At 73.3% G+C, this 57,671-nt stretch carries 43 protein-coding genes and 1 tRNA gene (1 of these 44 only partly in view); 23 read left to right on the forward strand and 21 right to left on the reverse strand.

What is annotated here, in order from left to right; translation table 11 throughout:
- Positions 1 to 466: 466 nt before the first annotated feature.
- Entirely contained in the window at positions 467 to 1,696 is a 1,230-nt protein-coding gene (locus tag BLT82_RS12580) for a S8 family peptidase (protein WP_208867868.1), read from the forward strand.
- A gap of 144 nt (positions 1,697 to 1,840) precedes the next feature.
- Here the strand turns inward: BLT82_RS12580 and BLT82_RS12585 are convergent, their stop codons facing one another.
- The 4 genes from BLT82_RS12585 to BLT82_RS12600 all read right to left on the reverse strand — a co-directional run bounded on the left by BLT82_RS12585 (position 1,841) and on the right by BLT82_RS12600 (position 5,481).
- Positions 1,841 to 2,572 carry an alpha/beta fold hydrolase gene (locus tag BLT82_RS12585; RefSeq protein WP_093654017.1) on the reverse strand — a complete coding sequence of 244 codons (732 nt, stop codon included), beginning with the start codon at positions 2,570 to 2,572 and terminating at the stop codon, positions 1,841 to 1,843.
- A gap of 195 nt (positions 2,573 to 2,767) precedes the next feature.
- The gene (locus BLT82_RS12590) at positions 2,768 to 3,010 is read right to left on the reverse strand and encodes a hypothetical protein (protein ID WP_093654018.1); all 243 of its coding nucleotides are present in this window, start codon (positions 3,008 to 3,010) and stop codon (positions 2,768 to 2,770) included.
- 20 nt (positions 3,011 to 3,030) lie between these two features.
- Positions 3,031 to 5,184, reverse strand: coding sequence for a 4-alpha-glucanotransferase (gene malQ / locus BLT82_RS12595; protein WP_093654019.1), 2,154 nt, complete (start codon positions 5,182 to 5,184; stop codon positions 3,031 to 3,033).
- Positions 5,185 to 5,481: a hypothetical protein gene (locus tag BLT82_RS12600; RefSeq protein ID WP_093654020.1), complete on the reverse strand. Its 297-nt coding sequence runs from the start codon at positions 5,479 to 5,481 to the stop codon at positions 5,185 to 5,187. It abuts the gene before it with no gap.
- 254 nt (positions 5,482 to 5,735) lie between these two features.
- Here BLT82_RS12600 and BLT82_RS12605 point away from each other — a divergent pair, with 254 nt between their 5' ends.
- Complete coding sequence (locus BLT82_RS12605) at positions 5,736 to 8,660, forward strand: glycoside hydrolase family 84 protein (RefSeq protein ID WP_093654021.1); 2,925 nt, start codon at positions 5,736 to 5,738, stop codon at positions 8,658 to 8,660.
- Positions 8,661 to 8,735: 75 nt separating this feature from the next.
- On the opposite strand, the gene BLT82_RS12610 is transcribed toward BLT82_RS12605, so the two are convergent.
- The gene (locus BLT82_RS12610) at positions 8,736 to 9,272 is read right to left on the reverse strand and encodes an HNH endonuclease (protein WP_093654022.1); all 537 of its coding nucleotides are present in this window, start codon (positions 9,270 to 9,272) and stop codon (positions 8,736 to 8,738) included.
- 246 nt (positions 9,273 to 9,518) lie between these two features.
- On the opposite strand from BLT82_RS12610, the gene BLT82_RS12615 reads away from it, so the two are divergent.
- The 18 genes from BLT82_RS12615 to BLT82_RS12700 all read left to right on the forward strand — a co-directional run bounded on the left by BLT82_RS12615 (position 9,519) and on the right by BLT82_RS12700 (position 33,299).
- A complete protein-coding gene (locus BLT82_RS12615) occupies positions 9,519 to 10,571 on the forward strand; it encodes a mechanosensitive ion channel family protein (protein ID WP_093654023.1) in 1,053 nt (350 codons plus the stop codon).
- A 188-nt stretch (positions 10,572 to 10,759) separates the two neighbouring features.
- A complete protein-coding gene (locus tag BLT82_RS12620; protein WP_093654024.1) occupies positions 10,760 to 11,962 on the forward strand; it encodes an ROK family transcriptional regulator in 1,203 nt (400 codons plus the stop codon).
- A gap of 132 nt (positions 11,963 to 12,094) precedes the next feature.
- Positions 12,095 to 13,432 (forward strand): ABC transporter substrate-binding protein, encoded by a 1,338-nt coding sequence (locus tag BLT82_RS12625; RefSeq protein ID WP_093654025.1) that lies wholly within the window; start codon positions 12,095 to 12,097, stop codon positions 13,430 to 13,432.
- Positions 13,432 to 14,415, forward strand: a complete 984-nt coding sequence (locus BLT82_RS12630) for a carbohydrate ABC transporter permease (RefSeq protein ID WP_093654026.1) — start codon at positions 13,432 to 13,434, stop codon at positions 14,413 to 14,415. Before BLT82_RS12625 ends, BLT82_RS12630 begins: the two co-directional genes overlap by 1 nt.
- 3 nt (positions 14,416 to 14,418) lie before the next feature.
- Positions 14,419 to 15,324 (forward strand): carbohydrate ABC transporter permease, encoded by a 906-nt coding sequence (locus tag BLT82_RS12635; RefSeq protein WP_093654027.1) that lies wholly within the window; start codon positions 14,419 to 14,421, stop codon positions 15,322 to 15,324.
- A 7-nt stretch (positions 15,325 to 15,331) separates the two neighbouring features.
- Complete coding sequence (locus BLT82_RS12640; protein WP_093654028.1) at positions 15,332 to 16,639, forward strand: 6-phospho-beta-glucosidase; 1,308 nt, start codon at positions 15,332 to 15,334, stop codon at positions 16,637 to 16,639.
- Positions 16,630 to 17,640, forward strand: coding sequence for an N-acetylglucosamine kinase (locus BLT82_RS12645; protein ID WP_208867869.1), 1,011 nt, complete (start codon positions 16,630 to 16,632; stop codon positions 17,638 to 17,640). The genes BLT82_RS12640 and BLT82_RS12645 overlap by 10 nt, the downstream gene beginning before the upstream one ends.
- Positions 17,641 to 17,949: 309 nt before the next feature.
- Positions 17,950 to 19,389 carry a hypothetical protein gene (locus tag BLT82_RS12650; RefSeq protein ID WP_244291939.1) on the forward strand — a complete coding sequence of 480 codons (1,440 nt, stop codon included), beginning with the start codon at positions 17,950 to 17,952 and terminating at the stop codon, positions 19,387 to 19,389.
- A gap of 11 nt (positions 19,390 to 19,400) precedes the next feature.
- A complete protein-coding gene (locus BLT82_RS12655; protein ID WP_093654029.1) occupies positions 19,401 to 20,489 on the forward strand; it encodes a glutamate ABC transporter substrate-binding protein in 1,089 nt (362 codons plus the stop codon).
- 134 nt (positions 20,490 to 20,623) lie between these two features.
- On the forward strand, positions 20,624 to 21,910 hold the full coding sequence (locus BLT82_RS12660) for a coiled-coil domain-containing protein (protein ID WP_093654030.1): 1,287 nt from the start codon (positions 20,624 to 20,626) through the stop codon (positions 21,908 to 21,910).
- Positions 21,911 to 21,989: 79 nt separating this feature from the next.
- Positions 21,990 to 24,788, forward strand: a complete 2,799-nt coding sequence (locus BLT82_RS12665; protein WP_208867870.1) for a serine/threonine-protein kinase — start codon at positions 21,990 to 21,992, stop codon at positions 24,786 to 24,788.
- 85 nt (positions 24,789 to 24,873) lie between these two features.
- Complete coding sequence (locus tag BLT82_RS12670; RefSeq protein WP_093654031.1) at positions 24,874 to 26,313, forward strand: protein phosphatase 2C domain-containing protein; 1,440 nt, start codon at positions 24,874 to 24,876, stop codon at positions 26,311 to 26,313.
- Between the two features lie 89 nt (positions 26,314 to 26,402).
- A complete protein-coding gene (locus BLT82_RS12675) occupies positions 26,403 to 27,761 on the forward strand; it encodes a vWA domain-containing protein (protein ID WP_093654032.1) in 1,359 nt (452 codons plus the stop codon).
- A 103-nt stretch (positions 27,762 to 27,864) separates the two neighbouring features.
- Positions 27,865 to 29,085, forward strand: coding sequence for an FHA domain-containing protein (locus BLT82_RS12680; RefSeq protein ID WP_093654033.1), 1,221 nt, complete (start codon positions 27,865 to 27,867; stop codon positions 29,083 to 29,085).
- Between the two features lie 349 nt (positions 29,086 to 29,434).
- A complete protein-coding gene (locus BLT82_RS12685) occupies positions 29,435 to 29,839 on the forward strand; it encodes a globin (RefSeq protein WP_093654034.1) in 405 nt (134 codons plus the stop codon).
- 183 nt (positions 29,840 to 30,022) lie between these two features.
- Positions 30,023 to 30,370, forward strand: a complete 348-nt coding sequence (locus BLT82_RS12690) for a hypothetical protein (protein WP_143041493.1) — start codon at positions 30,023 to 30,025, stop codon at positions 30,368 to 30,370.
- Between the two features lie 2 nt (positions 30,371 to 30,372).
- Entirely contained in the window at positions 30,373 to 31,101 is a 729-nt protein-coding gene (locus tag BLT82_RS12695; protein WP_093654036.1) for an ABC transporter ATP-binding protein, read from the forward strand.
- Entirely contained in the window at positions 31,098 to 33,299 is a 2,202-nt protein-coding gene (locus tag BLT82_RS12700) for a hypothetical protein (protein WP_093654037.1), read from the forward strand. Before BLT82_RS12695 ends, BLT82_RS12700 begins: the two co-directional genes overlap by 4 nt.
- A 345-nt stretch (positions 33,300 to 33,644) precedes the next feature.
- Here BLT82_RS12700 and BLT82_RS12705 read toward each other — a convergent pair whose 3' ends face one another.
- The 7 genes from BLT82_RS12705 to BLT82_RS12735 form a co-directional block, all read right to left on the reverse strand.
- Positions 33,645 to 34,313: a DUF8010 domain-containing protein gene (locus BLT82_RS12705; protein WP_093654038.1), complete on the reverse strand. Its 669-nt coding sequence runs from the start codon at positions 34,311 to 34,313 to the stop codon at positions 33,645 to 33,647.
- Positions 34,310 to 34,741: an acyl-CoA thioesterase gene (locus BLT82_RS12710; RefSeq protein WP_093654039.1), complete on the reverse strand. Its 432-nt coding sequence runs from the start codon at positions 34,739 to 34,741 to the stop codon at positions 34,310 to 34,312. Before BLT82_RS12710 ends, BLT82_RS12705 begins: the two co-directional genes overlap by 4 nt.
- A 12-nt stretch (positions 34,742 to 34,753) precedes the next feature.
- The gene (ettA, locus tag BLT82_RS12715) at positions 34,754 to 36,418 is read right to left on the reverse strand and encodes an energy-dependent translational throttle protein EttA (protein WP_093654040.1); all 1,665 of its coding nucleotides are present in this window, start codon (positions 36,416 to 36,418) and stop codon (positions 34,754 to 34,756) included.
- A gap of 681 nt (positions 36,419 to 37,099) precedes the next feature.
- Positions 37,100 to 38,500, reverse strand: coding sequence for a Cys-Gln thioester bond-forming surface protein (locus BLT82_RS12720; protein WP_167745999.1), 1,401 nt, complete (start codon positions 38,498 to 38,500; stop codon positions 37,100 to 37,102).
- A 222-nt stretch (positions 38,501 to 38,722) separates the two neighbouring features.
- Positions 38,723 to 39,568, reverse strand: a complete 846-nt coding sequence (locus BLT82_RS38805; protein WP_093654041.1) for a single-stranded DNA-binding protein — start codon at positions 39,566 to 39,568, stop codon at positions 38,723 to 38,725.
- A 149-nt stretch (positions 39,569 to 39,717) separates the two neighbouring features.
- The gene (locus BLT82_RS12730; protein ID WP_093654042.1) at positions 39,718 to 41,733 is read right to left on the reverse strand and encodes a GTPase; all 2,016 of its coding nucleotides are present in this window, start codon (positions 41,731 to 41,733) and stop codon (positions 39,718 to 39,720) included.
- On the reverse strand, positions 41,730 to 43,367 hold the full coding sequence (locus tag BLT82_RS12735) for a dynamin family protein (RefSeq protein WP_093654043.1): 1,638 nt from the start codon (positions 43,365 to 43,367) through the stop codon (positions 41,730 to 41,732). The genes BLT82_RS12730 and BLT82_RS12735 overlap by 4 nt, the downstream gene beginning before the upstream one ends.
- Positions 43,368 to 43,681: 314 nt before the next feature.
- On the opposite strand from BLT82_RS12735, the gene BLT82_RS12740 reads away from it, so the two are divergent.
- A tRNA-Arg gene (locus BLT82_RS12740) sits at positions 43,682 to 43,754 on the forward strand.
- A 118-nt stretch (positions 43,755 to 43,872) separates the two neighbouring features.
- On the opposite strand, the gene BLT82_RS12745 is transcribed toward BLT82_RS12740, so the two are convergent.
- Both BLT82_RS12745 and BLT82_RS12750 read right to left on the reverse strand, forming a co-directional pair.
- Positions 43,873 to 44,283 carry a hypothetical protein gene (locus BLT82_RS12745; protein ID WP_093654045.1) on the reverse strand — a complete coding sequence of 137 codons (411 nt, stop codon included), beginning with the start codon at positions 44,281 to 44,283 and terminating at the stop codon, positions 43,873 to 43,875.
- Between the two features lie 165 nt (positions 44,284 to 44,448).
- Positions 44,449 to 47,247 (reverse strand): helix-turn-helix transcriptional regulator, encoded by a 2,799-nt coding sequence (locus BLT82_RS12750; protein WP_093654047.1) that lies wholly within the window; start codon positions 47,245 to 47,247, stop codon positions 44,449 to 44,451.
- A gap of 510 nt (positions 47,248 to 47,757) precedes the next feature.
- Here BLT82_RS12750 and BLT82_RS12755 point away from each other — a divergent pair.
- The gene (locus BLT82_RS12755; protein ID WP_093654049.1) at positions 47,758 to 48,957 is read left to right on the forward strand and encodes an epoxide hydrolase family protein; all 1,200 of its coding nucleotides are present in this window, start codon (positions 47,758 to 47,760) and stop codon (positions 48,955 to 48,957) included.
- Positions 48,958 to 49,104: 147 nt separating this feature from the next.
- On the opposite strand, the gene BLT82_RS12760 is transcribed toward BLT82_RS12755, so the two are convergent.
- The 3 genes from BLT82_RS12760 to BLT82_RS12770 all read right to left on the reverse strand — a co-directional run bounded on the left by BLT82_RS12760 (position 49,105) and on the right by BLT82_RS12770 (position 52,230).
- Entirely contained in the window at positions 49,105 to 49,683 is a 579-nt protein-coding gene (locus BLT82_RS12760) for a flavoprotein (protein ID WP_093654260.1), read from the reverse strand.
- A gap of 234 nt (positions 49,684 to 49,917) precedes the next feature.
- On the reverse strand, positions 49,918 to 51,315 hold the full coding sequence (locus BLT82_RS12765; protein ID WP_093654051.1) for an MFS transporter: 1,398 nt from the start codon (positions 51,313 to 51,315) through the stop codon (positions 49,918 to 49,920).
- A 3-nt stretch (positions 51,316 to 51,318) separates the two neighbouring features.
- Positions 51,319 to 52,230 carry an alpha/beta hydrolase gene (locus tag BLT82_RS12770; RefSeq protein ID WP_244291940.1) on the reverse strand — a complete coding sequence of 304 codons (912 nt, stop codon included), beginning with the start codon at positions 52,228 to 52,230 and terminating at the stop codon, positions 51,319 to 51,321.
- A gap of 539 nt (positions 52,231 to 52,769) precedes the next feature.
- Between BLT82_RS12770 and BLT82_RS12775 the strand changes: the two genes are divergently transcribed.
- Positions 52,770 to 53,261 (forward strand): cupin domain-containing protein, encoded by a 492-nt coding sequence (locus BLT82_RS12775; protein ID WP_093654053.1) that lies wholly within the window; start codon positions 52,770 to 52,772, stop codon positions 53,259 to 53,261.
- Positions 53,262 to 53,356: 95 nt separating this feature from the next.
- On the opposite strand, the gene BLT82_RS12780 is transcribed toward BLT82_RS12775, so the two are convergent.
- The 4 genes from BLT82_RS12780 to BLT82_RS12795 form a co-directional block, all read right to left on the reverse strand.
- Positions 53,357 to 53,818 carry an anthrone oxygenase family protein gene (locus BLT82_RS12780; protein ID WP_093654264.1) on the reverse strand — a complete coding sequence of 154 codons (462 nt, stop codon included), beginning with the start codon at positions 53,816 to 53,818 and terminating at the stop codon, positions 53,357 to 53,359.
- A 231-nt stretch (positions 53,819 to 54,049) separates the two neighbouring features.
- Positions 54,050 to 55,645 carry a vWA domain-containing protein gene (locus BLT82_RS12785; RefSeq protein ID WP_093654055.1) on the reverse strand — a complete coding sequence of 532 codons (1,596 nt, stop codon included), beginning with the start codon at positions 55,643 to 55,645 and terminating at the stop codon, positions 54,050 to 54,052.
- Between the two features lie 198 nt (positions 55,646 to 55,843).
- Positions 55,844 to 56,740, reverse strand: coding sequence for an ABC transporter permease (locus BLT82_RS12790; RefSeq protein WP_093654057.1), 897 nt, complete (start codon positions 56,738 to 56,740; stop codon positions 55,844 to 55,846).
- Positions 56,737 to 57,671: the final stretch of an alpha/beta fold hydrolase gene (locus tag BLT82_RS12795; RefSeq protein ID WP_093654266.1), read on the reverse strand. The gene runs 1,900 nt beyond the window's last position; only the last 935 of its 2,835 coding nucleotides appear in the window; the start codon falls outside the window, past its right edge — the gene reads right to left on this strand; it ends in the stop codon at positions 56,737 to 56,739. Before BLT82_RS12795 ends, BLT82_RS12790 begins: the two co-directional genes overlap by 4 nt.

Raw genomic sequence — 57,671 nt, forward strand, 5'->3', positions numbered from 1 at the left:
GTGAGATTGTCCCAATGGCCACGCCAACCCCACCAAGAACAAGCAAAGTTGTAGTTGATTGCAAAACCGAACTTTCCGGTAACCGCACCAAAGGCGAACAACCGGGGACGGACCCCCGACGGGCCCCGGGCACGACCCGGCAGATCCGGACGGAGGGGTTGAGCGGACGACGAGCGGCAGGGATGCCGGCCGGCCTGGGGCCGCGGCAGGCGGGGCGACATGCCGCATGCGGACGGCCGCGTACCGGGCCCGTCGGCACCCGGGCCGCACCCCATCGCCGCCCTCCGCGAGGGCGCCTCCGCCCGGACGGGCCGTCACCCGGACGGGCGCCCCGCCCCGGGTGAGTGCAGCAGTCGGGGGAGATCCGCGCCCACGGCCGGGCGATCGGCTGACAAGGGCTCAAGCGGCGGCGCGGCCGGGTCGAAAAAACGGTGACATGATCACCGTCGATCGGATGGGAGTATCCATGCGACTGTTCGCGCGCCGCGCGGCCGCCGCTCTGCTGCTCGCCGTGTCCGCCGCCGCCCCCGGGACGGCCGCGCAGGCCGATTCGGAAGGGCCGACCCCCGCCCCGCTGTACCGGTCGGCCGAGCCGGTGAAGGGCAGCTACATCGTGTCTCTCCGGGAGGGCGCCGACCCGGTCGCGGTCGCCCGGGACGCGGGGGTGAAGCGCCGGTACACCTACAACCGGGCCATGCGCGGGTTCTCCGCGACGCTGAACGCGACCCAGTTGGAGACCATGCGGCTCGCGCCCGGCGTCGCGGCCGTGGAGGAGGACGCGCGCGTCTTCGCGCACCGGCTCCCCGAGGGGCCGCGTGTCGCGTCCCCTGACCGGCTCCCGGAGCCGGTCGATGTCCCGGCCTTCGCCCGGCAGGCCATGAGCTGGGGGCTCGACCGCGCGGACCAGCGGGCCCTGCCGCTGGACGGGCAGTTCACCGCGGCCTCCACGGGCAAGGGTGTCACGGTCTACGTCGTCGACACCGGAATCGACTACGAGCACAGCGAATTCGGCGGCAGGGCCGTGTTCGGGTTCGACGCCATCGGCGACGGCCGCCGCGGCCAGGACTGCGAGGGCCACGGCACCCACGTCGCGGGGACCGCGGCGGGGGCGACGTACGGCGTGGCGCCCGAAGCCCGGCTGGTCAGCGTCCGGGTGCTCAACTGCGAGGGCGAGGGCGCCTGGTCCAGGATCATCGCGGGCCTCGACTGGGTGGCGAAGAACGCCCAGCAGCCCGCCGTGCTGAACGCCTCCCTCGGAGGCTCCACGTCACCCTCCGCCAACGCCGCCGCCAAGGCCGTCTTCGACAGCGGGGTGCTGCCCGTCGTCGCGGCCGGCAACTCCGCGGAGGACGCGTGCGGCGTGTCGCCCGCGAGCGCGCCGAACGTCCTGACGGTCGGGGCGACCGACACGGAGGACACCGAGACCGACTACAGCAACTACGGCCAGTGCCTCAGGCTCTACGCACCTGGCAGCGACATCAGGTCCGCACGGATGGGCGGCGGCACCACGACGATGAACGGCACGTCGATGGCCGCCCCGCATGTGGCCGGCGTCGCCGCGCTGTACAAGGCGGCCCATCCCGCGGCCGGCCCGCAGGAGGTCGCGGACTGGCTCGTCGCCCAGTCCACGAAGAACGTCGTCAAGAGCATCACCCGGGGCTCCCCTAACCGGCTGCTGTTCACCGGCGGACTGTGACCCCGCCCCCGCACGCGCCGCGCACGGCCGAGGGGCGGACGGCGGCGTACCGTCGGCCCGCGGCCGTGCCCCGGCGCGGCGCCGCCGGTGACGAGCCTCATGAACCGGCGCGTGCGACGGGCCGGGCACCCCGTCGGGGTGCCCTCAGCCGGCGGCCGCGAGCTGCCGTGCGAAGCGCCGCACGGCGTCGCTGAAGGCCTCCGGGTCGTCGAAGTTCGCCAGATGCCGGGCCCGTGGGATGAGCTCCACACGGGCGTCCGGATGGGCGCGGGCGAAGTCCCGCTCGCCGGACCGGAAGACGGAGTCCTTCTCGCCGTTGAGGATCAGCACCGGGGCCGCCACATGGCGCATCGCGCCCGCGTCGAAGCGGCCCAGCACCTCGCCCCACGCGTCGGGCAGGGTGTGGAAGGCGTAGCCGGCACGGATGGTCGCCTCCACCACCCGGGGCGGGTAGAGCCTCCGCAGCATCCAGTCGTTCCACCGGGCGAGCCGGTCCGCCGGGATGCGCGGGACCAGCCCGGCGACGAAGCGGTACGGCGCCGCCCAGGCGCCGCGCGTCGAGGCGCTGGCCCCCGCGAGGACCAGTCCGCGCAGCAGTTCCGGGCGGCGGCGCGCGAACTCCAGCGCGGCGTAGCCGCCGAGCGAGTGCCCGACGACCACTGCGGGCCCGCGGTCCAGTGAGTCGACCGCGCCGGCGATGACCTGGGTGGCGGCGTCCAGGCTCCAGGGCTCGGCGGCGCGCGCACCGTGGCCCGGCAGGTCGACGGCGGCGACCGGGAACTCCTCCCCGAGCGCGGCCAGCTGCGGGCTCCACTGCCCCGCGCTGAGGCGTGTTCCGTGCACGAAGACGATGGGCGGTGCGTCCGCTGCCGTCATCAGAACCCCCCGGATGGCGTAATCCCCCCGACAGGCTCCCACGCCGCGGGCGTCCGCCCGGGCACGGCCCGCCGGTGCACGCACGAGGGCGCCGCACGGTGTGCGTACCGTACGGCGCCGTCGGAGCGGTCGATGGCCCGGCGCCGGCTCGGCGGCGCCGCGGCGGCCCGGTGGCCCGGGCCTCGCGTCAGGGGGTCAGGCCTGCTTCTTCCTGGGCCTGTCGGACTTGTCGAGGACCATCACCAGGCCCGCGATCAGTGCGAACAGCGCGATCGGCGCCACGACGAACAGGCCGAGCGTCTCGGCCACGCTCAGGCCGGTACCCGGGTCGTCGCCGTCGTCGCGGGTCAGCGCGAGCGCGGGGGACGACATGAGCAGCATCATCAGCGTCGTACCGGCCGCGACGGCGCCGGCGCGCAGGGCGTTCTTCTTGTCCACGGTGCAAACGTAGCGAACGGCTAGGACGGCCGCGCGCCCGGGGTACCCGTACGGGGAACCGACTCCGGTCGGAACACCTCCATGAGCGCGTGCAGCCTCGGCGAGGCGGCGAGGTCGTCCAGGGTCATCGGACGGCCGGCGGCGTCCGCGACGGGCAGCCGCCAGTTCGGGTACTGGTCCCAGGTGCCGGGCAGGTTCTGCGGCCGGCGGTCCCCCACCGCGTCCGGCAGCCAGACGCCGACCATGCGGGCCGGGGTGCGCAGCAGGAACCGGTACACCGCGCGGATCTCGCCCTCCTCGTCGTGGGTGCCCTCGGGCAGCAGCCCCAGCCGGGTCAGACAGGCGCGCCATTCGGCCACCTCGGCGGAGTCCTCCGTGCGCTCCCGGTCCAGCGGCCGGGTGAGCAGGCCCAGCCGGTGGCGCAGTGCGACGTGCTCACCCGTGAGCCGGGCCGCGGTGGACGGCAGGTCGTGGGTGGTGGCCGTGGCCACACAGCCCTCGCGCCAGTCCTCCGGGGGCAGTGGCCGGCCGCTGCCGGCCCAGTCGCGTTCGAACCAGAGGACGGACGTGCCGAGCACGCCCCGGCGCGAGAGGGCCTCGCGCATCCCGGGCTCGACCGTGCCGAGGTCCTCCCCTATGACGACGGCCCCGGCGCGGTGGGCCTCCAGCACCAGGACGGCGAGCATGGCCTCGGCGTCGTAGCGGACGTACGTGCCTTCGGTGGGTTCGGCTCCGAGGGGGACCCACCAGAGCCGGAACAGGCCCATGACGTGGTCGAGCCGCAGCGCGCCCGCGTGCCGCAGGAGCCCGCGCAGCAGCCCCCGGTAGGGGGCGTAGCCGGAGGCGGCGAGGGCGTCGGGCCGCCACGGCGGCAGGCCCCAGTCCTGGCCACGGGCGTTGAACGCGTCGGGCGGGGCGCCCACCGACATGCCCGCGGCGAAGGCGTCCTGCTGGGCCCAGGCGTCCGCGCCGCCGGGGTGCACGCCGACCGCGAGGTCGTGCACGATCCCGACGGCCATCCCGGCGTCCGCGGCCGCCGTGGCGGCCGCGGCCAGCTGCTCGTCGGTCAGCCAGGCGAGCCGGCAGTGGAAGTCGACGCGGTCCATGAGCTCCCCGCGGGCGCGGGCCGTCTCGGGGGAGCGCGGGTCGCGCAGACCGGCGGGCCAGGTGTGCCAGTCGGAGCCGTGGACCTCGGCGAGGGCGCACCAGGTGGCGTGGTCGTCCAGCGCCCTGCCCCGTTCGGCCAGGAAGGCGCAGTAGGCGGCCCAGCGGCCGGGGCCGAGGGGGACCCGCAGCACCAGCTCCAGCGCCCTGAGCTTGAGCTGCCACACGGCGTCGCGGTCGATCAGCGCGCCCTTCTCCAGGACGGAGGCGCGCAGTTCGGCGGCCTTCTCCAGGAGTGCGTCCAGCCGGACCCGGTCCTGGCCGGCGACGTACGCGTACTCGGGGACGTCCTCGATCCGCAGGTGCACCGGGTCGGGGAAGCGGCGGGAGGAGGGCCGGTACGGGGACGGGTCGGTCGGCGCGCCGGGCACGGCCGCGTGCAGCGGGTTCACCTGCACGAATCCCGACCCGAGGGCGCGGCCGGCCCAGGACGCCAGTTCGGCGAGGTCCCCGAGGTCGCCCATGCCCCACGAGCGGCCGGACAGCAGCGAGTAGAGCTGCACCAGGAAGCCGTGGACCCGCTCGGCGGGCCGGTCCACGGCCTCGGGGGCGACCACGAGCACGGCGGCGCCCGTGCGCCCGCCGGACGTCCGCACGGTCAACCGGTGCACCCCGGTGGGCAGTTCCGCCCAGCCGTGCGCGGCGGCGGGCCGCCCCGCGGACGGCGTCCCGGCGGATTCCGACGGGGTTGCGCGGGGCACGCTTTCGCGCCATTCCAGCAGGCCGCCGTCCTCCAGCTCCACGCGTACGCGGGCGCCGAGCGGGACGGCGACGGGGGGCGGCCCGGTGACGGGGAGCCACGCCACCACGGTCGGTGGGAGCAGCCGCTCCCCGGCGGCGGGCTCGGCCGCCGCGAGCGCGGCGTCGACCGCGTCCGGCGTGGCGGCGTCCACACCGAGGGCGGCGAGCACCGCGACCACCGTGGAGTCGGGGACGGGGACGCTGACGCCCGCCGAGGGCGAGTACGTGGTGGCGACACCGTGCAGCGCGGCGAGCCGGGCCAGGCCCATTCAGACTCCTGGGGACTCCGAGCCTCCGGCGTCGCCGGTGGCGGTGGGTTCGCTGGTGAGGGGGGCGGCGTCGACGAGGGGAGGCTCGCTGGTCAGCGGCGGGGCGGCGGCGAGCGGCGGTTCGCTGGTGAGCGGGGGCACCGAGGTCAGTGGCGGCTCACTGGTCAGCGGCAGGGTGGCGGCGAGCGGCGGCTCGCCGGTCAGCGGCGGTACGGAGGTCAGCGGCAGCCCGCTGGTGAGCGGGCCGGGCACCTGTTTGGACAGGGCCGGGAGCAGAAGCTGTGCGGGTGCGGCCACGGAGGGCCTCCTCTGGGTGGGCAACAGGTCTTTCGCAGCCCTACCCAGTGGGCACGGCCGCAGACGTACACCTCTCGTCAACGTGTTCCGTGTCACATTCTGCTCCACACATGGGAGTTGAACCGGCCGGTCGCGACTCTCGCGCGTCGATGGGCAAATACGACACAACCGTCAGCCGCATTGACACCTTCACCGCACCGGTGGTGGGCTCGAACCCGTTTCACGGGGCACGGGGAGTCGAGGGGAGACCGGGCGTGCGGTTCGGGCGCAGAAAGCAGACGGCGACCGCGGTTGCCGTCGCCGTGATCGGCGGACTCCTCGGGACGGCCCCCGGAGCCGCCGCCGCCCCGGACGTACCGGGCCCCACCAGCACGGCAGCCCCCGACCGGGAGGCCGCCGGCGCGGTGCCCCCGGTCTGGCCACGGCCCCAGACGCTCAGGACCACCGGACCCGCCGTGCCGCTCGGCGAGGACGTGACGCTCCTGGCGGCTCCGGACGCCGACCCGTACGCCGTCGAGACCGTGCGCGAGGCGCTGCGCGCCGCCGGGGTTCGGAACGTCCACACGGAGCTGCCCGGCCGCGGCACGGTGCTCCGTCTCGGCGGAACCGGAGCACTCGACGCGCTGCGCGCCCTGCGCGTGCCGGAACGCGCCGATCTGCCCCGCGGGGGATACCGCATCGGCTCCGGCCGGATCGCGGGACGCGACACGGTCGCCCTGGACGGAGTCGGAGCCGAGGGGCTCTTCCACGGGGCCCAGACGCTGCGGCAGCTCGTCAGGGACCGCGCGGTGCCCGGGGTGGCCGTACGGGACTGGCCCGGCACGGCCGTACGCGGAGTGACCGAGGGCTTCTACGGCCGGCCGTGGAGCCACCAACAGAGACTGGCGCAGCTCGACTTCATGGGCCGCACCAAGCAGAACCGCTATCTCTACGCGGCGGGCGACGACGCGTTCCGGCAGACCCGCTGGCGCGATCCGTACCCCGCCGCCCAGCGCGCCGAGTTCCGCGAGCTGGCCGAGCGGGCGCGGCGCAACCATGTGACGCTGGCCTGGGCCGTGGCTCCCGCCCAGTCCATGTGCCTGGCCTCCGGCGACGACGTGAAGGCGCTCAAGCGCAAGATCGACGCGATGTGGGCGCTCGGCGTACGCGCGTTCCAGCTGCAGTTCCAGGACGTCAGCTACAGCGAGTGGCACTGCGACCGGGACCCCGACGAGTTCGGTTCCGGGCCCGAGGCCGCGGCCAGGGCGCACGCGCGGCTCGCCGGGGAGATCGCCCGGCATCTCGCCGATCGCCACCCGGGCGCGGACCCTCTCACGGTGATGCCGACGGAGTTCTACCAGGACGGCGCGACCGAGTACCGAACGGCGCTCGCCGGGGAGCTGGACCCCGGCGTCCAGGTCGCCTGGACGGGCGTCGGAGTCGTCCCTCGGACCATCACCGGACGGGAACTGCACGGGGCCCGCCAGGTGTTCGGGCGCCCGATGGTCACGATGGACAACTACCCCGTCAACGACTACGCGCAGGACCGCATCTTCCTCGGGCCCTACACCGGACGGGAGCCCGCCGTCGCGTCCGGTTCCGCCGCGCTGCTCGCCAACGCCATGGAACAGGCGACCGCGTCCCGCATCCCGCTGTTCACGGCGGCCGACTACGCCTGGAACCCGAAGGGTTACCGGCCCCAGGAGTCCTGGCGCGCGGCGATAGACGACCTCGCCGGCGGCGACCCGCGGACCAGGGAGGCGCTCGGCGCGCTCGCCGGGAACCACTCCTCGTCCATCCTCAGCCCCACCGAGTCCGCGTATCTCCAGCCCCTGATGGCGGAGTTCTGGCGCTCGCGCACCACGAACGACGCCAAGGCCAGGGACGAGGCGGCGGGCCGGCTGCGGGCGGCCTTCACCGTGATGCGGGAGGCCCCGGAGCGGCTGGCCTCGCTCGACTCCGAGCTGGGGCCCTGGCTGGAGCAGCTGGGGCGCTACGGCACCGCCGGGGAACTCGCGGTCGACATGCTGCAGGCCCAGGCGCGCGGGGACGGCGAGACGGCCTGGCGGACCTCCCTGGCGCTCGCTCCCGTGCGCACGGAGCTCGGCGGGGGGAAGGCGACCGTCGGCAAGGGCGTGCTGGATCCCTTCCTCACCCGGGTGGCGAAGGAGTCCGCGGTGTGGACGGGGGCCGACCGCCGGCCCGGTCCGGTCACCCGCACCGGCGACGCGTACACGGTGCGGCTGGACCGCGCCCGGCCCGTGGAGGCCGTGACCGCGATGACCGAGCCCGGCGCGGACGGCGTCAGGGGCACGCTGGAGGCGCACGTACCGGGTCAGGGCTGGCGGCCGCTCGGGGAGCTCGCCCCTTCGGGCTGGACCCAGAGCCGCCCCGAGGGGCTGCGCGCGGACGCCCTGCGGATCACCGGGGCACCGGGGGCGCCCGCGGTGCACGCGCTCGTGCCGTGGTTCGCCGACGAGCCCCGGGCCCGGCTCGCGCTCGGCCGGGGCGAGCTGGACGCGCCGATCGGCGGCGGACCGCAGCGGACCGAGGCGTTCGTCGCCCCTCAGCGGCCGGACGAGGTGCGCGGCGCGCTCACCGCCAAGGCGCCGAAGGGCATCACGGTGGCCGTGCCCAAGGAGGTGCGGGCGCCCCGCGGCAGGCGTACGGCCGTGCCCGTCGAGGTGACCGTGCCACCGGGGACGCCGGCCGGCGAGTACCAGGTGCCGTTCGCCTTCGGCGGGGAGGAGAGCACGTTGACCGTCCGGGCCTACCCGGCGACCGGCGGCCCCGATCTGATCCGTACGGCGGTGGCGTCGTCCTCCGGGGACGAGACCCCCGACTTCCCCGCCGCCTCGGCGGCGGACGGCGACCCCGGCAGCCGCTGGTCCTCGCCCGCGGAGGACGGTGCCTGGTGGCAGGCCGAGCTGGCCCGGCCGGCCCGGCTGGGCCAGGTGGTGCTGCACTGGCAGGACGCGCACGCGGCGAGGTACCGCATCCAGGTCTCGGCCGACGGGCGGACCTGGCGCACGGCGGCGACCGTCCGCGACGGCAAGGGCGGCCGGGAGTCCGTCCGCATGGACGCGCCGGGAGCCCGTTTCGTGCGGGTGCAGGGGGACGCCCGGGCGACCCGCTTCGGCTACTCGCTGTGGTCGGTGGAGGCGTACGCGGTGTCGGAGGAGGGCGCCGGCACGCCCTGAGCGCGCCGCGGCCGGGCACGGAGGGGCGCGCGCCCGGTGGACCGGAGCGCGCGCTCACAACAGTGGCCCGGATCCTCAGGCGGATATGCCGTCGATCCGGGCCATCGCGTCGTCCGCGCCGTACGGCTGCAGGTATGGCAGCCAGCGCGGGTCCCTATGCCCGGTGCCGATGATGCGCCAGGCGAGTCCGCTCGGCGGGGCGGGTTGGTGCCGCAGCCGCCAGCCCAGCTCGCGCAGGTGCCGGTCGGCCTTGACGTGGTTGCAGCGGCGGCACGCCGCCACCACGTTGTCCCAGACGTGCTGGCCGCCGCGACTGCGCGGAACGACGTGGTCGACGCTGGTTGCGACGCCACCGCAGTACATGCAGCGGCCCCCGTCGCGGGCGAACAGCGCGCGGCGGGTCAGAGGAACGGGCCCCCGGTAGGGGACCCGGACGAAACGCTTGAGCCGGACCACGCTGGGCGCGGGGATCACCCGGGTCGCGCTGTGCATGAAGGCGCCGGACTCCTCGAGGCAGATGGCCTTGTTCTCGAGGACGAGGACGAGCGCGCGGCGGAGCGGTACGACGCCGAGCGGCTCGTACGACGCGTTGAGGATCAGGACATGCGGCACGGATGGCCTCCTTGTACGCCGGCGGCGCGTGGCTCGCGCCGGGACGATCTGTACTCAGTCTCTCCTCATGCCTGGTCGAAGCGCCACTACGTACCCGTAACGGGCCGGAGGGATTTTGTGTGCGCTCGACCACACCGGAAGGATCCCCGGGTGAGGCTCGTCTCTCCCCTGTGGAGAACTCCGGAGGCATGGCGTATGCCCCGTTAGTGTGGATGGTCCGCCGACCGCACACACGGAGGTTCCGCAGTGTTCCTGGCCGCCGATCCGTCCGCGCCGCCCGTCAGTTTCGACGACGCCGCCGAGCGGGCCAACGAAGCCGCCGGATGGGTGGAGCAGAACTGGTCCACCTGGTTGAACGTGGGCCTGCGGATCCTGCTCATCCTGGTGATCGCGATCATGCTGCGCATAGCGGTCCGCCGGGCGCTCACCAAGCTCATCGAACGGATGAACCGCAGTGCCCAGGCCGTGGAGGGCACGGCCCTCGGCGGTCTGCTGGTCAACGCCGAGCGGCGCAGACAGCGCTCCGAGGCGATCGGTTCGGTGCTGAGGTCGGTCGCGTCGTTCGTGATCCTGGGCACGGCCGGACTGATGATCCTCGGCGCCCTCAACATCAATCTGGCTCCGCTCCTCGCCTCCGCGGGCGTCGCGGGCGTGGCCCTCGGCTTCGGCGCGCGGAACCTGGTCACCGACTTCCTCTCGGGTGTCTTCATGATCCTGGAGGACCAGTACGGCGTCGGCGACTCGATCGACGCGGGCGTCGCCTCCGGCGAGGTGATCGAGGTCGGCCTGCGCGTGACGAAGCTGCGCGGCGACAACGGCGAGATCTGGTACGTCCGCAACGGCGAGGTCAAGCGGATCGGCAACCTGAGCCAGGGCTGGTCGACCGCCTCCGTGGAGGTGAACGTGCGGCCCTCCGAGGACCTGGGCCGGGTGCGCGAGCTCATCGAGGAGGCCGCGACGGCGATGTCCAAGGAAGAGCCGTGGAACGAGCGGCTGTGGGGTCCGGTCGAGGTCCTGGGCCTGAGCGAGGTCCTGATCGACCGGATGACGGTCTCCGTCGCCGCGAAGACGATGCCTGGCAAGGCGCTGAGCGTGGAGCGCGAGCTGCGCTGGCGCATCAAGCGCACCTTCGACGAGGCGGGTGTCCGGATCGTCGGCGGGCTGCCGCAGCAGGCCGACGGGGAGGCCGCGAACGACCCGACCGCCGGCGTGGCGGCCCCGTCCGCGTACGCCTCCGCCACGTCGCCGCAGTCGGTGGCGGCGTCCCCGATCTCCCCTCCGGCACCTCTGTCGAAGTAGTTGCCGCGGCCGGAGCGGCTGTTCCGGCACCGAGAGGGCGTCCCCGCCGCAGGGCGGGGGCGCCCTTTCGCATGCCGCGTCCGCCGGGCGGCCGCCGGGTATTGACGAGCCCATGACGGCGACCTAGGTTCTCATCAGATAGGAAAGTTTCCTAACAGCGCAGTGCGCGAAGGGCGAGGTGCGTCGTCGTGGCAGGTACCACCCCCGGGACCCCCCGTGTGCTCCGTGCCATGAACGACCGTGCGGCGCTCGATCTGCTGCTGGAACACGGACCGCTCTCCCGTACCCGCATCGGCAAGCTGACCGGACTGTCCAAGCCCACCGCATCCCAGTTGCTGGCCCGTCTGGAGGCCGCGGGGCTGGTCGTCGCCACCGGCACCACCGAGGGCAGACCGGGGCCGAACGCCCAGCTGTACTCGATCAACGCCCGTACCGCGTTCGCCGCCGGACTCGACGTGACCCCCAAGCGCATCCGCGCGGCCGTCGCCGACATCACCGGCGCGACCGTCGGGGAGCACGTCACCGAGACTCACGGGCGGCGGTCGGCGAGCGTCGCACGGCAGGTCGGCGAGGCGCTGGACGGCGCGGTGAAGGCCGCCGGGATCACCCGGGCCGACGTGCACCGCCTCGTCGTCGGCACCCCGGGCGCCTTCGACCCCTCCACGGGGCGGCTGCGGTACGCCTCCCATCTGCCCGGCTGGCACTCCCCCACGCTGCTCGAAGAACTGGCCGCGGCACTGCCCATGGCGGTCGAGTACGAAAACGACGTCAACCTGGTCGCCGTGGCCGAGCAGCGGCTCGGCGCCGCCCGCGGCCATGACGACTTCGTGCTGCTGTGGAACGAGGAGGGGCTCGGCGCCGCCCTCGTCATCGGCGGCCGGCTGCACCGCGGCTTCACCGGCGGCGCTGGCGAGATCGGCTTCCTGCCGGTCCCGGGCACCCCGCTCGTACGGCAGGTCGCCAAGGCGGGGAGCGGCGGCTTCCAGGAGCTGGCCGGTGCCCAGACCGTGCCCAGGCTGGCCCGCGAACTCGGCATCGCCGGCGTCCCGCAGGGCCCCCATCACGAGGTGGCGGCCGACCTGCTGGCGCGGGCCGCCGAGGCGGAGCAGGGGCCGTACCGCACCCTTCTGGACACCTTCGCGACCGCGCTGGCCACGGGCCTGGCGTCGATGACCGCAGTCCTCGACCCCGGACTCGTCGTCCTCTCCGGGCCGCTCATCGCGGCCGGCGGCGAACCGCTGCGCGAGCGGGTCCAGTCGGAGCTGGCCGAGCTGGCCCCCTCCCGGCCGCGGCTCGTCATCGGCGACGTACAGGAACGCCCCGTGCTGCGAGGGGCCCTGGAAAGTGCCCTGGCCGCCACCCGCGACGAGGTCTTCGACACCTCCCGCTGAACCGGGAACCCCGGCACGGACCCGGGTCCCGATCCCCGATCCCCGCAACCCGATCCCCGCAACCCGATCCCCGCATCCCGCACTCCGCGCATCCCCCGACCCGTCCGCCCCCGCCCCCAGGGAGACACCGTCATGCACGGAAGACGCCGCTCCACAGCCGTCGCGCTGGCCGCGACCGCCGCGATGGCCCTGCTCGCCACCGCCTGCACGGGTTCCCACGACACCGGCGCGACCGACGACCCGAAGGCACGCACCACGCTCACCTTCTGGCACGGGTGGAGCGCGCCCGGTGAGGTCGCGGCGATCCAGGACAACATCGCGGCCTTCGAGAAGAAGCACCCCAACATCACGGTCAAGGTCGTCAAGGGCATCACCGACGACAAGCTCAACCAGGCCCTGCGGGCGGGCGGTTCCAACGCCCCCGACGTGGTCTCGTCCTTCACCACCGACAACGTCGGCCGCTTCTGCTCCACCAGCGCGCTGGCCGACCTCCGTCCGTTCCTGGACGAGGCCGGGATCGACCCGGCGAAGACCTTCCTGCCCCAGATGGCCAAGTACACCGAGCACGAAGGGAAGCGCTGCACGGTCCCGCTGCTCGGTGACGCGTACGGCCTGTACTACAACAAGAAGGCGTTCGCCGAGGCCGGCATCACCGCCCCGCCCAAGACGCTGTCCGAGTTCGACGAGGCCGCGGCGAAGCTCACCAAGGCCAAGGGCGACGGCTACGAGCAGCTCGGCTTCATGCCGAACTTCCAGGCCTACGAGACCACGTTCGAGCACTACGCGGCGCAGTTCGGCGTCCGGTACCTCGACGAAGGGGGCAAGTCCGCCCTCGCCTCCGACCCCCGGGTCAAGGCCCTGCTCACCTGGCAGAAGGGACTGGTCGACAAGCTCGGCGGCTACCGGAAGCTGGAGAGGTTCCGCAGCTCGCTCGGCGACGAGTGGGGCCCCAAGCACCCGTTCCACACCGGCCAGGTCGCCATGCAGCTCGACGGCGAGTGGCGGGGCAAGATGGCGAAGGACGCGCAGCTGCCCTTCGAGATAGGCGCGGCGCCCTTCCCGGTCCCCGACGACCAGGCCGCCGACTACGGCAAGGGCTACCTGTCCGGGACGATCCTCGGCATCGCCGGCACCAGCGAGAAGAAGAACGCCGCCTGGGAGCTGGTGCGGTACCTGTCGACGGACACCGACGCCGTCGTCTCCTTCGCCAACGCGATCCACAACGTCCCCTCAACCCTGGCCGCGCTCGAGTCGCCGAGGCTGAGCGACGACCCCGTCTACCGAACCTTCGTCGGCATCGCCCAGCACCCGAAGAGCTCGCACGCCCCGTCCTCGGTGAACGGCGGCGCCTTCCTGCTCACCGCGCAGGACTTCGGCGTCCGGTACGAGGCCGGACGCGAGAAGGACCTCGACGCGGGTTTGCGGCGGACGGACGCGCAGGTCGACAAGGACAACGAGCAGGCGCGCTGATGACCACGGCACACTCCGCCGCGGCGCGGCCGCGGGCGGGACGGGGGGACCCGGCTCTGCGGGCCAAGCACGTCCGGCAGCGGCTGCGCACGGCCGCGTTCCTCTCGCCCTGGCTGATCGGGTTCGGCGTCTTCTTCGCCTACCCCCTGGTCTCCACCGTCTACTTCTCCTTCATGAAGTACGACGGGTTCACCGCGCCCACCTGGGTGGGCCTGAAGAACTGGTCGTACGTCCTCGGCGATTATCCGTTCTTCTGGCCCGCCCTGGGCAACACGCTCTGGCTGATCGCCGTGATGGTGTCGCTGCGGGTCGTCTTCGGCCTCGGCATCGGGCTGCTGGTCACGCGGCTCAGGACGGGCGGCGGGCTGTTCCGGACGCTGTTCTACCTGCCGTACCTGGCCCCGCCGGTCGCCGCGACCATGTCGTTCGTCTTCCTGCTCAACCCGGGGACGGGGCCGGCGAACACGGTGCTCGCGGCGCTGGGCCTGCCGGAGCCCGGCTGGTTCAACGACCCGTCGTGGTCGAAGCCCTCACTGACGATCCTCGCCCTGTGGTGCGTGGGGGATCTCATGGTGATCTTCATGGCGGCACTGCTCGACGTGCCGAAGGAGCAGTACGAGGCGGCCGAGCTGGACGGGGCCGGCCCCTGGCAGCGGTTCCGCTACGTCACGCTGCCGAACATCTCACCCATCGTCCTGTTCGCCGTCGTCACCGGGATCATCGCGACCATGCAGTACTACACGGAGCCCATCGTGGCGGCGAAGGTCGCCAGCGGCGTGATCGGCGGCTCCGGACAGCAGTTCGAGCCCGGTTATCCGGACCGGTCGACGCTGACCGTTCCCCAGATCGTCTACAACCTGGGCTTCCAGCGTTTCGACACGGGCGCCGCGTGTGTCGTCGCGCTGGTGCTGTTCGCGCTGGCCATGGTGTTCACGGCGTTCCTGATGAGGCGGCGCTCCGGCTTCCTCTCGGCGGAGGACTGATCGATGACCACGACCCTCACCCCCGCGCCGTCCGCCGTCCGCACGGCGCGGGGCGGCGGTTCCGCCGCACGGCGCGGCGCGCGCCGCAGGGCCGCCCTGGAGTGGATCGCGGTCCACTCCCTGGCCGTCGCCGCCGCCCTCTTCTTCCTGCTGCCGTTCGTGTTCGTGTTCCTGACGGCGGTGATGACCGACGACCAGGCGCTCACCCGCGAACTGTGGCCGCACACCTGGGAGTGGGGCAACTTCGCCACGGTGTGGAACACCCCGGGATTCCTCACCTGGTGGCGCAACACCCTGCTGTACGCAGGCCTCGGCACAGTCCTCGCGGTCGCCTCGAGCATCCCGGTCGCCTACGCGCTGGCGAAGTTCCGCTTCCGCGGCCGGGGTCTGGCGATGATGCTCGTCATCGCCACGATGATGCTGCCGCCGCAGGTGGTCGTCGTCCCCATGTACCTGTTCTGGGCCAAGCAGCTGGATCTCGCGGGCACCCTGTGGCCGCTGATCGTCCCTTTCGCGTTCGGCAACGCGTTCACGATCTTCCTCCTGCGGCAGTTCATGCTGACGATCCCCAAGGAGTACACCGAGGCGGCCAAAATCGACGGCTGCGGCGAGTTCCGAACGATGGTGCGGATCGTGCTGCCGATGGCGAGGCCGGCGATCGCCGCCGTGGCGCTGTTCCACTTCTTCTACTGCTGGAACGACTACTTCGGTCCGCAGATCTACGCCTCGGAGAACCCCGCCGCCTGGACGCTCTCCTACGGCCTGGAGTCCTTCAAGGGCGCGCACCAGACGGACTGGAACCTGACGATGGCGGCGACCGTGATGATCATGGCGCCGGTGATCGTCGTGTTCTTCCTCGCACAGAAGGCCTTCGTCGAGGGCGTCACGCTGACCGGAGTGAAGGGCTGAGACACACATGCTGCAATCCACCGGGGGACACCCCCCGAACCCCCGGCAGACGAAGATCGCGGTCGTGGGCGGGGGGTCCACCTACACGCCAGAACTGATCGACGGATTCGCCCGGTTGAGGGACGCTCTGCCGATCGGCGAGCTGGTGCTGATCGACCCCGACGCCGGCCGGCTGGACCTGGTCGGCGGGCTCGCCCGGCGGATCTTCGCCCGGCAGGGCCACCCCGGGACCATCACGACCACCTCCGACCTGGACGCGGGTGCGGCGGGTGCCGACGCCGTGCTGCTGCAGTTGCGCGTCGGCGGCCAGGCCGCGCGCGAGAAGGACGAGACCTGGCCGCTGGAGTGCGGCTGCGTCGGGCAGGAGACGACCGGGGCGGGCGGTCTGGCGAAGGCGCTGCGCACCGTGCCGGTGGTGCTGGACATCGCCGAACGGGTGCGCCGGAACGCCCCGGACGCCTGGATCGTCGACTTCACCAACCCGGTGGGCATCGTGACCCGTGCGCTGCTCCAGGCCGGCCACCGCGCGGTCGGACTGTGCAACGTCGCGATCGGACTGCAGCGGAAGTTCGCCGCGCTGCTGGAGGTCGCCCCGGGCGACGTCCACCTGGACCACGTGGGCCTCAACCACCTGACCTGGGAGACCGGCGTCCGGCTCGGCGGCCCGGAGGGCGAGAACGTCCTGCCGCGGCTGCTCGCCGAGCACGGCGACGCCATCGCCGGGGACCTGCGGCTCCCGCGGCAGATCCTGGACCGCCTCGGCGTCGTCCCGTCGTACTACCTGCGCTACTTCTACGCGCACGACGCGGTCGTCGGGGAGATGAGGACCAAACCGTCCCGGGCTGCTGAGGTCGCGGCGATGGAGAAGCGGCTCCTGGAGATGTACGGCGACCCGTCGCTGGACGAGAAGCCCGCACTCCTCGCCCAGCGGGGCGGCGCCTTCTACTCGGAGGCCGCCGTCGACCTCGTCGCGTCGCTCCTCGGGGGAACGGGCAGTCCCTACCAGGTGGTCAACACGTACAACAACGGCACGCTGCCGTTCCTCCCCGACGACGCCGTCGTCGAGGTGCAGGCCGCCGTCGGCACCAAGGGCGCCGCACCGCTGCCGCTGCCCGACCTCGACCCGCTGTACGGCGGGCTGATCGCGAACGTCACGGCCTACGAGGAACTGGCGCTGGAGGCGGCGCTGCGCGGCGGCCGCGACCGCGTCTTCAAGGCGCTGCTGGCCCACCCCCTGATCGGCCAGTTCGAGCACGCCGAAGCGCTCACGGAGCGGCTGGTGGCACACAACCGGGAGCACTTTCCGTGGGCGTGAACGTCCCGGCCGTGCACGGCTCCGCGGCGAGCGGCCCGGCGGCCGCGGTCCTCGCCGTCGACGCCGGCAACAGCAAGACGGACGTCGCGGTGGTCGGCGCCGACGGCTCGGTCCTGGGCACGGCGCGCGGCGGCGGCTTCCAGCCGCCGAGGGTCGGGGTCGCCGCCGCGCTGGACGGCCTGGACCGCACGGTGCGGCGGGCCCTCGGCGCCGCCGGACTCCGGTCCGTCGCGCATGTCTCCGCCTGCCTGGCCAACGCCGATCTCCCGGTCGAGGAGGCGGAGCTGGCGGCGGCGGTACGGGCACGCGGCTGGGGCGCCACGAGCGAGGTCCGCAACGACACCTTCGCGATCCTGCGGGCCGGGGTCGACGAGCCCAGAGGCGTCGCCGTCGTCTGCGGCGCCGGCATCAACTGCGTGGGCATGGTGCCGGACGGCCGCACCGCGCGCTTCCCGGCGATCGGCAGGACCTCCGGGGACTGGGGAGGGGGCTCGGGGCTCGCGGAGGAGGCCCTGTGGTTCGCCGCGCGGGCCGAGGACGGGCGCGGTGAGCCGACCGAGCTCGCCCGGACGCTGCCGGCGCACTTCGGTCTGCCGTCGATGTACGCGCTCATCGAGGCGCTGCACCTGGGCCGTGTCGCCCCGGAACGCAGACACGAGCTCGCCCCGGTCCTGTTCTCGACGGCCGCCGCCGGCGACGCCGTGGCGGGCGCGCTCGTGGACCGGCTCGCGGAGGAGGTCGTCCTGATGACCACGGTGGCGCTGGGCCGGCTCGGGCTGCTCGACGAGGAGGCCCCCGTGGTGCTCGGCGGCAGCGTGCTGGCGGCGCGGCATCCCCGGCTCGACGGCGGGATCGAGGAGTTGCTCGCCGCCCGGGCGCCGAAGGCCGTCGTCTCCGTGGTGACCGCACCGCCCGTCCTGGGCGCGGCGCTGCTGGGCCTCGACCACCTCGGTGCGCCTGCCGCGGCACGGGCCGTGCTGCGGTCGCGGTACGGGGTGTAGGCGGTCGCGGTACGGGATGTGGGCGTCCGCCGCCGGTCCACGGAAGCAGGGGGCGCACTCGGATCGCATCCAGCGCACGACGGTGCCACCGGCCCGTCGTGCGCGGGCGGACGGAACCGATCCGCCGTGGGCGGCGTATTCATGTGAGGGGCGCTGAACAGGGGGCGGCATTGACGCGACACGCCGGATGGCACAAGATCCAGTGAATCCTGGGTGTGGAATGTCCGCCCCCGCGGCCATACTTCTGGCCGGAAGCCGTCCCCCGCCCGCGGGAGGTGGGACGCCGTCAGTGACCGAGGGGGAGGTCAAGTGACACACATGCCGAGCGCGGCGGACCCGCCCGCGCCGCCGGTGCCGCACGTCCCGGCGCAGCCGGGACCGCCGCCCGGCCCGGGATCGCAGCCCTCCGCCGAACTGTCGTCGCCTCCGGGGCCGCCCGCACGGCGCAGCGCGTGGGCGGAGACGACGGCGCAGCTGCGCGCCGCCGCGACCACGGAGCCGGGCCGGCTGCGGATCATCGGCGCCGTACTGGCCGCGCTGGTGGTCGCGTTCGGCGCCGTGACGGCCTTCGAGATCGCCGACCGCGCCTCCTCCGCCGACGCCGTGGTCAACCGCAGCCAGCCGCTGAGCGCCGACGCGGCGAGCATCTACCGCTCGCTCGCTGACGCCGACACGGCCGCCGCGAGCGGTTTCCTGGCCGGGGCGCAGGAGCCCCCGGCGGTGCGGGAGCGCTATCACAAGGACATCACGAGCGCCTCACGGCTGCTGGTGAAGGCCGCGGCGAACACGGACGGTTCGACGGACTCGCGCCGCTGGATCGCCACGCTCAACGAACAGCTCCCCCGGTACACCGGCCTCATCGAACGGGCCCGGGCCAACAACCGGCAGGGACTCCCCCTCGGCGGCGCGTATCTGCGGTACGCGAACCAGCTGATGACCACCGAGCTGCTGCCCGCTGCCCAGAAGCTGTACGAGGAGGAGACGGCCCGGCTCGACGACGACCACGGCGACGCCAGGGTGTGGCCCTTCCTGTCGCTGGGGCTGGGAGTGGTGGCGATCGGCGGTCTGGTCTGGGCGCAGCGCCGCAACTACCTCCGCACGAACCGGGTGTTCAACCACGGGCTGCTCGCGGCCACCGCCGCTTCCACCGTGGTGCTGCTCTGGCTCGCCGTCGGACACGCGGTCGCCAGGGCGGGACTCGACGAGGCCCGGGCCAACGGGCAGGAGTCGCTGAAAGTGCTGAACGACGCCCGGATCAGCAGCCTGAAGGCCCGGGCCAACGAGAACCTGACCCTGGTCGCACGCGGTGCGGTGCTCACCGCGGACGGCAAGAGCGACAAGTACGAGACGGACTACACCTCCGGCATGAGCAGGCTCACCGCCTCGCTCGGCCGAGCCGGGCGACTCGCCGACGACGGTGCGGGCCGCACCCCGGTCGCGGACGCCGTCTCGGCGGCCTCGGAGTGGAAGAACCGGCACAAGGACGCCGGCGAGACCGACAGAGCGGGCGACTACGACGGTGCGCTGGCGAAGGTCATCGGCAGCGAGGGCTCCACGGGCCAGTGCTTCGACCGGGTGGACGCCGCCCTGGAGAAGGCCCTGGCCCATGAGCAGGCCGAGTTCACCGAGTCCGCCGAGGAAGGCCTGGGCGCGCTGGTGGGTCTGTCGATCGGCGCTGCCGTGCTGGCGGTCCTCGGGGCGGTCGGCGCGGTCCTGGGCATCGGCCGCAGGCTTTCGGAGTACCGGTGAGAGGGGGAGAGATGGCTGACTCGATGCCGGACACGGCACCGGACGTGACACCGCGGGCCGGGACCGCGCGTACCGCCGGCCCGCGCCCGAGCGGCCGGGCGATGCGCCTCGCGGGCCGGCTGCGCGGCTGGGGCGGTGTCGCCGGGATGGCGGCGGCCTGTGCGCTGACCGCCGCCCTCACCCTGGTCCCCCTCTCGCACGGGGGGCCGCCGGCCGCGGTGACCCCGGGTGCCGACCCGGCGGCCGCGCCGCCCGCGAAGGCGGACGACTGCACGAGCCCGGAGGCGTCGCTTCGGCCGTCCTCGGCGGACGGCCCCGCGATCGAGGAGATCAAGCAGCGCGGCAGGCTGGTCGTCGGCGTCGACCAGAACAGCTACCGCTGGGGCTACCGCCGGGCGGACGGCAAGCTGGAGGGCTTCGACATCGATCTGGCCCGGGCGATCGCCCGGGACATCCTCGGCGACCCGGAGAAGGTCATCTTCCGGGCGGTCCCGACCAACCAGCGGATCACGGCGCTCAACAACGGCACGGTGGACCTCGTCGTACGGACGATGACCATCAACTGCGCCCGGATCAAGCAGGTCGCGTTCTCCACGGCCTACTTCCAGACGGGCCAGCAGGTGCTCGCGCCCCGGCAGTCCGCGATCACCGGATTCGACGAGTCCCTCAAGGGCCGGCGGGTCTGCTCCGCGGAGGGCTCGACGGCCTACGACGCGCTTGCGAAGGACCCGCACGGGGCCGTCTTCAAGGACGAGGACGACGACGGCCCCGGTGACAGGAACAGGCTGACGGTCCCCAACCAACTGGACTGCCTGGTCCGGCTGCAGCTCGGCGAGGTGGACGCGGTCGTCACGGACGCGGCCCTCGCCGCGGGACAGGCCGCCCAGGACCCATCCGTCGAACTCAAAGGCGACAGGCCCTTCACCACCGAGTACTACGGCGTGGCCGCCAAACTGGGCAGGGACGACCTCGTCCGCAGGGTCAACAAGGTGCTGGAGGAGTACCGGTCGGGCCCCTGGACAGAGGCGTACGTCAAGTGGCTGAAGAAGGACCTGCCCGGCATATCGGGCCCCCCGGCTCCGAAGTACCGGGACAATTGAGACCGTTGGGAAGGCAGCCGACGGAAGCGGGCGGTCCGGCGGGGAAGCCGGGCCGGCCGGGACGTCCGGCAGCGAATCCGAGTACACGAGCGGAGAGGTGATCGATGGGCGTCGCGGGACCCCCCGGGCCGGTAATGGACCGGGACGAGGTGGACCGTGCGCTGGCGCGGCTCGGGGAGGAGCACGAGGCGATCGAGACCTCGCTCCTCGCCCTCCAGGACCATGCGGGCCGCAGGCTCCTGGAGGGTGCCGAGCTGACGGGTGTCACCAAGGACCGCTGGGCCTCCACGGAGCAGGCGATCACGCTGCTGTGGGGGTACTTCGACGCGTACGCGGGGGCCTTGCGCTCGGCCCGTGAGCTGCGCGCGCGGCGCCGCTGGCCGAGCCGGGACGACCTCGTGGCGCTGACGGACCGGCTGCGCGGCCCCAGCGTCACCGTCGCGAGTTCCGCCGTCCATCCCGCGCCGTCCGTGACCGGCCCGGCCAAGCTCTCCGAGCGCTTCACGCTGGAGGGCCTCGTCAGCCGGATGAACACGCTGTACGCCCGCTCGCTGGACGTGGTGGTGGCCGCCGACACGGTGTGGTCGGCGCTGCCCGCGCGGATCGATCTGCTCGCCGCGGAGCTGCAACGCACCCGTTCGCTGGCCCACTCGGTGGGTGTGCGGCCGGGCGAGCACCCTGCGGGCGACGAGCTGGAGTCGATCACCCACGAGCTGTCCGCGCTGCGGGCGCAGGTCGTGTCGGACCCGCTCGCGTTCTGGTCGCCTGCGACGGCGAGTTCGGCTCCGGGCGGCGGCCGTCCCGACACCGGGCGCTACGACCACGCCGCGCGTTCGCTGGAGGACATCCGCCGGGAGATCGAGGCGGTCCTCGCGGTACGGCAGGACTCGGAGACCCGGCTGCTGCGGCTGCGGGACGTGCTCTCCCGGGCGGACCGCACGCTCACGGAGGCGCGTGCCGCGCGCGGTGAGGTGCTGGCGAAGATCGCCGCGTCCGAGGTCCCCGCGGTCAGCGGGCCGCCGACCGTGCTGCAGGAGCGGCTGGCGACCGCCGCCGAGTACCGCAGGCACGCCCAGTGGCACCGGCTGTCTCCCCTGCTGGAGTCCCTGGAGCGCGAGGCCGAGGACGAACTCATGCGGGCCCGCGAGTCGTTGACGGCCGTGACGGCACCTCTCGCGGTCCGTGCGGAGCTGCGCGGCCGGCTCGACGCGTACAAGGCGAAGGTCGCCCGGCACGGCATGGCCGAGGATCCGCTGCTGATCGAGCGGTACGACGCGGCGCGCCGGATGCTGTGGAGCGCCCCGTGCGATCTGCGCGCCGCCGAGCAGGCGGTCCTGCGCTACCAGCGGGCCGCGGCGGAGGTCCTGGTCCCGCGGCAGCCGGGGCCCGTGGACGGCACCGGTCACCGGGGGGAATCGTGATCCGCGCACACGTCACCGCCGTTCCGCGGACGCCGTCCGCGGACCCGGTGACCGGGCAGGCGAGCAGGCAGGGGGAGCCGTGAGTGATCTGACGAAGTGCAGCCGCCCGGACTGCGAGGGCGTCTACGAGGACGTCGGCGGGGGCGAGCTGTACTGCGACACCTGCGGGCTCGCACCGGAGGCGGGCCGGGGCCGCACGCCGTCCGCCGGGAACGGTGAGCGCTCCGGCGCGGCGGCGGGCGCGTGCCAGCGCCCCGGCTGCGAGGGCGTCTACGAGGACGTCGGCGGGGGCGAGCTGTACTGCGACACCTGCGGGCTCGCACCCGTCGTCGCGAGAGGCGGCGCGCTGTCGTCGCCGCCCACCGGCATCACGGGAGGCGGACGGAGCGGCCCCAGCGGGAACAGCGGCTCGGGACGCGGCAGTTCGCCCTCGGGTTCGCGCTCGTCCCGTTCGGCCCGGTCGTCGCGCTCCTCGACGTCACGGCGGTCGGTCTCGGGCCGGCTGTCCCGTTCGCTGTCCGGCCGTACCTCGGGCCGCTCGGTGTCGGTCCGCAGCTCGGGCTCGTCGTCGTCCTCGGGCCGCAACCGCCTCGGCGCCGGGCTGGTCTCGGTCCCGGACGTGCCGCGCCCCGACCCGCGTTCCGCGGTCATGGCGGAGCCGGAGGTCCCGGAGCGGAAGCGATTCTGCAGCCGCAGCGACTGCGGTGCTCCGGTGGGCCGCGCGCGCGGCGACCGGCCGGGCCGTACGGAGGGTTTCTGCACCAAGTGCGGCCACCCCTACTCGTTCGTGCCGAAGCTGCGCGAGGGCGACATCGTCCACGGGCAGTACGAGGTGATGGGCTGTCTGGCACACGGCGGCCTCGGCTGGATCTACCTCGCCATAGACCGGGCGGTGTCCGACCGCTGGGTCGTCCTCAAGGGCCTGCTGGACACCGGCGACCAGGACGCGATGGCGGCGGCGATCTCGGAACGCCGCTTCCTCGCGGAGATCGAGCACTCCAACATCGTCCGCATCTACAACTTCGTCGAGCACCTGGACCAGCGGACCGGCTCGATGGACGGCTACATCGTCATGGAGTACGTCGGCGGCAAGTCCCTCAAGGAGATCGCCAACGAGCGGCGCGCCCCCGACGGCAGGCGCGACCCGCTGCCGGTCGAGCAGGCGTGCGCCTACGGGATCGAGGCACTGGAGGCACTCGGGCATCTGCACAGCCGGAACCTGCTCTACTGCGACTTCAAGGTCGACAACGCCATCCAGACCGAGGACCAGCTCAAGCTCATCGACATGGGTGCCGTGCGGCGGATGGACGACGACGAGTCGGCCATCTACGGCACGGTCGGCTACCAGGCGCCGGAGGTCGCGGAGCTCGGCCCCTCGGTCGCGTCGGACCTCTACACGGTGGCGCGGACCCTCGCGGTGCTGACGTTCGACTTCCAGGGCTACACGAACGTGTTCGCGGACTCCCTCCCGGACCCGGACAACATCGAGGTCTTCCGGACCTACGAGTCGTTCTACCGGCTCCTCGTCCGCGCGACCGACCCCGATCCGGCCCGCAGGTTCGCCTCGGCGCAGGAGATGGCGGACCAGCTGACGGGCGTGCTGAGAGAGGTCGTGGCGCTCCAGACGGGCCGACCGCGCCCGTCCCTGTCCACCCTGTTCGGGCCGGAGCTGCGCGTCACGGACACGGAACTGTTCGCCGAACTCAGCGGCGAGGTCTCGGCGCTGGGTGCCCGGCGGCCCGCGCGCCGCCGCGGCGGCACCCCGCCGGCGGCCTCCGTCCCGCAGGCGCCGGGGAGCCTTCCGTATGCGGCCGCACTGCCGGGCGCGGCGGTGACCCAGGGGCACGGCAGCCCGGGCGCCCCGCATCCGTACGCCCCCGCCCCGCGCGGAGTGCCGCCGCGGGCGGTGCTGCCCGGACAGCGCGGGGAGCGGGCGGCGGCCCCGCAGCCCCACCTCGCGGGCCTGGACGTACGCGCGACCGCACTGGCGCTGCCGGTCCCCCGCGTGGACCCGAACGACCCCAACGCGGGGTTCCTCGCGGGTCTGCTGGCCTCCGCGCCCGCCGAGCTCATCGCCGCGCTGCACGGCGCGCCCGCGAGCTCCCCGGAACTGCGGCTGCGCGAACTGCGGGCGCGGCTGGAGATGGGCGAGCTCACCTCCGCGACGACCTCTCTGGCCGATCTCGAGGCCCGGCACCCCGACGACTGGCGGGTCGTCTGGTACCGCGGCGTCGCCTCGCTGGCCACCGGGGACGACGAGACGGCAGCGCTGTCCTTCGACGCGGTCTACGACGCGTTCCCGGGCGAGGCCGCACCCAAGCTGGCGCTCGCCGTCTGCGCCGAGGTACTGGGCCAGCTGGACAACGCCGCGGAGTACTACCGCCTGGTGTGGGCCACCGACCCGAGCTATGTGAGCGCCGCGTTCGGCCTGGCCCGGGTACAGCTCGCGGCGGGCGAGGGCACCGCGGCCGTGCGCACGCTGGAGTCCGTGCCGGAGTCGTCGAACCACTACACCGCCGCCCGGGTCGCGGCGGTAAGGGCACGGCTGCGACAACGCGCCGTACAGGATCCGCTCATCGACGACCTCACGGCCGCCGCCGACCAGGTCACCGCGCTGGAAGGGCTCGGACTGGACACCGTGCGGCGCGAGCGGCTGTCCACGGAAGTTCTGGGTACGGCGCTGGACTGGGTACTCTCCGGCAGTGCCGGCGCCCGGCCGGCGAGGACTGTGCTGCTCGGCAGCGAACTGGACGAACGCGGACTGCGGTTCGGCCTGGAACGCTCGTTCCGGGTGCTCGCCCGGCTCGCCCCGAACGGCGAGGAGCGCATCGAACTGGTGGAGCGGGCCAACCGCTACCGCCCCCGGACGTGGGTGTGATGCTGTGCTGTCGCGGGGACGGTTCCCCGGACCTCCGGCGGAAGGACCGAGGCGCGCCCGGCACATCAAGGCGAGGTGAAAGCGAATGACGCCGCAGATGCCACAGCAGGCGGCCTGGTCGAAGTGCCCCGGATGCGAGGAGCCGCTCGAATCCGGCGATCTGTTCTGCGGAGCGTGCGGGTACGACCTGTCGGTCGTGCCCGAGCCGCCGCGGGACCGCCCCACGGTCGTGATCGGTGCGCACGTGGACTGGCCCGAGGCCCCCGGGGCCGACGGCTCCGGCCGGCCCGGCACGCTGCAGCGGTCCGGCGAGGTGCCCGGTACGGACTCGGGCGGCCGTGAACTGCCCGTGGCCGCCGTTCGCTTCGACGGCCCCGACGCGGCGCCGGCCGTCGCCGCGGCACCTCCCCCGTTCCAGGAGCCCGGTGCCGCCGCGCAGTTCGGACCGGCCGCGACGGGCGGAGCGCCCGCCGCACCGGGCACGTCCCCGGCCACCGGTCCGAGCGGCGCATCCGGTTCCGGTTCCGGCGGCTTCGAGCCGACCGCGCCCGATCCCCGCGCCGCCGGGCACTCCGGAGGACACTCCGCCGCGCCCCCGCCCGGAGCGAAGCTCTGCGTCGCCTGCCGCGCCGGCCATGTCGACCCGGACGGCTACTGCGAGAACTGCGGGCACGCGCAGCCGCGCGAGCGCGACCACATGGAGCAGGAGCTCGGCTCGGTGGCCGCGGTCAGCGACCGGGGACTGCGGCACCACCGCAACGAGGACTCGTTCGCGGTGTCGTCCACGGCCCTGCCCGACGGGTCCCCGGCCGTGATCGCGATCGTGTGCGACGGCGTGTCCTCGGCCACCCGCCCCGACGACGCCTCCGCGGCCGCGGCGAGCTCCGCCAACGAGCACCTGCTGGATTCGCTGCCCCGGGGAACGCATCCGCAGCAGGCCATGCACGACGCGATCCTCGCCGCCGCCTCCGCGGTCAACTCCCTGGCGGCGGAGCCCGGCGCGGCGATGGAGCACGACCCGCACCGCCACCAGAACGCTCCCGCGTGCACGCTGGTGGGCGCCGTTGCCGCGGGAGGGCTGCTGGTGGTGGGCTGGGTCGGCGACAGCCGGGCGTACTGGATCCCCGACGACCGGAGCGGCCCGCCGGCCCGTCTCACCGAGGACGACTCCTGGGCGGCCCAGATGGTCTCCGCGGGCCTGATGAGCGAGGCCGAGGCGTACGCGGACGAGCGCGCGCACGCGATCACCGGCTGGCTCGGCGCGGACGCCTACGAACTGGAACCGCACACGGCCTCGTTCAAGCCGGACCGCCCCGGTGTGGTCGTCGTCTGCACGGACGGACTCTGGAACTACGCGGAGGCGCCCGAGGAAATGGCGCAGGTCCTGCCGCCTGACGCGGCGGGCCGTCCGCTGCACGGGGCGCAGGTCCTGGTCGGCCATGCGCTCGACGGCGGGGGCCACGACAACGTAACAGTGGCCCTGCTCCCGTTCGCCGTGCCGCGTCAGGGGGCAGGATCGGCCTGAACAAGGCCATATCCCCTCGCCCCTGCGCCCGTTCGGCACCCCTTTCATCACGTCTGTCTGCCCAGCTGAGCATCGAGGAGCCAGTTCAGATGGCCAATTTCTCCAAGTCGAGCGTGCCGCAGTTCTCCGTCGAGGTGTACCAGAACGAGTTCCTGCCCGAGGGCGGGCGCGAGGTGAACGCGATCGTGACGGTCACCTCCACCGGCGGCGGCACGAGGGGCGGAGTTCCCCTCACCGGAGCTTCCGCTTCCCCCGCGTCCATACCCGGGCAGCGGACGGATGCCGCCGTGGTCGTGATGGTCGACTGCTCGGGCTCCATGGACTATCCGCCCACGAAGATGCGCAACGCGCGCGACGCCACGGCCGCGGCCATCGACACCCTGCGGGACGGCACGGCCTTCGCCGTGGTCTCGGGTACGCACACGGCGGCCGAGGTGTATCCGGGCGGCGGCCGGCTGGCGACCGCCGACGCGACGACACGGGCCGGGGCCAAGGAGGCGCTGCGAAGACTGAGCGCCGGCGGCGGCACCGCGATCGGCACCTGGCTGCGGCTGGCCGACCGGCTGCTCGGCGACGCCGACGTGTCCATCCGGCACGGAATCCTGCTCACCGACGGCCGCAACGAGCACGAGACCCCGGAGGACCTGCGCGCCGCCCTGGACGCCTGCGCGGGCCGTTTCACCTGCGACGCACGCGGCGTGGGGACGGACTGGGAGGTGAAGGAGGTCACCGGCATCGCCTCCGCGCTGCTCGGCACGGCCGACATCGTCGCTGATCCGTCGGGGCTCGCCGCCGACTTCACAGGGATGATGGAGAACGCGATGGGCAAGGAGGTCGCGGACGTGGCTCTGCGGCTGTGGACGCCCGTCGGGGCCGAGATCGCGTTCGTCAAGCAGGTGGCGCCCACGGTCGAGGAACTGACCGGCCGACGCACGGAGGCGGGGCCCCGCGCCGGGGACTATCCGACCGGCTCGTGGGGCGACGAGTCCCGCGACTACCACGTGTGCGTGCGGGTGCCGGAGGCGGGCGTCGGCCGGGAGATGCTGGCGGCCCGGGCCTCTCTGATCATTCCGGATCCGGCCGGCGGCACCCCGCGGCCCCTCGCCCAGGGGCTCGTGCGGGCGGTGTGGACCGACGACATGGCGGCGTCTACCTCCATCAACCCCCAGGTCGCGCACTACACCGGCCAGGCCGAACTGGCACATGTCATTCAACAGGGGCTGGATGCGCGCAAGTCAGGCGATTTCGACAGCGCCACCGCGAAACTCGGCCGCGCCGTACAACTGGCGGCGGCCTCCGGCAACGAGGACACTGCGAAGCTGCTGGCGAAGGTGGTCGACGTCGTCGACGCGACGACGGGTACTGTGCGGCTGAAGGCAAGGGTCACGGAAGCGGACGAGATGACACTCGAAACGCGCTCCACTAAGACAGTTCGCGTGAAGAAGTAGAACACGCGGCGATCACAGCCCAGCCAACAGCAGTCGAGAAACGACAAAGAGCACAAAAGTGTCCGGCTCGCCGGCCGGACGGAGGAGAGGGGGAAGCGCCGACATGCCGACCTGCCCGAACGGACACCAGTCGGGTTCCGACGACTGGTGCGAGGTCTGCGGCCACCGCATGGCCGGGGCGGGGGCTCCGGCGGGCGCGGTACCGCCGCCACCCCCGCCGGCTCCTTCGCCGCCGCCCCCTCCGGGCTACGGCTACCCGGGGCCCGGCGACCCGAACGCCACGGCCCAGGCGGAGCTGTGCCCGCAGTGCCGTACGCCCCGCGAGCCGATGGCGCCGTTCTGCGAGGAGTGCCGCTGGAACTTCCTCACGAACACCGCGACGTCGTACACACCCGTGGCCCCGCCCCACCGGCCGGCCCCCGGCGGTCCGCCGCCCGGTCTGAACCTGCCGCCCGGCTTCCAGGCCCAGCAGCCGCCGCGCCCGCCGGACCCGTTCGAGTACCAGGGCTCGCGGCCCTCGCAGGTGAACCGGCCCGCCGAGCCGCTCGGCGGCGAACACCCGGCCCCCCGGCCTCCGCAGGGGGGACCGCCCGCGCCGCCGCCGTTCCCGCAGCCGGGTCCGTCCGGTTCCTCGGAGGTCTCCGAGTCGCCCGGACAGCAGCGTCCCCCCGGTCCGCCCGAGTTCGGCCGGCCCGGTCCGTCCGAGTTCAGCAGGCCGGGCCCGCCGCCGTCGCAGCCGCAGGGGTTCGCGTCCGGACCGCCGGCGCCTCCCGGCTTCCCGCAGGCCGTTCCGGCTCCGCCGCAGCAGCCGGTGGGCGACGACGACTGGATGATCTCCCCGCCCTCGCAGCCGCACGCGCCGCAGCACCCCGGTCAGCAGCAACCGGCGCCCCCGTCTCAGCAGGCTCCCTACGAGCCCGCGGGCTGGACGGCGGTCATCGCTCCCGACCGCGAGTACTTCATGGCGATGATGCAGCGCAGCGGCCCCGAGGCGGCCGGGCTGAACCTGCCCGCGTACTCGCCGGAGCAGCAGCTCGCTCTCTCCGGCGACCAGATCACCATCGGCCGTCGGCGGCACTCCACCGGCGAGTCGCCCGACATCGACCTCTCGGTGCCGCCGGAGGACCCGGGCGTCTCGCACAAGCACGCCGTGCTGGTCCAGCAGCCCGACGGCACCTGGGCGGTCGTCGACCAGAACTCCACGAACGGCACCACGGTGAACGGCGGCGAGGACCCCATCCAGCCCTACGTCCCCGTCCCCCTGCGGGACGGCGACCGGGTGCACGTGGGCGCCTGGACGACGATCACCGTCCGCCGGGGCTGACGGCGGCCTCCGGACGCGGCCGGGCGCGTCGACGGGCCGGATGTACGGCCCTTCGGGGTCGTCCGGCCACGCCCACCGGCCGTTCCCGCCCACAGTGACCCCGAGTCGCTCCCGCTCCGGTCGGCCTTCGCGCCGCCGGAGCGGGGGCGCTTCGTGCGGCCCGGCACCCCCGCGGCCGGGGTGAGCACGGGAAGCCGGGGTCCCTTACCGCGCGCCCCGGTCCGCACCCCCTGTCCTGCGAGCCGGTGCGGGGCGAGCGTCCCGGGCGGGGACTGCCGGGCCGGAGTGCCCTTCGGGCCGGGGTCCTAGGGCCCGGGTCCTCCTCCGGTCCGTCTGAGACCATGGAGCGGTGAACGAGATTCCGCGGGGCACACTTCAGGAGCAGACCTTCTACGAGCAGGTCGGCGGCGAGGAGACCTTCCGCCGCCTCGTGCGGCGTTTCTACGAGGGCGTCGCCGAGGACCCCCTGCTGCGCCCGATGTACCCCGAGGAGGACCTGGGCCCGGCCGAGGAGCGTCTGAGGCTGTTCCTGATGCAGTACTGGGGCGGCCCCCGCACCTACAGCGAGAACCGCGGCCACCCCCGTCTCCGCATGCGCCACGCCCCGTTCACCGTCGACAGCGCGGCGCACGACGCCTGGCTCAGGCACATGCGCGTCGCGGTCGACGAACTCGGCCTCTCGGAGGAGCACGAACGGCAGCTCTGGAACTACCTCACGTACGCCGCGGCCTCGATGGTGAACACGGCGGGCTGACACTCCCGGCGACTTGCACGAAGCGTCACCACTCGGTCACTTCAGGCCACAGCTCGCCGACTTCCGGCCGTCTCGGCCCGGGGCCGTACCGGTTCACCGCACGCACCCCATAAGTTCACAGCCGCAACACATCGAACGGGCATCCGCATCCGGCGGGTGCCCTCTTCCTGTGGAGGATTCGACGTGCGTCGGGGAACCTTGCGAGCGGGAGCGGTACTGATCGGCGTGACCACGGCGTTGCTGGGCTCCAGCGCGGCGTACGGCGACAACTTCTACGTGTACCAGGGCGACGACTTCGGGTTCATCACGTACAACCACAGGGCCGCGGGCGCCTGCGACCGGGAGGCCGACGGCTTCAACGTCTACGCGAACTTCAAGCGCACCGTCCCGAACACGGTCGCCCGCGTCGAGGAGAGGGACGGCTACTGCAAGACCTCGACGACCGGCACCTACCCGGTCTACCGGATCCAGGCCTGCGAGAACATCCCCGTCTTCCCGGACGCCTGTTCCGCCTGGAAGCAGCACCCGTAGCCATGAGCGAGCCCACCCTGGAGGTCCGGGGCCTCACCTGCTCGATCGGGCGGCGCACGCTGCTGCGGGAGACGGATCTGACCGCCCCGGCGGGAACCTCCCTGTCCGTCACGGGACCGAGCGGCAGCGGCAAGTCCACGCTGTTGTCGTGCATCGCCGGGCTGCACACCCCGCAGGCCGGGACCATCAGGGTGGGCGGTACGGACATCGCCGCGCTGCGGCCCTCGCGGGCCGCGGCGTGGCGGCTCCACACGATCGGCTTCGTGTACCAGTTCGGCGAACTGCTCCCGGAGTTGAGCGCGGTCGAGAACGCGGCGCTCCCCCTGCTGATCGCCGGCCGGGGGCGGCGGGAGGCGTACGGCGCCGCGGAGAGCCTCCTCGGCGAGCTCGGCGTCGGCGAGATCGCCGACTCGCCCGCGAGCGTGCTGTCCGGCGGCGAGCGCCAGCGCGTCGCGGTGGCCAGGGCCCTGTCCACCCGACCGCCGCTGATCCTCGCGGACGAGCCGACGGGCGCCCTGGACGAGAGCACCACCGACGACGTCTGCGAGACGCTGTTCGGCCTGCCCGCCCGGTACGGCTGCGCGCTGGTCGTGGTGACGCACAACCCGGTGGTCGCCCACCGCGCCGACCTCCGGCTGACCCTGCGCGGAGGCGCCTTGCACTCCCCTCCGGAATCGGCGCCCGGCTCGACGCCCGACTCCGCGACCGACACGACGACGGCGGGGGCATGACGAGGGCCACCCGGCGCGGCGCCACGGCCCAGTTCCTCTCGCTGGGGCGCCGGCTTTCGCCCGCTCGCCGGGACCCGCGCAACCTGCTCCAGGCGCTCTGCCTGGCCCTCGCCGCGATGGGCACCACCCTGCTGGTCTGGGGGCTGCAGGCCGCCGACGCCGCGTACGACGGCCGGGACGCGAGGACATCGGCCCGCCAGCCGGTGCGCGCCGCGGCCGAGCCGGGCGCACGCGCCACCGCGCGGTGGTGGGACAGCCGTGACGTCGCCGGCGACAGGAGCTTCTCCGTCGTCACCATCGAGCCCCTGGCAGCGGACGCCCCGCTTCCGCCGGGGCTGCCGCGCTGGCCGGAGCCCGGCGAGGCGTTCGTCTCCCCCGCGCTGCTGGAAGCAGTGCCGGCCGCGGCCACGCGTTACGGGAAGCGGGCGGGGACGATCGCCGCGAGCGGGCTTGCCGAGCCCTCCGAGTACCTCGTGTACCGCAGGCCGCCGCGCGGGACCTCGGTCTCCGCCGGACCCGGTGGCATCGCCGGAATCGTCGGCTACGGCACGCCGCTCCCGGAGGTCTCCGACTTCGGCAGCCAGTCCTTCGACCGAGCGGAATCCGACGTCCAGTTGCTGCTGGCGCCCCTGCTCGGGCTGCCCGTCGGGGTCCTTCTCGTCACCGCCTCCAGGCTCGGCGCCCGGCAGCGCGACCGGCGGCTCGCGGTGCTGCACGCCATCGGTGCCGGGCGGTCCGTACGTGCGCGGGTCGCCGTCGGCGAGTGCCTGCGGCCTCTGGCCCTGGGCACCGCCGCCGCGGGCGTAGCCCTGATGGTCGTGACCGTGACCGGCGTACGGCTGCCGGTCACCGGCCACGAGATCGCGGCGGCCGATCTCGCGCCGCTGCGCCTGTGGTTCCCGCTCGCCCTGCTGCCGGCCCTGACGGCCCTGTGCCTGTCGTTCGCGGCACTGCATCTGCGCATCCTTCCCGCCGGGGGCAACCGCCCGCGGCCGGCGCGGGACCGGCCGTCCGCCTGGCCCGGGTACCTCTGCGGCATCGGCACCCTGCTGGCCCTGTGGGGAGCGATGATCGGGCATCTGCCGGGCGTTCGGATCTTCATGCTCGGCCTGATCCTCGCCATGGCCGGGCTTCCGCCGCTGCTGGGAAGGGCCGCGGCCCGGGCGGCCGTACGGCTGACCACGAGCGGCAGGGGCGACGCCGCCCGGCTGATCGGAGGGCGCTGGGCATCGGCCCATCCCGGGGCCGTCGCCCGCTCCTGCGCCTCGCTCGCCGTGCTGCTGGGCCTGCTGACCCAGGTCCAGGTCCTGATCACGGAGTTGACGTCGGAAGCCCGGCACGCCACGGCGCTCGCCGAGCGGCTGGACGGCAGGCTGCTCCACGTCTCCACCGGGACCGGCGACGAGCGGGCGCACGCCGGGTTCCTGGCGGCCCTGGGCCGCGGGGACCGGGTGCTGCGCCTGGAACCGGGGACGGGCGGCGCTCCACCCGTGCTCGTCGGGCACTGCCGCGACCTGGCGGCCCTCGCTCCCCTGTCCGCCTGTCCCGGCACCGAACCCGCCCCGGCCGCGCAGGCGTTCCGGGAGCGCACCGCCCGCACCGAGGCGCTGCGCTGGATGAGCTTCGGGGACGTGAACGTCCGGGCGGCCGCGTCCCGCTCCCAACTGACCGGCGGGGAAGGCGACTACGTCGTGCTGACCCAGAGGCCCGACGGCCGGGAGCACGTCAGCCGCGTGGCGTTCGCGACGCTCGCCGCCCCGTCGGTGGAGGTGCCCGGCGACGAGTACGTCATCGGCGCAACGGCCCGTGCCCGTATCGCCGGCTGGGTCCTGCTCCTCGCCGCCCCTGGCTTCACCCTCCTCGCGCTCACCGGTGCCGTGGGACTGCTGCACGCCTACCTCGACCGCGCCGACGAACTGCGCCCGCTGGCCGGCTACACCTCGGGCGCACGGTTCCATCTGCGGACCGCGTGGTGGGGCATGGGCGTGCCGATGGCCTGCGCACTGGCCCTGGCGACGGCGTTCGCAGGGCTGCTCGGGGCCGTCAACCTCGCGTTCCTGGCCCCGTCGGGCGACTCCCCGCTCCCGCTGCTCACGGGCGGGCTGGTGGCGGCAGTCGTGCTGTGCACGGGGGCGACCGTGGCCGGCGGACTGCTGTCGAGCCGCTTCACCCACCGGTGGGTGCCACGCGGCGACTGACCGGGCGCCTTCACCATCGGCCGGTGCCACGCGTCGGCCCGGGGAGCCGGGAGGGGTGCGATGGGGCGGGTGCGGTGGGGCGGGTGCCGCGGCAGCGGTGGGGGGTGGGGGTGAGGCGCCGAGGCCGTGGCAGGGCTGTCGGGCGGGACCGTGGGCCGGGGACGAGGGTTGCCAGGGGGCCGAACATGAGCCGGGACCAAGCACGAGCCGGGGCCGCACGTGAGCCGTGGGGAAGCACGAACCGGGGCCGAGCACGAGCCCGGGGCCGAACGTGTGCCCGGGGCCCGGCCGGTGAACCTGCCCCGAGCCGGAACGGGACCGCGGCCGAGGCCGGGCGGGTGGGAATCAGGCCGGGGTGACGTTCAGCGCGCCGAGTCCCGCCCTGCGCACCGCGATCGAGCCGAACGGCGTGCGCAGCCGGAGCCAGCCGCCCGCGGCCAGAAGTGCGGCGTCCGGGACGCTCTCCGGGGTGGGGCGCAGGAAGCCCAGCGACTGCGCGGCGTGCACGGCCCGCAGCGGCAGGCCCGTGTCGTCGAGGGTCCGGGACCAGATCTCGCGGCCGATGCGGTCGCGCTCGGCCCGGGTACGCCGCTCGACGGGCAACGCCTCGTCACGGGCTCGGAATTCGGCGACCGCGGCGGCCACCGCACTCCGCATCCGGTCGACAGCGGGCAGGCCGGGGAGCTCTCGCCAGCCTCCCCGGGGAGGCAGCACACCGGCCCACGGCGGTCCGGTGACTGCGGGCGGCACGGCGAGCGCCGAGCCCTCGACGGATTCGAGCAGTTCACCCGCGGACACGGTGGTGTCCAACTCGACGGGCTCCGCCAGCCGCGCCGTCCGGATCGCGAGGACCTCGAACGACGGCGGCCGGCCGAACACGGCGAGCGCTCCGCCACCGGCCTGCAACCGCACCGCGGCGGCCCGGTCGTAGTGGATCAGCCGACCGAGGAAGGCGGCGAGGTCCGCCGCCTCCCGGGCATCGGCCAGCCGAAGGGTCTGCACGGGTGCAGTCATGCCGCGAGCGCGTCCTTCACGCCTTCGTCCAGGTACTCCTGGAGGAATGACTTCTCCTCGGCGCTGATTCGACGCGGGCGCCCGGCCGCCAGGTCGTACGGGACGACGACGGTCGAGGCCCGGACGTACACCTGGTCCGGGTCCTTGATCTCGTAGGCGATCGTGAGCGATGCCGCGCCGATCTTCGTCACCCAGGACTCGACGGTCACCGGCTCATGACGGTGCACGAGCGGACGTACGTAGTCGATCTCATGACGGGCCACGACGGACCCGCCGGAGAACGACGGCGAGCCGTTCCCCGGCGCCAGCCGGAACATGAAGTCGATGCGGGCCTCCTCCAGGTAGCGGAGGAAGACCACATTGTTGACGTGCCCGAAGGCATCCATGTCCGACCAGCGCAGGGGACAGCTGTAGATATGGCGAGCCACTTGCTGCCTGCCTCAGCCCCGGGTGAGCTTCTTGTAGGTGGCGCGGTGCGGACGAGCCGCGTCCGGACCGAGCCGCTCGATCTTGTTCTTCTCGTAGGACTCGAAGTTGCCCTCGAACCAGAACCACTTCGAGTCACCCTCGTACGCCAGGATGTGCGTGGCGACCCGGTCGAGGAACCAGCGGTCGTGGGAGACGACCACGGCGCAGCCCGGGAAGTCGAGCAGCGCGTTCTCCAGCGAGGAGAGCGTCTCCACGTCGAGGTCGTTGGTCGGCTCGTCGAGGAGCAGCAGGTTGCCGCCCTGCTTCAGGGTGAGCGCCAGGTTGAGGCGGTTGCGCTCACCACCGGAGAGCACACCGGCCGGCTTCTGCTGGTCCGGGCCCTTGAAGCCGAACGCCGACACATAGGCACGGGAGGGCATCTCGACCTGGCCGACGTTGATGTAGTCCAGCTCGTCCGAGACGACGGCCCACAGCGTCTTCTTGGGGTCGATGTTCTCGCGGCTCTGGTCGACGTAGCTGATCTTGACGGTGTCGCCGACCTTGATCTGGCCGGCGTCGGGCTGCTCCAGGCCCTGGAGCATCTTGAACAGCGTGGTCTTGCCCGCGCCGTTCGGACCGATCACGCCGACGATGCCGTTGCGCGGCAGGGTGAAGCTCAGGTCGTCGATGAGGACCTTCTCGCCGAATGCCTTGCTGAGGTTCTCGACCTCGACGACGACGCTGCCCAGACGCGGGCCCGGCGGGATCTGGATCTCTTCGAAGTCCAGCTTCCGGGTCTTCTCGGCCTCGGCGGCCATCTCCTCGTAACGGGCGAGGCGCGCCTTCGACTTGGCCTGGCGGCCCTTGGCGTTGGAGCGGACCCACTCCAGCTCTTCCTTGAGGCGCTTCTGGCGCTTGGCGTCCTTCTGGCCCTCGACCTTCAGACGCGCGGCCTTGTTCTCCAGGTAGGTGGAGTAGTTGCCCTCGTACGGGTGGGCGCGGCCGCGGTCCAGCTCGAGGATCCACTGGGCCACGTTGTCCAGGAAGTACCGGTCGTGGGTGATGGCGACGACGGTGCCGGCGTACTTGGCGAGGTGCTGCTCCAGCCACTGGACGGACTCGGCGTCGAGGTGGTTGGTCGGCTCGTCGAGCAGCAGCAGGTCGGGGGCCTCCAGCAGCAGCTTGCAGAGCGCCACGCGGCGCCTCTCGCCACCGGAGAGGTTGACGACCGGCCAGTCGCCGGGCGGGCAGCCCAGCGCGTCCATGGCCTGCTCCAGCTGCGCGTCGAGGTCCCAGGCGTTGGCGTGGTCCAGGTCCTCCTGGAGCTTGCCCATCTCCTCCATCAGCGCGTCGGAGTAGTCGGTGGCCATCAGCTCGGCGATCTCGTTGAACCGGTCGAGCTTGCCCTTGACATCGGCGACACCGTCCTGGACGTTCTCCAGAACCGTCTTGCTCTCGTCGAGCGGGGGCTCCTGCAGCAGGATGCCGACGCTGTAACCGGGCGAGAGGAAGGCGTCACCGTTCGAGGGCTGCTCAAGACCGGCCATGATCTTCAGCACGGTCGACTTACCGGCGCCGTTCGGGCCGACCACACCGATCTTCGCACCGGGCAGGAAGCTCAGCGTGACATCGTCAAGGATCACCTTGTCGCCGTGCGCCTTGCGCGTCTTGCGCATGGTGTAGATGTACTCAGCCAAGAGAAACCGTCCGGCAATCAGTGAGTGGGCAGATACACCCCATCTTGCCTGACCGCCACCCCTGGAACGAAACCCGTCCGGCCAAGGGCCCCTGACCTGGCACTCCGCACCTCGTCCGCGTCGCAGACCGGTGACTGACCGTCGCCGGCGACCGCCACCCGGCACCCCCGCCCGGCAGCCTCGCACGGCCCGCGGCCGGTCCGGGGCAGGCCAGTACTGGCCACTCCTCTTCTGCCCCCGCTCCGCCCCTTCCCCTCTCGACGGACTCGCTGGCGCTCCCTTCCCGCGGCAGCCGAGCACGGAAAGCCACCCACCGTGAAAACATGTGCGCGTACGGTCAAGATCAGGCGGGGCGCCCTGGCTCGTCCCCCCGGCGACCGCTCCGCCGGCGGCTGCGGAGTGATCAAGACAACGCCCACCAGGGCGATGCCGACCGGCCCCGCGCGGCCCTGACGGGTCGACGGGTCCGGCGGGTCCGACGGGTCTGACGGGTCTGACGGGTCCGAGGGGGCCGACGAGTCCGGTCCGACGGGCTTTTGGCCGTGGCCTCTCGGTCACCGAGCGTCAGGACCTCTCCGAGTACTCACCGCCCCGGCCGGGAGGCCCCCTCTTCACGGAAGAGGCGGGGCCAAGGGGCCCGGGGTGCCGGATCCGGCCGGCACGCGTCGGACGCGCCGTCGCTCAGTCCTCCGCGGAGGGCGCCTTCTTCTTCCGCACGAACAGGACCGCGGCGCCGCCGACGATCACGAGTCCGATGGCCACGCCGGCGATGATCGGGGTGGCCCCTGAGGCGCCGGTCGCGGCGAGGTTCTCGTCGATGGCTGTGCTGCCGGCCGAGGCCGCGCTCGGCTGGGGCGCCGGTTCATCCGTGACCGGACCCGTGCTGCCGGTGGTCTTGCAGTCCAGCACGCCCTTGAAGTTCTTCGAGAAGCCGCCCGGCCCGGTGATCGTGAAGTCGTAGGCACGGTCCTCGGGAACGGGGACGGTCACGGTGCGGGACTCACCGGGGGCTATGGCGTACTCCCGCCCCAGCAGTTCGAAGGTGAACTTCTCGTCGCCCTCGTTGGTGGCGGTGATGTCGATGCCGCCCTCGGCGCAGTTCTTCTTCGCGGTGAGCGCGGGTATCGGGCCCTTCTTGGCCCAGGTGGCGGTGGCCGTGGCAGAGACGGTGGAGCGGCTGGAGCCGGCCAGGATCTGCGTCTGGCTCTTGGTCACCCCGGAGAACGCCCGCCCTACCGGGACATTGGTCGTGGCCTGCAGGCTCAGGGCGGCCGTGCCGTCGGTGGCGCCGGCCGGCACGTCGAAGTAGAGCCTGCTGCCGTCGACCGCGGTGGTGACGGGCCTGCCCGCCTGGTCCGTCACTATGACGCCGCTGGCCGCGGAGTCCGCGGGCGGTGTCACGGTGACACGGTCGGCGTCGGTGCGGACCGTGATCGGCCCGAGCCGCCCACCGGCCTTCCCCGAGACCGCGTTCGGCTCGAGGCTCAGCGAGGCGCGGGGTTCCTCGACGTTCTTGGCCTTCTTCTCGAGCCAGTCGGCAAGTTGTTCTGCCGCCGGGTCGAGCGCCTCCACCTCCGCGCCGTCCGAGAACCGCCAGATGGCGACCTGGGTGCCGGCCGCCGCGGTCCGCTCGGTGAGCGGCCCCGTACCCGCCCGCTCGGCCAGTGCCATGAGGTCGTCGACCTGCGGATAGGAGTGCTGCAGGATCCACCGGATCTTCCCGGCGCCGCTGTTGGCGCCGAGCGAGGTCTGCTCCCAGGGAGTCTCCAGGTACCTGGCCTGCTCCTGCGTCGGGTTGTGTACGTCGATGCAGTACGTCTTGAGTCTGCCCCCACCGTCGACGGTCATCTCGAACAACCCGGCGGGCAGTTCGTGCTGCCGCCCACCGTCGTGCAGAACGGCCCGGTCGAAGGTGGTGAGGCCGTCCAGCGTCGCGGACACGCCACCCTGGTGCTGAGGGATGTCCTCGGCGGCGGCCGGTCCCGCGGAGGCCACGGCGCCCGCCGCGAACAGACCCGACACCAGGGCCGTCACGGCAAGCCGGGCGGCGCCCCGCCCGCGTACAGAGAGCGCAGTAAACACAGAATTCCCCTTCGGGCGAGGCCCTTTCGCGTGGGGTGCGTGGGGGGAGCGCCTCGCCGGCAGACTCAAGTGCCCCGTGAGTACTGAGGAATCCTAAGGACGTGGTGTGACCCGATCCCCCGTCATGCCGTCAGATAACCATTCCGACTCGGAATCGTTATCGCCGTCGACGCATCCCCCGTGCGGCTATCGACAAATCGCCACAGTCGCTGTTCGGAGCGGTCACGGGATGCCGGCCGGAGCCGCGCTTCGGACGCCGGGCACGGTGCCGGTCTCACCGGGGAATGCCTGGGGCGCTGCCGGTTGGGCCGTGGCTGCTTCGGCCTTCCGCCCGCTGCCGGTCGTCGCCGTCGCCGGAGTGGCACGGGATCGGCCGGAGGTCCTGCGTGCCGGGCGGGACGGGCCCGAGCCGAACGGGTCGGTCTGAGCCGCGTCGACCAGGCCCGGCGACGCCGCCGAGGCCGACGGGACCCATGGGATCGTCGGGGCCGAGGAGGAAACCCGAACGCCGGTGTCCGGGGCCACAGAGAGCTCAGGCCCCGCCGAGGACCTCGGGTTCGTGGGGACGGCCGGGGCCGGGGCCTTGTGGACCGTCGAGGCCGTCGAGGCTGTCGAGGCCGTCGGCGTTGTGGGCACCGCTGGGGGCACGAAGGGCGGCGGGGCCATGGCGGTCGTGGCGACGGCCGGATGGCCTGCCGGCTGCGCTTCCGTTCTCGTCACACGACGGAACGCCGAAGTCCCCCGCGTCAGATCGTGCCCGGCCGCGACCGCGTCGACGTCGACCGACGTCCTGAGCTTGCCCTCCCACTCCTCCTCGCGCACCCTCAGGCGCCCGTGCACCACGAGCGGTTCACCCACCGCGACCGACGCCGCGAGATTCGCGCCCAGCGCCCGCCAGGCCCATACCGTGAAGAAGCTCGTGGGACCGTCCGTCCAGCCGTCCCTCTGCCGGTCCCACCGCCGCGAGGGGACGGCGAACCGGAAGCGCGCCCGGCCCCCGCTCGCCGACTCCCGGTATTCCACGGCCGTCGCGACATTCCCCACCAGCGTCACCATCACGTCACTCATGACGATCCCCCTGCCTCGTGTTCCGCATCAGGTCGGCGCTCCGTCGCGCCGACGGTTCCCATGCTGGGCCGCCGGGCGATTTCCCGCTGACGCCTGTGGACACGGACACGACTGTGGAAAACCCCGCCACCCTCCCGGGTGACGGGGGCTCAGCGTCTGAAGGACACCGCTCCGTACTGTTCCCGCACCTCCCGGTAGCGCAGCAGCTCCGCCGCAATCGGGTCCAGCACCTTCGCCCGGCCGCACGCCGCCGCGGCCTCCCGCAGGCGCCGCTCCGCGTCCTGTCCGTACCGTCTCGCCGGCCCCCTGGCGGCGGCGGCACACGCCCACTCCACCAGCGGCCCGCCGATGATCCCGGCGAGCATCACCAGCACCGGCGGCAGCAGTCCGGGTTCCAGGACCCCGATGATCTGACCGACCAGCCACAGACCTCCGAAGATCTGCAGCAGCGTCATGCACGCCTGCACGAGCACCGCCGCCGGCCACCACGCCGGCCGCGGCAGACGGCCGCTGGGAGTGCCCAGTTCGGCGGCGAGGTCGTCGAGCTCCTCCGGCAGTCCCTCCGCACCGCGCACCGCCGCCTCGCGCACGGCCTGCGCCCAAGGAGCCGGCAGCCCGTGGGATGCGTCGTCGGCCACCGTCCGTACCGCCTGCTCGACCCTCTGGCGGGCCGTGAGCTCCTCTTCCGCGGGCTCGGTCGGCTGCGGCAGGCCCCCACCGGGCATACGAACGCGTTCGTACCAGCGCCAGAGCCGCAGCCATGGTGTCCCGCAGGCCCGCCCCGCGTTCCTGCGCCACCGCCGCTCGGCTTCCTCGCCGACGGCGGTGGCACCGACAGCGTTCGCCAGCCGGGCCGTGAAGTCGTCCCGGGCTCGTTCGCTGAGACCGGGACGGCCGTCGGCGACGTACATCGGCCGCAGCCGGTTGGCGGCCGCGTCGATGTCGGCCGAGACGCGTCGGGCCGCGGCGGTCTTCTCCTGGACCAGCCGCCCGAGCAGTTCGCGCAGCTCGCCGACGCCCTCACCGGTGAGAGCCGACAGCGCGAGGACGGTCGCGCCCGGCTCGCCGTGCTCGCCGACCGCCATCCCGTCCTCGTCCAGGAGCCTGCGCAGATCGTCCAGCACCTGGTCGGCAGCGTCGCCCGGCAGCCGGTCGATCTGGTTGAGGACGACGAACGTGATCTCCGCGTGCCCCGCGAGCGGCCGCAGATAGCGCTCGTGGAGCGCCGCGTCCGCGTACTTCTCCGGGTCCACGACCCAGATGACCGCGTCGACGAGCTTCAGGACCCGGTCCACCTGTTCCCGGTGCACCGTCATCGCCGAGTCGTGGTCGGGGAGATCGACCAGGACGAGGCCCTGCAGCGCCTCGTCGCCGCTGCCGCCGGCGAGGGGCCTGCGACGCAGCCGGGGCGGGATGGCGAGCCGGTCGAGCAGCCCGGCGGCCCCTTCGGACCAGCTGAGCGAGATCGGCGCCGACGTGGTCGGCCGGCGCAGTCCGGTCTCCGAAATCGGCACCCCGGCCAGGGCGTTGAAGAGTGTCGACTTGCCGCTGCCGGTGGCGCCCGCGATGGCGACGACGGTGTGCCGTGCCGACAACTGCTGCCGCGCCGCGGCCTCGTCGAGCACCCGGCCGGCCTCGGCGAGGGCCTTCTCGTCGAGGCGGGTGCGGGAGAGCCCGACGAGTTCGCGGAGCGCGTCCAGCCTGCCGCGCAGCGGGGCGGCGTACGGGCCCCCGATGGGGACGTGCCGTTCGTCGCCGACCAGCGACCCCTCCTCCCCGGCGAGCTCCGACGGGTCGACGGCGCGGCGGGCGATGAGACCGTCCGCCCACTGTTCGCCGTCGCCTTCCTCCGGCGCGCCGGTCTCCCGGCCGCCCTCGTTCCTCCCCGCGGTCCGCGACGCCTGGTCCGCGGACCCGTTCTCCCCGCTGCCCCGTGCCCGCTCGCCGTCCTCGGAGGAGCCGTGCCCACCCTCGGGACGGGTCTCCTCGTCCGGGCGGCTGCCGGGCCCGGAAGTCCCGCCGCCGGAAGTCCCGGTCGAGGAGCCGGTCGCGGCCGGGGAACCCGGCTCGGTCTCCGCCCCGGACGCGCTCCCGGCTCCCTCCCCTGCTCCGGTCCTCGAGCGACGGCCCTCGGTCTCGCCAGTGACTGCCGTCACCGCGGTCACCTCTCCTTCTGCAGTACGGACAGCGCGGCGATCAGCTCGGCCTGCGGCTCCGGGCACAGCTCGAGGGAGTCGAGCGGCGCGAGGCGCCGGTCGCGCTCCTCGTTCATGACGCGTTCGATGTAGGTGGTCACAAGCTCCCCGCCCCTGTCGCGCAGCCTGAGCGCGCCCTGAGCTCCCATCCGCTCGGCCAGCAGTTCCCCGGCGGCCCTGGCCCGCCGGCCGCCGAGCAGGGCGGTGGCGAGCAGCGCGGCGACCGTCTCGGGGTCGGGTGACGCGGAGCGTTCCATGCCGCGGACTTCCTCCTCGGCGAGCTCCTCGAGGACGCGCTGCCAGCGCCGTACGGCCATGCCGATGCGCTCGGGCGTCTCCCGGTCGGCCCGTGAGTGCCGGGCGAGCGCAGGCCCGGCCGGTTCGCGCCGCCATGCCTCCTGGAGCCGCTCGTCGGCGGCGGCGACCGCGCACTGCAGCAGGGCGGTCAGGCTCTCCGCGAGCGCGTCGAGGAGCTCACCGGCCGAACTGTCGCGCGGGTAGCCCCGCCATCGTGTGCGTGCGTCGCCGGCCAGGACCGAACCGCGCTGCACCTGCTTGCGCACCCGCTCGGTCTCCACGCCGTATGCCTCCTCGACCGCGGCGGAGAGGCGCACGGCCGCCGCGTACTGCGCGGCCACGGCGCCAGCGAGCTCCGGCATCCGGGCGTTCAGCGAATCGATGACCCCTGCTGCGGTGCGTACGACCGTCTGCTGGCGCGCGGCGGGGTCCAGGGCCCGGTGTGCCAGCCAGTCGCGGAGCGCGGCGACGGCGGTGTCCGGGAGCAGCCCCCGGCCGCCACCCGCGGACTCGGGCAGCTCGGGGATCGTGAAGCGCGGTACGTGTCCCAGCCCGGCCTTGGTCAGCAGGGCCGCGTACTGCCGGGAAACCTCGTTGATCACCTGGTGCGGCACCCGGTCGAGCACCGTCACGAGCATGGCGTCGTACTCCTTCGCCGTGCGGAGCAGATGCCAGGGGACGGCGTCCGCGTACCGGGACGCCGTGGTGACCATGATCCACACGTCCGCGGCGCAGATCAGCTCTGCCGCCATGATCCGGTTCTCCACCACGAGGGAGTCGATGTCGGGCGCGTCGAGCAGGGCGAGCCCGGGCGGCAGCGAAGGCGCGGTCTCGATCCGCAGCGCCCTCTCCTCGGGCTTGGTCTTGGTCTTGGTCCTGGTCCTGCCCCGCACGGGTCCGGTCGCGGAGCCGGGCGACTGGTCGGTCTCGTCCTGCTGGGGAAGCCATACGCGGGTGAAATTCGGCAGTACGCGCATGCCGGCGAACCAGTGGCGATCGTCCGGGTGGCAGACGAGCACGGGGGTGCGCGTGGTGGGCCGGAGCACCCCCGCCTCGGTGACCCGCCGCCCGACAAGGGAGTTGACCAGGGTGGACTTGCCGGCTCCCGTCGAGCCGCCGACGACCGCGAGCAGCGGCGCGTCGGGGTCCTTCAGGCGGGGCACCAGGTAGTCGTCGAGCTGCGCGAGCAGCTCGGCTCTCGTCTGCCGCGCCCGCGGAGCACCTGGAAGGGGGAGTGGAAGACGCACGGCTGCGACTCGGTCGCGCAGGGCGGAGAGTGCGTCGATGAGCTGAGGCCGTACTTCCATGGTCACCACATGCGAAGAATGCCCAATTTTGGAGGTTTTTTGAAGCGTATGAGCCCCCCTGCGCGCCGATCAGGCAGACGGGACAGACGGGACGAGTGGGACGCAGGCATAACGAGTGCACAACACCCGAGGTGTGACGCGAAAAAAGCGCTGCAAGAATCGCATCTGCCTGCGATTATCGGTTCGCTTCACCGAACCTCCACATCGTGCCACGCAGGTGAAGCATCCGGGGCAGGGCGATCGGAGCCCTATCCTTGTCCCGGCAAGGTCACGGCCGACCCACCAGGGGCTCCAGGCCACCGAGGCCACATCGGGCCCCCGTAGCTCAGCGGATAGAGCAGGCGCCTTCTAAGCGCTTGGCCGCAGGTTCGAGTCCTGCCGGGGGCGCACAGAGTGCACGGCCCGCAGGCCCTCCCACCGGGAGGGCCTTCTTGCTGGTCAGCGGGACCCTAGCGGGCGGACGGTAGTGGACGCGTAAGCGCGGGTGGCGGCCAGGACGCGTCCCCTAGGCGTGGCCGGCTGCCGGGGGGCCGTGGCGTTTCGCGGAGGCGATCACGGCGGAAACGGCCGTGGTCGCGATGAGACTTCCCACCGTCACCATCCCCACGCCGACCACGAACAGGCCGCTGCCGTCGTCCGACCAGTCCCAGTACGCGGCGGCGGTCAGGCCGCCCGTGGTGCCGAGCACGGCGCCGGCGATACGGCGACGGGACGCGGCCCAGCAGACCGGCACCAGCAGGGTCAGCACCAGTCCGATCACCTGCCACGGCTCGTACGGCCCGGTGGTCGTTCCGTCGCGTTGCACGTCGCGGTGCTGGTCCCAGCCCAGCCAGGCGGCCCACAGCACCGGCGCCGCGAGGGCCGGCACCAAGGTCGCCGGCAGCCGGGGAACGAGCGTCAGGAGTCGTTGTCGCATGTCCTCAGCCTCCCGGCGCGCCTCGAGACCGGGCAGAGCGCAAGTACTCACTCCCGCCCGAGTACTTCGGCCGGTCGCTCGCCGCACACGACCGGTGCCGTACGCAGGTCGCGGCAGGCGCAGGGGTGGACGGTGGCCGCCAACTGCCGGCGTGGGCCTGCCGGTTCAGGCAGCCCGCGTCCCCGGTCGCGGCGTGGACAGCGCGGAGCGAAGGTGTCGGCGGGAGGTGACGCCGAGTTTGGCGAACACGTTGCCGAGGTGCCACTCCACCGTGCGCGGGCTGATGAACAGCTGGGAGCCGATCTCGTGGTTGGTGTGCCCGTCCCCGGCCAGCCTGGCGATCTGGGCCTCCTGGCTGGTGAGTTCGGAGACGGCACCGGCCGTCCGCTTGCGCACGCTCTCCCCGGCCGCCATGAGCTCCCGGCGGGCGCGCTCGGCGAAGCCGTCGGCCCCGATGCGGCTGAACGCCTCGTAGGCGGCACTCAGCTCGGTACGGCTCTCCGGACGGCGGTTCCGGCGACGCAGCCATTCGCCGTACAGCAACCGGGCGCGGGCCAGATGGAGGGCGACACGGCAGTGGCCGAGGTGCTCGATCGACTCCCGGTAGAGCGCATCGGCGGCTGCGTCGTCGCTCAGCAGCGCACGCGCGGAGGCCTCCACGCCGAGGGCCCACTCGGTGCCGGCGGCGCGGGCGCGTTCGGTGAGTCCGGCCAGGGCGGCCTCCGCGGTCGCCGGCTGCCCGCGGCGATGAGCCGCCTCGATCAGTTCGGCCAGAGCCCAGCCGTGGAAGCCCAGATCCTCGTACTGACACGCGCTGGTCGCGGCGGCCAGCGCGGTGTCGTAGCGCCCGAGGCCGTTGTAGAGCACCGCGGTCGCGTAGTCCGCCAGGCCGAGCACGCGCCCCTCGCCCCGGGCACTCACCTCCTCGGCGACCGTCCCGATCAATTCCATTGCCCGCGACTCGTGTCCGCGCCAGGCGCCGAGCACCAGTGACGTGTACATCATGGGCACGCCGCCCATGGCCTCCGAGATCGCCGTCGCCTCGTCGATCAGGGTCTCCGCGGTGTCGAATTCACCGGCGTGCACGCGGAAGCACGCCTCGTAGGTCAGTGCCATGGGGAGGACGGCGAGGGCGCCCGCCTCGCGGGCGATTCCGACGGCGCCCGTCGCCAGATCGTGCCAGGCGTCGTCGTCCCACAGTTCGGCGGCGAGAGGTTCGGGCGTCACCCGGAACGCCAGCCACAGCCAGCGCCCGTCCGCACCCGTCACGCCCGCTCTCTGCTCCCGCCGGACGGCGTCCAGCGCACGCCGCAGTCCGTCGACGCCGGCGGCGTGGCCGTCGATGATCAGGCCGGTCATGCCGTCGAGGAGGACGTCGACCATTCTCGGCGGCACCGGGGCCGGCGGGCCGGCGCGGGCCGTCTCGGCCACCGTCCGCTCCGCGGGCCCTTGGCTCAGCCGCCCGGCGAAGATCGCGGCGCCGGTCGCTTCCAGCAGCGTGTCACGGGCGAGGGCCGCGTCGAGGGGCGCCAGCCGGTTCGCGGCGTCGAGCAGGAGCCGGGGCGCGTCACCGCCGCGCACCTGGGAGAAGACCAGCCGGGCCCGCAGCCGCTCGAGGCGGGCGCGCTGCAGGTCGCCGAGCGGGCCGGACTCCGCGGTGGCGAGCAGGTCGTGGGCCTGTTCGGCCGCGCCGGCGTCGATCTCGTACTGGACGGCCGCCAGGACGCGCGTGACACGGCGCCCGGGGTCGGGGGTCAGTTCCGCCGCGCGCCGCAGGAACGAAGCCGCCGCGGCGGCTCCTCCCCTGCCCTGGGCCCGGTCCGCGGAGCGTTCCAGGTCGAGGGCGACGCTCTCGTCGGGCTCTGCTGCCGCGTGCGCACGGTGCCAGGCCCTGCGGTCTGGATCACGACGGGGGTCGGTGGCCTCCGCCAGCGCCCGGTGCGCCGCCCGGCGGTCCGGCGCGGACGCCGTCCGGTAGACGGCCGCACGCACGAGGGGGTGGTGGAAACGGACCCTGGCGCCGAACTCGACGAGCCCGGCGCTCTCTGCGGCCGCCGCGGCGTCCTCCGGAATGCCCTGCAGCCCGGCGGCGCGCCTCAGCAGACACACGTCTCCGGTCGGCTCGGCCGCTGCGGTCAGCAGCAGCCGCCGGCCGTCCTGCGAAAGCGACTGGAACTGCCGGTGTACGGCGTTCTCGATACGGCCCGCCAGAGGCCGTCTGTCGGGGACCCAGAATCCGCCCGCCAGTTCTGCGGGGGCGAGGAGGCGCGGCAGTTGCAGCAGGGCCATCGGGTTGCCGTGGGCCTCGGCGACGATGCGGTCCCGGACCAGCGGGTCGAGCGGTGCGCGTACGGCGGAGGTGAGCAGCGTTCGAGCGTTGTGCTCGCTGAGCTCCTCGACGGTCAGTTCCGGCAGCCCGGTCAGCGCACGATCGTCATCGGACTCCCGCAGGGCGAAGACCAGTGCCACCGACTCGGCCTGCAGACGCCTGGCCACGAACGCCAGCACCTGAACGGATCCTTCGTCGAGCCACTGCGCGTCGTCGACGAGGCAGGCCAGCGGCTGATCCTCGGCGGCGCCCGCCAGCAGACCGAGCACGGCCAGACCTACGAGGAACCGGTTCGGTGCGTTGCCCTCCTTCAGCCCGAACGCGACCGAGAGGGCATCGCGCTGCGGCCCGGGCAGGCGATCGAGTTCGTCCAGGAGGGGTGCGCAGAGCTGGTGGAGGCTCGCGAAGGGGAGCTCCATCTCGGATTCGATGCCTGCGACGCCGATGGTACGAAAGCCGGTCGCCCGGTGCTCGGCGTACTCCAGCAGCGCGGTTTTGCCGATGCCCGGCTCACCGCGGAGGACCAGGACGGCGCTGGTGCCCGAGCGCGCCTCGGCCAGCGCCCGGTCCAGCGCCGCCTTCTCGTGCTCCCGGCCGCGCAGTCCCACCTGTGGGTCGCCGGCAGGCGCTCTCATGCTTCGACTTTCCGGTCGGCTGCTCGCTGCGTGTGCGACCGACGGTGAAGCCCGGGTCGTGACGGGGAGGGCTGCCTGCTGAGCCTCGTCGCGCCACTCCGGCGTGCACCGGCGGGCGAACACCCGGATCGACCGCTCGGCTGCGGAAAGCCGCTTCCCGACAGCCTGTCGCGATCGGCTCGCACTTAGCACATTTACCCATTTTCCCCCTTCCTTCAAAGAACCGGACTCCTTCTCCGCATTGCGCACCCTTTCTCCGGAGGCGCGGACCCGTTCCCCGGAAGCGCGGAACGGACGGAGCGTGAGCAGGGATCCCCGATCGGTGACGCCACTCCTCAACGCCCCTGGTCCGTCGTGCACCGGAGATCCCCGGCCCGGGACCGGACGCCGCACCCCGGGGGCGACCACGGGGTCGACACCCGGGGTTTTCCCCGGGTCGACGCCCGCGCGGCGGAGCGACTGTGGTCGAGCAGGCGACACGAGGTCGCCCACCACACCAAGGAGACGTACATGTCCGTGACTCCCGGAACGACGGCGATACGCCCCTTCACCTTCGAGTTCTCCGACGCGGAGCTCGACGACCTGCGCGCACGCATCCTGGCGGCGCGGTGGCCCGAGAAGGAGACCGTCACCGATCAGTCGCAGGGCACCCAGCTCGCCACCATCCAGGAGCTCGCACGCTACTGGGCGACGGAGTACGACTGGCGCAAGGTCGAGGCGAAGCTGAAGGCCCTGCCCCACTTCATCACCGAGATCGACGGACTCGACATCCACTTCATCCACGTGCGCTCCAAGCACGAGGACGCGCTGCCGCTGATCGTCACGCACGGCTGGCCCGGCTCCGTCGTCGAGCAGCTGAAGATCGTCGAGCCGCTCACCGACCCCACCGCCCACGGCGGGGAGGCCTCCGACGCCTTCCACCTGGTGATCCCGTCCATGCCGGGGTACGGCTTCTCCGGCAAGCCCACCACCACCGGCTGGGGACCCGAGCGCATCGCCCGTGCCTGGGGCGAACTGATGAAGCGCCTCGGCTACACCAGGTACGCCGCGCAGGGCGGCGACTGGGGCGCGGTGGTCACCGACACCATGGCCGTGCAGCGGCCCGAGGGCCTGATCGGCATCCACACCAACATGCCCAAGGTGGTTCCGCCCGCCATCGAGGCGGCGATCGTGGCCGGGAACCCGCTGCCGTCCGACGTCGTCCTCGCCAACGACGAGGAGAAGGCGGCCGTCGAGCAGCTCGACTTCGTGTACCGGCACGTCTACTACGCCTACATGATGGGGTCGCGTCCGCAGTCGCTGACGGCCTTCGCGGACTCTCCCGTCGGTCTGGCGGCCTTCATGCTCGACCACGACCGGGACAGCCTGGCCCTGATCTCGCGTTCGTTCGCCGGGCAGCGCGAGGGCCTGACCCGTGACGACGTCCTGGACAACATCACGCTGTTCTGGCTGACGAACACGGCGGTCTCCGCGGCGCGTCTCTACGCCGAGAACAAGTCCCCGTTCTTCGGCGCCAAGGGCGTCACCCTCCCGGTCGCCGTCAGTGTCTTCCCCGACGAGCTCTACCAGGCTCCGCTGAGCTGGGCGAAGCAGGCGTACCCGAACCTCGTCCACTACAACAGGCTCCCCAAGGGCGGCCACTTCGCGGCCTGGGAGCAGCCGGAGCTGTTCGTCCAGGAAGTCCGCACGGGCCTGCGGTCGCTCCGCTAGGCGCCTCCGCCAGGTGCACGGGGCACGGCCCCACTGAGCCGGGCGAAGCCACCGGGGGACGAGCGGGCCCGAAGGCCCGCTCGTCCCCCGGCACGCCGACAAGGCGCGTGGAGAGACCGGCGGTGCCGACCGATCATCGGTACGTGTTCAGGGAGCCGGCCTCGCCGTGAGCAGTTCGAGCGCCTCCTCCCAGCGGAACACGTCGGCGCCGCCGGTCTCCGGCTGCGCCGACGGCTCGTGGGAACCGATCCGTACGCCCATGCCCCGCAGCCGCTCCAGGCTCTGGCGGTACGCGGGGTGGGCGGCCTGTGCCGCGTTCAGGCACGGCAGCACGGCTATCGGGACGCCCGAGCCGTACGCCTCGCAGAGGATGCCCAGGGCGAGGGTGTCGGAGATCCCGGCCGCCCACTTGTTGATGGTGTTGAAGGTGGCCGGGGCGACCGCTATCGCGTCCGGAGGAGGCAGCGGGCGGGGGTCGCCGGGCCGCCGCCAGGCCGAACGGATCGGGAAGCCGGTCTGGGCCTCGACCGCGTTCCGGTCGATGAAGTCCAGTCCCTGCGGAGTGGCGACCACCCCGACGTCCCAGTTCCGCTCCTGCGCCGCGGTGATGAGCTTGCCGACGCCGCCCGCGATCCCCGCGGCGCAGACGACGACGTAGAGGAACGGCTTCCCGCCGGACCCGGACGGTCCGCCGGTGCCCGGCCGTCGGGGCCGGCCGGACGGCACGGGCGGCACAGGTTCTCTGGAGTTGTTCGGCTGCTGGCTCACGTCGGTCCCCCGGTCGGCGGCTGAGGCGGTGCGCACAGGCAGGGTATGCGCACCGGCTCCCGGGCGGACGCGCCCGTACGGGACGTGGGCCGAGGCACGTCCGCCGGAACGGCTGCCGCAGGCGGATGCGGCTGCCCGCCGGGCTCGGCACGCTCCCGGCGGCGGGAACACCGCGTGGCACGGCCGGACGCGTCAGACCGTCCTGTCCCGCTCCCTCGGGTCCGGTGGCTCCGGCAACTCCACTGCCGCCGGTGCTTCCCGGGCTTCCGGTGCCTCCGGGGCCTCCAGTGCCTGCGGTGCCTGCGGTGGCGGCCGAGATGCCGTACCCGCCGAGCCGGGTCGGGTCCCGTTCCCGTCTCCGGCTGCCTGCGGGTCCGGGCCCCGGGCGGCGGCACCCCTGGCCGTCGCACGCTCGACCAGCAGCGCCGCGATCGCCGCGAGCAGCGACATCAGGCCGCCCACGACGAGCCCGGAGCGGGCTCCGAAGCGCTCGGCGAGCCAGCCGGTCCCCAGTGCGCCGAACGGGGTGGACCCCTGGACGATCAAGGTGTAGAGCGCCATGACCCGGCCGCGGTAGCGAGGGTCGCTGCCCAGCTGGATGCGGTGGTTCGCCGCCTGCACGAAGTAGATCGAGGCGAAGCCGGTGAGCGAGAGCAGCACCATGGCGGCCATGAAACCCGGCGACCATCCGGCAACCGTCTCCAGCACCCCGAACAGGAGCGCCGACACGACCACGGTCCGCCCGGACGGGCGGCCTCGGCGCGCGGTGGTGACGAGCGCGGCCACGAGCGAGCCGGCGGCGAACGCCGTGGTCAGCAACCCAAAGGCATCCGCGTCCGCCCCGAAGACGGTCTTCGCCAGCAGCGGGAGGGTGAGCTGGAAGTTCAGCCCGCACAGTCCGACGACGGCGAGCAGCGCCAGCGGCAGCACCAGGTCCGGCCGGGCCAGCACATGACGCAGCCCGTCCACGATCCTCGCCCGGCTCTCGGGGGCGCTTCGATGGAGCTCCTGTGGACGCATCATGCGCAGCGCCACCACCGTGGCCAGATAGCTCGCCGCATTCAGCAGCATCACCCAGCCCGTGCCGAGGGCTGCGATCATCAGCCCGGCCAGAGCCGGCCCGACGACACGGGCGGTGCTGAAGTACGCGGCGCTCAGTGCCGACGCGTTCGGCAGCAGTTCCGCGCCGACCATCTCGCTGACGAACGAAACCCGGGCGGGCACCTCGACCGCGTTGACGACGCCGAGACCCAGCGCGAACAGGCCGATGTGCCACAGGCGCACCGCCCCGCTCAGCACGAGGGCGGCGAGCACGAGGGCGAGGACCGCCGAGATCGCGTTGGCCACCGTCAGCAGGAGCCGCTTGTCGTGGCGATCCGCCAGGCGCCCGCCGAAGAGGGTGAGGAGGAGCAACGGGGCGAACTGCAGGGCCGTCACGACCCCGAGCGCTCCGGCGGAGTCGTCCGTCAGGGCGAGAACCAGCCAGTCCTGGGCGACGATCATCATCCAGGTACCGGCCACGGACACGACCTGGCCTGCGGCGAAGAGCCGGAAGTTGCGTACCGCCAGCGAGCGGAACGGGCCCGTCACGGATCAGACCGCCGCCGCGTGCGGCTCGGGTGGCGCGCCGGACGCGTCCGGGCCGGCGCCGGCGGACTGCAGGCACTCCTCAAGGAAGCCCAGAGCCCGCAGGTGGTAGGCGCGGGCCGCCCACCCGAGGCTGATGTTGTGCCCCGCCCCCGGCAGCCGGTCCACCACGATCCGTGCCGCTCCGAGCTGTGCCGTCAGCTCGGAGACGGACTCCTCGTCGTGGCGCCACCACGCCTCGAACTCGGCGAAGGTCAGCCGGACCGGGACGCGTACGTCCGCGGCGACGGCCGGGAACTCCTCGGGCCAGCGGGCCGCTTCGGCGCGCTCCCGCGCCGGCATCCGGGCCACGACCGAGGCGGCGGCGGTGAAGGTCTCGGGCGGGTACAGACTGAGCGGCCCCCAGTTCAGCCTGCGGCTTCCGTGGGCGCCCTCGTCGGGCAGTTCCTCCGGGGCGACATCGTAGCGGTGGCCGCAGCCGGAGATGTCCAGCCCGAGCAGCAGGTCGTGGACGGCCCGCGCGGCCGCCGTCAGCGCGAGCTTGCCGCCGTAGGAGTGCGCGAGCAGGAACAGGCCGGCGCCGAAAGGGTGGACGGAGGTGAAGCCGTTCAGCGCGGCACTCAGCGACGCGGCCTGCTCTGCGAGGGTCTGGCCCTCCGGCAGCCGTTCGGCGGAGGCTCCGTAGCCGGGGCGGTCCAGGGCGAGGACCGTGTAGCCCAGGCGGGCGCCCAGGGTGAGCAGTGACAGGCCCGGGTCCGCCTGGCCGTCGAAGTACCCGGCGTTCATGCCCCCGCCGTGCAGGGCGACGACCGTGGCGCGCGGGGTACCCACGGGGACCGCCAGCAGGGCGGAGAGCGGCAGACCGTCGGCGTCCAGGGTGATGCGCCGCACTCCGCGGGAGTTGAGGGGACGGGACATGGCTGCTCCTCGGAAGGATCGGCGTACGGGACGGGGCGTCGGGCTTGCTCGGCGCCTCACGGGGCGGCGTGCGGCGGGCCTTCCCGTCGCGGCGGGCCTTCCCGTCGTGACGGGCCTTCCCGTCGTGGCAGCCACGCTCCACGACGGGTCACGGGCCCGGGTACGCCGAGGACCACCGGTGCGGTTCCGCGGTACGCCTCGGGGGTCGCTCCGCGGTACGCCTCGGCGGTGGCTCCGCCATGGGGCACTGGCGCGGAGCCGTGCCGGAGTGCGGGGCGCCGGTGTCGGGTGCGGACAGGAAAGAGCACGAGACGACCGTATGCGCATCCCTGTTCACGGCACCGTCACCACGGCACGGCCACGGCGGGGCGCCTCACCCGCTCGGCGCAGTGCGGGCCCCCGGGTGGCGATCGGAGCCCCCTCCGGGCGGCGGCGCACGTGGCTTGTCCGGCTCGGGTGGGTATGCAACACGGGGTAACATGCGGGGCTTTGGGGTCCGGAAGGACCCGTTGGGGACACGAGCGCAGGAGGAACGACACATGGCGCCCACTCCCCGGCCAGGCGTGCTCGCACTGCTGACCGAGCTGACCGGCGATCTGCCCCCGGACCGGGCCGGCGCGCTCTGGCGCCTGGCGGAGGAGTCACGGCAGCTCGACGCGAACGTGGTGCGGCTGCCCGCCGGTGGCCGGATCGCCGGTCATGTGGAACCCGACCTGGACGTGCTGCTGTACGTGGCCGAGGGTGGCGGAGTGCTCGAACTGGAGGGCCGGCCACAGGACGTGGTCGCAGGCTCTGTGGTCTGGCTGCCGCGGGGCAGCCGGCGGGCGTTGCGCGCGGGCCCCGAGGGCCTGGTGCAGCTGAGCGTGCACCGTCGGCGTCCCGGGCTCGCCATCAAGACGGCCGCGGCGACGGCCGAGGGGGGCGAAGCCGCCTGTCTGCTGGACCGGGTCTGCACGGAGTGCGGTCGCCTGGCGGCCGAGTCCGACGCCCGGTACTGCAGTCGGTGCGGCGAGGAGCTGCCCGGCCGCTGATCCGCTCCGGAAGCAGGCGGCCCGCGGGCCTCACCGGCCCGGGACCGGGCGTCACCGCGCGCGGGCCTCACCGGCCCGGGCGCGTCGAATTCGCGTCAGGTCAGCGCGGCGCCGACGAGGAGGACGAACGCCGCGAGGATCAGGCCGGTACGGATGCGGTGGTAGCGGTTCCACCTGGCCTCGAAGGCGGCGCGCACCTCGGAGTCCGGCGACGACTCCGAGGACGCCAGCGCGTTGTTCAACGGGATGTTCCCGGCGATGGTGACCAGATGGTTCAGCGCGGCGCACCCGAGCCCCGCCGCCACCAGCCACATCCGGGTGTCCGGGGCGCCCTCTCCCGGTACGGCGAGGGCGGCGGCGGGGAACACGACGACGGCCAGGAAGACCACCAGGAACACGGGCCGCGGGACCTGTTCGTTGATCCGCCGCATCGCGGGCACGAACCCGTCGTCGGAGAGCCTGGCGAGCCCGGGCATGACGCCCGTCTGAAAGATCAGCATGAACCCCGCGTAGAGACCGGTCGAGATGACGGCCAGGGCGAGCAGCAGGTCGGCCATGGTGCTCATCATGGCGCCAACGGCACCTCGCCGCAGCACACTTGCCGGGGCGCACCAGGAAGGCGGCCTTCCGGGGCCGGGCGTGGCGGCGGCGCCGGACGAGGGGCGGGGGCCCTGTGGCCATCCACCGGGCCCGCCTCCCCTCGCCGTCCGGTCCCGGCCCGCCCCGCCGCCGTCCGGGCCCGGGCCGGTGGAGTTCACCGAGCCGCGCCCGCCGCCGGCGGCCGGTCCTCAGCCCAGCAGCTTGTTCGCGCTCCGGATCGACTCGGCGAGCTGGCGCACGGAGGCGTCCTCCGTGCGGCGCGCCAGTCCGTCCGCCCGTTCCGCCAGGTCCCCCAGCCGGGGCGCGCCGGGGGTCTCCGCACCCCGCAGCCGCTGGGCGAAGTACGCGGCCGTGGCGCTGACCTGAAGGCGGGGCGGGGTTTCGCCCGCCCACAGATCGCCGTCGATCCCGGCCGCCCCGACGCTGCCCGTGGCCTCGCGCGGCGCCCTGGTGCGCGGGTCGAGCCAGCGGACGGTCGCCGTGGCGACGTGGCCGGACGCCCCCTCCTTCAGCCGTACCGCGTACAGCGCGGTCACCGCGTGGCCGGGGCCGACCTCGCCGCCGTCCACCCGGTCGTCGCGGAAGTCCTCGTTCTCCACGTGCCTGTTCTCGTATCCGACGAGGCGGAACTCCTCCACCGTTCCGCGGTCGAAGGCGACCTGCGCCTTGGCGTCGCGGGCGCGCAGTTCCAGATGGGCGGGGAGCTGGTCGACGAAGACCTTCCGGGCCTGGGCGGGGGTGGAGACGTAGGTGGTGTGTCCGTCGCCGCGGTTGGTGAGCCGTTCCATCAACTGGTCGCCGTACTCGCTGCCGACGCCGACGCCGAAGAGCGTGACGCCGAACTCCTTCCGCGCGCTCCCGATCCGCTCCAGGATGGCGTCCGCCTCGGTCTCGCCGGTGTTGGCGAGGGCGTCGGAGAGCAGCACGACACGGTTGTTGGCGCCGCGCCTGCGGCCCTCGACGGCGACGTCGTATCCGGTGCTGACGCCCGCCTCCACATTGGTGGAGTCGGTCGGTTCAAGACTGGCGACGACCTCGTGGATCCGGTCGCGGTTGCCGTCGAGACGGGTCATCGGGAGCCGGGTCTCGGCCTCGTCGCTGAAGGTCACCAGGGCGATGGAGTCGTCGTCGCGGAGCTGGTCCGTGAGGATGCCCAGGGACTCCTTGACCAGGTCGAGCCGGCCGGGCTCCGCCATCGACCCGGAGATGTCGACGACGAACGTGAGGGCGGCCGGTGGCCGTTCGGCCGTCCTGCTCGACGGTCGCGTGGCCAGTCCGACCCGCATCAGCGACCAGTTCCCGCCGTCCCCGCTCGCCACCCGCGCGCCGTCCACGGTCACGGAGAAGCCGTTGCCCTCGGGGCGCGGATAGTCCTGGCGGAAGCTGTTGACGAACTCCTCCGGCCGCACCGATCCGGGGTCCGGCAGCCGGCCGGCGGCGAGCGTCCGGCGCGCGTATCCGTAGGAGGCCGTGTCCACGTCCAGGGCGAAGGTGGACACGAGGTCCGGCGCGCGGACGGCGTCGCCCTTGTCCGCGTCCTGTGTTCCGTCCGCTCCCTCGCCTCGGTCGCCCTCGGCCGCGCGACCGCCGCCGTCGGGCGGCATCGGCGCCGGAGCGCCGTCCGCGCGGCGCTGGCCGCCCTCCGCCGAAGTACCGTCGGACTGCGCTCCCGCCCCGCAGCCCGTCAGCAGCACCGCCCCGGCCAGCAGCGCCGCCAGCGCCGCCCTCCTCCATCCGGCACGTGCCCCTGACTGCGCCGATCGCGTCCTCGTCCGGGCTGTCATGCCCCACCCCCTGAAATCGTCAGCACTTGTGAATGTGACGTCCGCGAGGGCCGGAAGGAGCAGACGAACGCGTTGCGGATGAGTCTCGATGCGGCAACGGCCCCCGGTACCGGAACCGTCGGCGCGCGCCGCACACACGTACGGCGTGGGACGCGGGATGGGCGTCCCACGCCGTACGAGGCGGGGTCCCCGCGGCGGTCAGGACACGATGTCCTTGCGTGCGAATCCGCGGAAGGCGAGGGCGATCAGCACGACAGCGAAGGTCACGGACACCGCCGTGCCCTTCAGCATCCCGCCCCATTCGAGCTGGGGCTGGAGCGCGTCCGCCCAGGCGAACTGCCAGTGCGCCGGCAGGAAGTCGCGCCACGAGCCCAGCGCCGTCACGGCGTCCAGGACGTTCCCGATGATGGTCAGCCCGACCGCGCCGCCGACCGCCCCCAGCGGCGCGTCGGTCTTCGTCGACAACCAGAACGCGAGCCCGGCGGTGACCAGTTGGGAGACGAAGATGTAGGCGACGACCAGCGCGAGTCTGGGCAGGGTGTCGGCCGTCGCCAGCGAGCCGCCGGTCGGCAGTCGCAGGGGCCCCCAGCCGTACGCCACGGTCCCCACCGCCAGTCCGACCAGCGGCAGCAGGAGCATCGCCGCCGCGCTGAAGCCCAGCGCGACCGCCAGCTTCGACCACAGCAGCCGGGACCGGGGGACGGGCGCCGCCAGCAGATAGCGCAGGGAGGACCAGCTCGCCTCGGACGCGACGGTGTCGCCGCAGAACAGCGCGACCGGCACCACCAGCAGGAACCCGGCCGACACGAACAGGCAGGTGGCCGCGAAGTTCGCCCCTGACGCCGTCGCCGTGTCCATCAGGTTGATCCGGCTGCCGCCGCCGTCGCCGCGCTCGTCCGGTGAGCCGCCGATCGCGAAGGCCACGATCAGCACGAACGGCAGGGCCGCCAGGATCGCGCCCATCACGAGCGTCCGCCGCCGTTTGAGCTGGCGTACCGCCTCGACGCGCAGCGGCAGGGTGCGGCGCGCCCGGTAGCCGGGCGCGGTCGCCACGCTCGCCGCGCGGGCCTCGGTGCGCATGGGGCTGCTGCTCATGCGGATGCTCCTCCGATCAGGGTGAGGAACGCGTCCTCCAGGCGCCGGTGCGGTCCCACTCCGGTCACCGGCACGTCGAGCCTGACGAGTTCGGCGACCAGGGCGGCGGCGCTCGCACCGTCGAGGCGGACCAGCAACCCGCCGCCGTCGGCGCGGACGGCGGAGCCGATCCCCGGCAGTGCGGCGATTTTCTCCACGAGCGGCGCGGACGGCTCCTCGGCGGTCGTCACCAGCAGCGTGTCGCCCGCGCCGGTGATGTCGGCTACGGGGCCCGCCTGCACGAGCCTGCCGCGGTCCATGACGACGAGATGCGTGCAGGACTGCTCGACCTCCGAGAGGAGGTGGCTGGAGACGATGACGGTCCGGCCCCCGGCCGCGTACCGGATCATCACGTCCCGCATCTCGCGGATCTGTGGCGGGTCCAGTCCGTTGGTGGGCTCGTCCAGGATGAGCAGGTCCGGCAGTCCGAGCATGGCCTGCGCGATGGCGAGGCGCTGCCGCATGCCCTGCGAGTAGGTGCGGACCGCGCGGGCGAGGGCGTCGCCGAGGCCCGCGATCTCGAGGGCCTCCTCGACATGCGAGTCCTCGGCGGGGCGGCCGGTGGCCCGCCAGTACAGCTCGAGGTTCTCCCGGCCGGACAGATGCGGCAGGAAGCCCGCGCCCTCGACGAAGGCGCCGACCCGGGAGAGGACGGGCGCGCCGGGCCTGATGGCGTGTCCGAAGACCCGGATCTCGCCGTCGTCGGGGGTGATGAGTCCCATCAGCATGCGGAGCGTGGTGGTCTTGCCGGCGCCGTTCGGGCCGAGGAGGCCGAGCACCTGGCCCTTCTCGACGCGGAAGGAGAGGTCCCGCACCGCGTACCGGTCGGCCGACTTGGCGTACCGCTTGGTGAGATCGGTGATCTGCAGCGGTACCTCGGCGAGCCCGGTGT

The sequence above is a fragment of the Streptomyces wuyuanensis genome (genome assembly GCF_900103455.1).
GTDB classification, from domain to species: domain Bacteria; phylum Actinomycetota; class Actinomycetes; order Streptomycetales; family Streptomycetaceae; genus Streptomyces; species Streptomyces wuyuanensis.

Excerpts from the sequence above, each read along its gene's own strand:
- BLT82_RS12585 (WP_093654017.1), bottom strand. The coding sequence starts at position 2,572 with ATGACGGCAGCGGACGCACCGCCCATCGTCTTCGTGCACGGAACACGC.
- BLT82_RS12745 (WP_093654045.1), bottom strand. The coding sequence starts at position 44,283 with ATGCGACAACGACTCCTGACGCTCGTTCCCCGGCTGCCGGCGACCTTG.
- BLT82_RS12705 (WP_093654038.1), bottom strand. The coding sequence starts at position 34,313 with ATGACTGCACCCGTGCAGACCCTTCGGCTGGCCGATGCCCGGGAGGCG.
- BLT82_RS12625 (WP_093654025.1), top strand. The coding sequence starts at position 12,095 with ATGCACGGAAGACGCCGCTCCACAGCCGTCGCGCTGGCCGCGACCGCC.
- BLT82_RS12750 (WP_093654047.1), bottom strand. The coding sequence starts at position 47,247 with ATGAGAGCGCCTGCCGGCGACCCACAGGTGGGACTGCGCGGCCGGGAG.
- BLT82_RS12695 (WP_093654036.1), top strand. The coding sequence starts at position 30,373 with ATGAGCGAGCCCACCCTGGAGGTCCGGGGCCTCACCTGCTCGATCGGG.
- BLT82_RS12775 (WP_093654053.1), top strand. The coding sequence starts at position 52,770 with ATGGCGCCCACTCCCCGGCCAGGCGTGCTCGCACTGCTGACCGAGCTG.
- malQ (WP_093654019.1), bottom strand. The coding sequence starts at position 5,184 with ATGGGCCTGGCCCGGCTCGCCGCGCTGCACGGTGTCGCCACCACGTAC.
- BLT82_RS12630 (WP_093654026.1), top strand. The coding sequence starts at position 13,432 with ATGACCACGGCACACTCCGCCGCGGCGCGGCCGCGGGCGGGACGGGGG.
- BLT82_RS12580 (WP_208867868.1), top strand. The coding sequence starts at position 467 with ATGCGACTGTTCGCGCGCCGCGCGGCCGCCGCTCTGCTGCTCGCCGTG.
- BLT82_RS12660 (WP_093654030.1), top strand. The coding sequence starts at position 20,624 with ATGGACCGGGACGAGGTGGACCGTGCGCTGGCGCGGCTCGGGGAGGAG.
- BLT82_RS12675 (WP_093654032.1), top strand. The coding sequence starts at position 26,403 with ATGGCCAATTTCTCCAAGTCGAGCGTGCCGCAGTTCTCCGTCGAGGTG.
- BLT82_RS12770 (WP_244291940.1), bottom strand. The coding sequence starts at position 52,230 with ATGTCCCGTCCCCTCAACTCCCGCGGAGTGCGGCGCATCACCCTGGAC.
- BLT82_RS12635 (WP_093654027.1), top strand. The coding sequence starts at position 14,419 with ATGACCACGACCCTCACCCCCGCGCCGTCCGCCGTCCGCACGGCGCGG.
- BLT82_RS12670 (WP_093654031.1), top strand. The coding sequence starts at position 24,874 with ATGACGCCGCAGATGCCACAGCAGGCGGCCTGGTCGAAGTGCCCCGGA.
- BLT82_RS12640 (WP_093654028.1), top strand. The coding sequence starts at position 15,332 with ATGCTGCAATCCACCGGGGGACACCCCCCGAACCCCCGGCAGACGAAG.
- BLT82_RS12700 (WP_093654037.1), top strand. The coding sequence starts at position 31,098 with ATGACGAGGGCCACCCGGCGCGGCGCCACGGCCCAGTTCCTCTCGCTG.
- BLT82_RS12680 (WP_093654033.1), top strand. The coding sequence starts at position 27,865 with ATGCCGACCTGCCCGAACGGACACCAGTCGGGTTCCGACGACTGGTGC.
- BLT82_RS12755 (WP_093654049.1), top strand. The coding sequence starts at position 47,758 with ATGTCCGTGACTCCCGGAACGACGGCGATACGCCCCTTCACCTTCGAG.
- BLT82_RS12780 (WP_093654264.1), bottom strand. The coding sequence starts at position 53,818 with ATGGCCGACCTGCTGCTCGCCCTGGCCGTCATCTCGACCGGTCTCTAC.
- BLT82_RS38805 (WP_093654041.1), bottom strand. The coding sequence starts at position 39,568 with ATGAGTGACGTGATGGTGACGCTGGTGGGGAATGTCGCGACGGCCGTG.
- BLT82_RS12790 (WP_093654057.1), bottom strand. The coding sequence starts at position 56,740 with ATGAGCAGCAGCCCCATGCGCACCGAGGCCCGCGCGGCGAGCGTGGCG.
- BLT82_RS12655 (WP_093654029.1), top strand. The coding sequence starts at position 19,401 with ATGGCTGACTCGATGCCGGACACGGCACCGGACGTGACACCGCGGGCC.
- BLT82_RS12785 (WP_093654055.1), bottom strand. The coding sequence starts at position 55,645 with ATGACAGCCCGGACGAGGACGCGATCGGCGCAGTCAGGGGCACGTGCC.
- BLT82_RS12735 (WP_093654043.1), bottom strand. The coding sequence starts at position 43,367 with ATGGAAGTACGGCCTCAGCTCATCGACGCACTCTCCGCCCTGCGCGAC.